The sequence below is a fragment of the Limnothrix redekei LRLZ20PSL1 genome (genome assembly GCF_043235035.1).
Lineage (GTDB): Bacteria > Cyanobacteriota > Cyanobacteriia > CACIAM-69d > CACIAM-69d > CACIAM-69d.
The window spans coordinates 1-57671 of the sequence record NZ_JAZAQF010000090.1 but is presented as its reverse complement, the minus strand read 5'-3'; the positions used below and the strand labels follow the sequence as shown (position 1 = coordinate 57671).

General features: G+C 55.2%; 36 protein-coding genes and 1 tRNA gene (1 of these 37 running past the window's edge). 12 read left to right on the top strand and 25 right to left on the bottom strand.

The genetic code is table 11. From position 1 onward, the window contains the following. On the bottom strand, window positions 1–723 hold the 5' portion of the coding sequence (locus tag VPK24_RS17505; RefSeq protein WP_393015358.1) for a Tab2 family RNA-binding protein. The gene continues 138 nt to the left of window position 1, outside the view; only the first 723 of its 861 coding nucleotides appear in the window; the start codon lies at window positions 721–723; its stop codon lies beyond the left edge, outside the window. 123 nt (window positions 724–846) lie between these two features. Between VPK24_RS17505 and VPK24_RS17500 the strand changes: the two genes are divergently transcribed. Beyond that, window positions 847–1776, top strand: a complete 930-nt coding sequence (locus VPK24_RS17500) for a DUF4349 domain-containing protein (protein WP_393015310.1) — start codon at window positions 847–849, stop codon at window positions 1774–1776. A 144-nt stretch (window positions 1777–1920) separates the two neighbouring features. Here the strand turns inward: VPK24_RS17500 and VPK24_RS17495 are convergent, their stop codons facing one another. Then, on the bottom strand, window positions 1921–3093 hold the full coding sequence (locus VPK24_RS17495; RefSeq protein WP_393015308.1) for a DegT/DnrJ/EryC1/StrS family aminotransferase: 1173 nt from the start codon (window positions 3091–3093) through the stop codon (window positions 1921–1923). A gap of 148 nt (window positions 3094–3241) precedes the next feature. Between VPK24_RS17495 and trxB the strand changes: the two genes are divergently transcribed. Beyond that, window positions 3242–4651, top strand: coding sequence for a thioredoxin-disulfide reductase (gene trxB, locus VPK24_RS17490; RefSeq protein WP_393015306.1), 1410 nt, complete (start codon window positions 3242–3244; stop codon window positions 4649–4651). Window positions 4652–4674: 23 nt separating this feature from the next. Here trxB and nadB read toward each other — a convergent pair whose 3' ends face one another. From nadB to VPK24_RS17465, 5 genes are all read right to left on the bottom strand, one after another. Further along, window positions 4675–6375: an L-aspartate oxidase gene (nadB, locus tag VPK24_RS17485; protein ID WP_393015304.1), complete on the bottom strand. Its 1701-nt coding sequence runs from the start codon at window positions 6373–6375 to the stop codon at window positions 4675–4677. A gap of 382 nt (window positions 6376–6757) precedes the next feature. Next, window positions 6758–7147 (bottom strand): photosystem II complex extrinsic protein PsbU, encoded by a 390-nt coding sequence (gene psbU, locus VPK24_RS17480; RefSeq protein ID WP_393015302.1) that lies wholly within the window; start codon window positions 7145–7147, stop codon window positions 6758–6760. Window positions 7148–7464: 317 nt separating this feature from the next. Next, the gene (locus VPK24_RS17475; protein WP_393015301.1) at window positions 7465–9051 is read right to left on the bottom strand and encodes a B12-binding domain-containing radical SAM protein; all 1587 of its coding nucleotides are present in this window, start codon (window positions 9049–9051) and stop codon (window positions 7465–7467) included. Window positions 9052–9550: 499 nt separating this feature from the next. Continuing rightward, window positions 9551–10549 (bottom strand): FHA domain-containing protein, encoded by a 999-nt coding sequence (locus VPK24_RS17470; protein ID WP_393015299.1) that lies wholly within the window; start codon window positions 10547–10549, stop codon window positions 9551–9553. Window positions 10550–10690: 141 nt separating this feature from the next. Beyond that, window positions 10691–11509 (bottom strand): DUF3120 domain-containing protein, encoded by an 819-nt coding sequence (locus tag VPK24_RS17465; RefSeq protein WP_393015297.1) that lies wholly within the window; start codon window positions 11507–11509, stop codon window positions 10691–10693. A 392-nt stretch (window positions 11510–11901) separates the two neighbouring features. On the opposite strand from VPK24_RS17465, the gene VPK24_RS17460 reads away from it, so the two are divergent. Further along, entirely contained in the window at window positions 11902–12816 is a 915-nt protein-coding gene (locus tag VPK24_RS17460; RefSeq protein WP_393015356.1) for an undecaprenyl-diphosphate phosphatase, read from the top strand. Here the strand turns inward: VPK24_RS17460 and VPK24_RS17455 are convergent. Further along, entirely contained in the window at window positions 12810–13649 is an 840-nt protein-coding gene (locus VPK24_RS17455) for a PHP domain-containing protein (protein WP_393015295.1), read from the bottom strand. The two genes, VPK24_RS17460 and VPK24_RS17455, sit on opposite strands and share 7 nt — an antisense overlap. A 415-nt stretch (window positions 13650–14064) precedes the next feature. Here VPK24_RS17455 and VPK24_RS17450 point away from each other — a divergent pair, with 415 nt between their 5' ends. Together VPK24_RS17450 and truB are read left to right on the top strand one after the other, a co-directional pair. Beyond that, window positions 14065–14553: an allophycocyanin gene (locus VPK24_RS17450; RefSeq protein WP_393015293.1), complete on the top strand. Its 489-nt coding sequence runs from the start codon at window positions 14065–14067 to the stop codon at window positions 14551–14553. 417 nt (window positions 14554–14970) lie between these two features. Next, the gene (gene truB, locus VPK24_RS17445; RefSeq protein WP_393015291.1) at window positions 14971–15909 is read left to right on the top strand and encodes a tRNA pseudouridine(55) synthase TruB; all 939 of its coding nucleotides are present in this window, start codon (window positions 14971–14973) and stop codon (window positions 15907–15909) included. A gap of 65 nt (window positions 15910–15974) precedes the next feature. On the opposite strand, the gene VPK24_RS17440 is transcribed toward truB, so the two are convergent. Next, the gene (locus VPK24_RS17440; RefSeq protein WP_393015289.1) at window positions 15975–16748 is read right to left on the bottom strand and encodes an ATP-binding cassette domain-containing protein; all 774 of its coding nucleotides are present in this window, start codon (window positions 16746–16748) and stop codon (window positions 15975–15977) included. Window positions 16749–17037: 289 nt separating this feature from the next. Between VPK24_RS17440 and VPK24_RS17435 the strand changes: the two genes are divergently transcribed. Both VPK24_RS17435 and VPK24_RS17430 read left to right on the top strand, forming a co-directional pair. After that, window positions 17038–17280, top strand: a complete 243-nt coding sequence (locus tag VPK24_RS17435) for a hypothetical protein (protein WP_099531800.1) — start codon at window positions 17038–17040, stop codon at window positions 17278–17280. A gap of 69 nt (window positions 17281–17349) precedes the next feature. After that, window positions 17350–17892 carry a GNAT family N-acetyltransferase gene (locus VPK24_RS17430; RefSeq protein ID WP_393015287.1) on the top strand — a complete coding sequence of 181 codons (543 nt, stop codon included), beginning with the start codon at window positions 17350–17352 and terminating at the stop codon, window positions 17890–17892. Here VPK24_RS17430 and VPK24_RS17425 read toward each other — a convergent pair. Then, complete coding sequence (locus tag VPK24_RS17425; RefSeq protein WP_393015285.1) at window positions 17814–19103, bottom strand: urease accessory protein UreH domain-containing protein; 1290 nt, start codon at window positions 19101–19103, stop codon at window positions 17814–17816. The two genes, VPK24_RS17430 and VPK24_RS17425, sit on opposite strands and share 79 nt — an antisense overlap. A gap of 297 nt (window positions 19104–19400) precedes the next feature. Here VPK24_RS17425 and VPK24_RS17420 point away from each other — a divergent pair, with 297 nt between their 5' ends. After that, a complete protein-coding gene (locus VPK24_RS17420; RefSeq protein ID WP_393015283.1) occupies window positions 19401–20207 on the top strand; it encodes an aminotransferase class IV in 807 nt (268 codons plus the stop codon). Between the two features lie 377 nt (window positions 20208–20584). Here the strand turns inward: VPK24_RS17420 and VPK24_RS17415 are convergent, their stop codons facing one another. From VPK24_RS17415 to VPK24_RS17395, 5 genes are all read right to left on the bottom strand, one after another. Further along, complete coding sequence (locus VPK24_RS17415) at window positions 20585–26059, bottom strand: hybrid sensor histidine kinase/response regulator (RefSeq protein WP_393015281.1); 5475 nt, start codon at window positions 26057–26059, stop codon at window positions 20585–20587. 513 nt (window positions 26060–26572) lie between these two features. Continuing rightward, complete coding sequence (locus VPK24_RS17410) at window positions 26573–30568, bottom strand: methyl-accepting chemotaxis protein (protein ID WP_393015279.1); 3996 nt, start codon at window positions 30566–30568, stop codon at window positions 26573–26575. A 140-nt stretch (window positions 30569–30708) separates the two neighbouring features. Beyond that, window positions 30709–31245: a chemotaxis protein CheW gene (locus tag VPK24_RS17405; protein WP_099531795.1), complete on the bottom strand. Its 537-nt coding sequence runs from the start codon at window positions 31243–31245 to the stop codon at window positions 30709–30711. 340 nt (window positions 31246–31585) lie between these two features. Continuing rightward, window positions 31586–31951, bottom strand: a complete 366-nt coding sequence (locus tag VPK24_RS17400) for a response regulator transcription factor (RefSeq protein WP_099531794.1) — start codon at window positions 31949–31951, stop codon at window positions 31586–31588. Window positions 31952–32754: 803 nt separating this feature from the next. Next, window positions 32755–33981, bottom strand: coding sequence for a response regulator (locus VPK24_RS17395; protein WP_393015276.1), 1227 nt, complete (start codon window positions 33979–33981; stop codon window positions 32755–32757). An 838-nt stretch (window positions 33982–34819) separates the two neighbouring features. Between VPK24_RS17395 and hmpF the strand changes: the two genes are divergently transcribed. Further along, window positions 34820–36550 (top strand): pilus motility taxis protein HmpF, encoded by a 1731-nt coding sequence (gene hmpF / locus VPK24_RS17390; protein WP_393015274.1) that lies wholly within the window; start codon window positions 34820–34822, stop codon window positions 36548–36550. Between the two features lie 32 nt (window positions 36551–36582). Here the strand turns inward: hmpF and VPK24_RS17385 are convergent, their stop codons facing one another. Then, window positions 36583–37905 (bottom strand): HEAT repeat domain-containing protein, encoded by a 1323-nt coding sequence (locus VPK24_RS17385; RefSeq protein WP_393015354.1) that lies wholly within the window; start codon window positions 37903–37905, stop codon window positions 36583–36585. A 617-nt stretch (window positions 37906–38522) separates the two neighbouring features. On the opposite strand from VPK24_RS17385, the gene ygfZ reads away from it, so the two are divergent. Next, complete coding sequence (gene ygfZ / locus VPK24_RS17380) at window positions 38523–39602, top strand: CAF17-like 4Fe-4S cluster assembly/insertion protein YgfZ (protein ID WP_393015272.1); 1080 nt, start codon at window positions 38523–38525, stop codon at window positions 39600–39602. A gap of 45 nt (window positions 39603–39647) precedes the next feature. On the opposite strand, the gene VPK24_RS17375 is transcribed toward ygfZ, so the two are convergent. Next, window positions 39648–40235: a chorismate lyase gene (locus tag VPK24_RS17375; RefSeq protein WP_393015353.1), complete on the bottom strand. Its 588-nt coding sequence runs from the start codon at window positions 40233–40235 to the stop codon at window positions 39648–39650. Between the two features lie 398 nt (window positions 40236–40633). Continuing rightward, window positions 40634–40714: transfer RNA gene (locus tag VPK24_RS17370), tRNA-Leu, on the bottom strand. 488 nt (window positions 40715–41202) lie between these two features. Here VPK24_RS17370 and accC point away from each other — a divergent pair. Then, entirely contained in the window at window positions 41203–42561 is a 1359-nt protein-coding gene (gene accC, locus VPK24_RS17365; protein ID WP_393015270.1) for an acetyl-CoA carboxylase biotin carboxylase subunit, read from the top strand. 227 nt (window positions 42562–42788) lie between these two features. Here the strand turns inward: accC and lnt are convergent, their stop codons facing one another. From lnt to VPK24_RS17340, 5 genes are all read right to left on the bottom strand, one after another. Then, window positions 42789–44441: an apolipoprotein N-acyltransferase gene (gene lnt, locus VPK24_RS17360; RefSeq protein ID WP_393015268.1), complete on the bottom strand. Its 1653-nt coding sequence runs from the start codon at window positions 44439–44441 to the stop codon at window positions 42789–42791. A gap of 3 nt (window positions 44442–44444) precedes the next feature. Next, entirely contained in the window at window positions 44445–44630 is a 186-nt protein-coding gene (locus tag VPK24_RS17355) for a hypothetical protein (RefSeq protein WP_393015266.1), read from the bottom strand. Window positions 44631–44704: 74 nt separating this feature from the next. Continuing rightward, window positions 44705–45460 (bottom strand): PP2C family serine/threonine-protein phosphatase, encoded by a 756-nt coding sequence (locus VPK24_RS17350; protein WP_393015264.1) that lies wholly within the window; start codon window positions 45458–45460, stop codon window positions 44705–44707. Between the two features lie 59 nt (window positions 45461–45519). Then, on the bottom strand, window positions 45520–46833 hold the full coding sequence (locus VPK24_RS17345) for a PAS domain-containing sensor histidine kinase (RefSeq protein WP_393015262.1): 1314 nt from the start codon (window positions 46831–46833) through the stop codon (window positions 45520–45522). A 608-nt stretch (window positions 46834–47441) separates the two neighbouring features. Continuing rightward, entirely contained in the window at window positions 47442–49367 is a 1926-nt protein-coding gene (locus tag VPK24_RS17340) for a GTPase family protein (RefSeq protein WP_393015260.1), read from the bottom strand. Between the two features lie 299 nt (window positions 49368–49666). Between VPK24_RS17340 and VPK24_RS17335 the strand changes: the two genes are divergently transcribed. Beyond that, the gene (locus VPK24_RS17335; RefSeq protein ID WP_393015258.1) at window positions 49667–55090 is read left to right on the top strand and encodes a trifunctional serine/threonine-protein kinase/ATP-binding protein/sensor histidine kinase; all 5424 of its coding nucleotides are present in this window, start codon (window positions 49667–49669) and stop codon (window positions 55088–55090) included. A gap of 115 nt (window positions 55091–55205) precedes the next feature. Here VPK24_RS17335 and VPK24_RS17330 read toward each other — a convergent pair whose 3' ends face one another. Both VPK24_RS17330 and VPK24_RS17325 read right to left on the bottom strand, forming a co-directional pair. Next, the gene (locus tag VPK24_RS17330) at window positions 55206–55454 is read right to left on the bottom strand and encodes a Uma2 family endonuclease (RefSeq protein WP_393015351.1); all 249 of its coding nucleotides are present in this window, start codon (window positions 55452–55454) and stop codon (window positions 55206–55208) included. Between the two features lie 114 nt (window positions 55455–55568). Further along, a complete protein-coding gene (locus tag VPK24_RS17325; RefSeq protein ID WP_393015256.1) occupies window positions 55569–57572 on the bottom strand; it encodes a DUF262 domain-containing protein in 2004 nt (667 codons plus the stop codon). Window positions 57573–57671 lie beyond the last annotated feature (99 nt).

The following is a 57671-nucleotide window of genomic DNA, read 5'->3' as shown; positions in this document are numbered from 1 at the left end:
GCTGGTGGCTAAAATCCATCGATCGCACAGGCCGGCTTCCAAGATTACCCCATCCGGCTCGCCGGGCACGAAGCTGAGGGCAACGGGCTGCACACCATTGAGCCATTGGGCCAACGCACGCGATCGCCGCCCACCGTTCACCACAACCCCGGGAATGGGAGCCTTGGCAGACAATCCCAGGCGATCGGGAAATAATTCCGAAGGGCGATCGCCGTAGGGGATTGGCCGCTGGGCTAACTGCCGAGCCAACACCTCCGCCGACAAACTGGCAAACCCCCAAGAATCCCCCCATAGCGAGTCCGCCAGGGGCAAAGGTGGCGGCGAATCGATCGCCAAGGGATCGTAGGGCTGACCGGTGGCCGGGTCGAGCAGGGGGGACTCGATCGCCCGTTTTTGCAACCAATTCTTCAGCGCCTGGGTGCGGCGTGTGGCGGTCACGGGCCAACCCAACCGCGAAGCCGCCGCTTCCACCAAACTCAGGGATTGGGGCCGAAACACACAGAGCCGATCGGGCGGGGTAGCATTGTCACCCATAGCCGCCACCAGCCGCTCCGTTAACCAATTGGTGTCGATCGAGCTTTGGGGGCAAACATCTCGAAACACAAACGTTTGGGCCCGATCGCACAGGACTAATTCCCAAAGGGGTTGCCCTGCGGTGTCGGTCATGGGCCGACGATAAAAATCGACTTCCCAAATTTGTTGATTGATGGGTTGATTGGTCACCGGTTGATTTGTCACTGGTTAATCTGTAATTGGTTGATTAATTGGTTGATTAATCGCTGAAACCGTCGGAAGCACAACAAGTTTGAACTCCAAAGTCTGAAACACACAGAGCAGGCAACTTCCATGGCTCGATCGTTGGTGCTGGTAAATCTTCCCCAAGCGACCCGTAACAGTCGATCGCCCCTGTGGGCCCTCCTGTTGGGCGTTGCGTTAACCGGCTGTGGCGGGGGCAGCATGGCCAACAAAGCCGCAGCACCCATGCCTGAGGCCATGGCTCCCGCAGCGGGCGGCCAAGAGCGCCAGGCACTAGCCCCCAACGATAGCGATTTGGCGGCTAATGCGCAGTCGCCCCCCAGCCCGATCGCCCAACCGCAACTGATCAAAACCGTCACCCTAGCCCTGAAGGCAGATTCGGTTACCAAAGCCCTTGAAGCCACCCAAGCGATCGTCAAGGAAAATCAGGGCGATGTGATTAGCCTCAACGATCGCCGCACCGACACCAGCCGGATCGCAGAATTACAGTTTCGGGTTCCCGCCAATCAACTCGATCGCGCCGTAGCCGCCGTCACCCAATTGGGTTACCTGCAAAACCGAGCCATGCAAGCGGAAGACGTGACCGATCAACTGGTGGATGCTGATGCCCGGTTACGCAACTTGCGCCGCACCGAAGACAGCTTGCTCGCCTTGCTGCAAAAATCTGGCTCCGTGCGCGACATCTTGGCGGTGAATCAACAGGTCAGCCAAACTCGCCAACAGATTGAGCAAATTGAAGCCCAACTGAAGAATCTGCGCACCCGCGTGGCCTATTCCACCGTGAACTTAACGATCGAACAGAGCGTGGCTGGCTTGGCCGATGCCAACCCCATTACGGCCCAGTTGGCAGAAACCTGGGGTAAGGCGACACAATCGGTGGGTCAAGTCACGATCGGCCTCTTGCAAATCACCCTATGGCTGTTGGCCTACACCCCCTATTGGTTACTGTTCGGGCTGGGTATTTGGGCAATGCGCCGCTGGGCCCTTCGACGGGCCCAAAATCAATCCGCCAATCATTAATTCGCGACTCGTTCACAACTCATTCACAGTCCTTAATTCATCAATTCACCGATTATTCACTCACCCATTCATCCATTTATTTGCCAATCAATGCGCTTGTCAATCAATGGGTTTGTCAATCAATGCATTGGTTAATCGCTTGCCCTAAACCCCAACACAGTTCGTCGGCAAAGGAACAGCGGCCAACACCTCTCGCAGGTTGTTGATGACGCGATCCTGTTGCTCTGGGGTCAGCTCTGGGAACATGGGCAAGGACAAGACACAATGGCCCAATTGCTCGGAAACGGGCAAAGATCCCGGCTGATAGCCCAAGTTGGCGTAGACCGCTTGTAGGTGCAGCGGCAGAGGATAGTAAACCGCTGTCCCCACACCGCGATCTTGCAGGGCTTGCCGCAACCGATCGCGCAGTTCTGGGCCGGCGCTGCCCTCGCCCACTTGGATCGTGTATTGATTCCAAACACTGGTTCCGCCAGCGATCGCCTGGGGCAAACGCAGGCCCGGCAAACCGGCGAGACCCTGTTGATAGCGCTGGGCGATCGCGGTGCGCTGTTGGTTCCACCGATCGAGCGATCGCAACTTAATTTGCAGAATCACCGCCTGAATGGCATCGAGGCGACTATTCACCCCGATCACCTCGTGGTAGTAGCGTTGGCGCTGGCCATGCTCCCGCAACATCCGCAAATCCGCCGCCAGTTGAGGATCGTTCACGGTCATGGCCCCGCCATCACCGCAAGCGCCCAAATTTTTGGTGGGATAGAAACTAAAGCAACCCACGTGGCCAATGCTGCCCACCCGTCGATCGCCCCACTTTGCTCCCGTGGCTTGGGCACAATCTTCAATCACCCACAGATTGCTGGCCCGGGCGATCGTCATCAGCCGATCCATATTCACCGGCTGGCCAAACAGGTGTACGGGAATAATCGCTTTGGTGCGCGGCCCGATCGCCCGCTCCACCGCATCCAGATCCAGGTTAAAGGTCTCCGCGTCCACATCCACAAACACCGGAACCGCGCCCACTGCGCTCACGGTTTCCGTGGTGGCAATGAAGGTGAAAGGCGGCACAATCACCTCATCCCCCGGGCCAACGCCCAGGGCCCGCAACGCCAAATACAGAGCATCGGTTCCGGAATTACAGGCCACACAGAATTCCGTACCCACATAGCGGGCAAAATCCTGCTCAAAGGACTCGATCGCCGTGCCGCCAATGTATTTACCGGAAGCCAAAACCTCCAAGACCGCCGCATTCACTTCGTCGCGAATTTGCGGAAATTGCTCCGTTAGATTAAACGCAGGAACGTTACTCACCACGCACACCACACCATCACATTGATTTTAGGGTGACATCCTTCCTGCCTTGAAGCAACGGGGCAAGGGTGAATCAATACCTGAACGAATGCCTGAACTGCTGAATCAATTGCTGGGATGGCAACGGAATTCTGACTATGTTATTTTATTCATAGTCGGTATGAGTTTAGATAAAGCATCCATGACCAGCGCCGCTTCTGCACCCAACACCGTTGAAAATGTCGTGATCATCGGTTCCGGCCCCGCCGGTTACACGGCTGCCATCTATGCCGCTCGTGCCAACTTGAAACCTTTTATGTTTGCGGGCTTCCAGGCGGGCGGCCTGCCCGGTGGTCAACTGATGACCACCACGGAAGTGGAAAATTTCCCCGGCTTTCCGGAGGGCATCACGGGCCCGCAATTGATGGATCGGATGCGCGCCCAGGCGGAACGGTGGGGCACGGAGGTGGTGACGGAAGATGTCACCTTTGTGGACTTGAGCCAGCGGCCCTTTGTGGTGCGATCGACCGATCGGGAATTGCGGGCCCACAGCGTCATCATCGCCACCGGAGCCACGGCCAAGCGGCTGGGGCTGCCCAGCGAAACGGAATTTTGGAACCGGGGCATTTCCGCCTGCGCCATTTGTGATGGAGCCATGCCCATGTTCCAAAACGCCGAGTTGGTGGTGATTGGTGGGGGCGACTCGGCCGCCGAAGAAGCGATGTACCTGACAAAATATGGCTCGCGGGTACATTTGTTGGTGCGATCGGACAAAATGCGGGCCAGCAAGGCCATGCAAGACCGGGTGTTGGCCAACGCTAAGATTACGGTTCATTGGCACACCACCGCGATCGATGTGGTGGGGAACGAAACGGGCATGACCGGCCTACGAGTCCAGCACCAGCAAACCGGCGAAGAATCAACGATCGCCGCCCGTGGTTTGTTCTACGCGATCGGGCACAAACCCAACACCGATCTATTTGTGGGGCAGCTTGACCTAGACGAGGTGGGCTATATCAAAACCCGTCCCCACAGCGTGGAAACCAGCGTGGAAGGTGTGTTTGCGGCCGGTGATGTGCAAGATCATGAATATCGGCAAGCAATCACGGCGGCCGGAACCGGTTGCGCGGCGGCCCTGTTGGCGGAACGGTGGCTTTCGGCTCAGGGCTTGGCCCAGGAGGTGAAACGCGACAGCACCGAGCCAACGGCAGCTTCCGTGGCCGAAGACAAGCCGATCGTGGCGGATACGGAAGAAACTTTCAATCCACAAGCCACACGCCACTTTGGCGGCTACGCGGTTCGCAAGCTTTACCACGAGACCGATCGCCCCTTGGTGGTGAAGTTCGTTGCCCCCGATTGCGGCCCTTGCCACATCCTGAAGCCCATGCTGGATAAGGTGGTGGATGAATTTGAGGGGCAAATCCACTTTGTGGAGGTGGATGTGAAGGATGAGCCGCAAATTGCCGAAGGGGCGGGGGTAACCGGAACACCAACGGTGATGATTTTCCACAACAAGGCAAAGGCAGCGGAGTTTCGCGGCGTGAAGCAAAAGAGTGAGTACCGCCAGGCGATCGCCCAACTCCTGAGCTAAGTTGCCATAAGGCGATCGAACAATCAAGCCCAAGGGGGACTGGTGCGATCGCCCAAGCCCGATTGGGAAATCCAGCGTTTGTTCCCCTGCAACAGCGTGTGACAAGCCCAAGCTGGATCCGCATTGGGGTGATCCACTCGATAGTGGCCGCCGCGACTTTCCGTTCGGAACAGGGCACTCTCCAGCAACGAGGTGGCCACATCCAGCAAGTTGCGTGTTTCCACCCACTGATGTACCGCCGAGATTGCGCGATCGTCCAAAATTTGGCAGGTTTCGCCTGGTCGCAATTGGGTCAACAGTTGTTGAATCGGCAAGTTGCGCAGGGTGGATTGGGCCGCTTGCAACTGGGCGATCGCGTCGATCAGGGTAGATGATTTGCGACAAATGCCCGCCGCACTCCAAACCAGCTTGGGCAAATAATTTCGCCAGTGCGCCAAGTCCGGCGATGGCTCAAAGGCGATGGTCGGCAGCGACAAGCACCGCTCGATCGGCAGTATCGACCCTTTTGCCACGGTCAAGTTTCGGAACTGGGCCCCAAACACAATGCATTCCAGCAAGGAATTACTGGCCAAGCGATTGGCCCCATGCACCCCGGTGCTGGCGGTTTCGCCCACGGCGTATAGCCCCCCTAAGGAGGTGCAATTGGCTCGATCGGTCGCAATGCCCCCCATCCAATAGTGGGCTGCGGGCGAAACGGGAATCGGTTCCCGCAGCGGATCGATGCCCCAATCACGACAGGCCTTCAAGATATTGGGAAACCGGTGCAAAATTCGCGCCTCAGGAATGGGTTGTAAGTCCAACCAGACCCGATCGCCCCCATGCCGTTGCAAGTGGGAATAGACGGCCCGACTGACCGCATCACGCGGGGCCAGTTCTCCCGCCTCATGAAAATCAAAGGTAAACCGCCGCCCTTGGTCATCCACCAAGTGGGCCCCCTCGCCCCGCACCGCTTCGCTGATTAGAAAATGCGGTGCACCAGGAATATCTAAGGCCGTGGGGTGAAACTGCACAAATTCCAAATCGCGCAGCACGACCCCAGCGCGATAGGCCATGGCCACACCGTCGCCCGTGCTAACGCTGGGATTGGTGGTGTGGGCAAAAACCTGGCCGCCGCCGCCCGTGGCCAAAATCGTGGCTCCGGCTGCCAGCCACCGCAATTGCCCTTCCTGCAAGCAGGCAATTCCCTGGCAGCTTTGTCGATCGGGGGTCAGCCACAGGTCAACCGCCAGGGTTTCCGACAGCACCGTAATGTTCGATCGCTCCAACACTCGCGCCACCAAGGCACTCACCACCGCTCGCCCCGTCGCATCCGCCGCATGGAGCACCCGCCGTCGGGAGTGAGCCGCCTCCAGGGTGACGGCCAACTGTCCCTGATCGCGATCGAACGCCACCCCCAGTTCCACCAACTGCGCCACGCAGGCCGGCGCTTCCGCCACCAAAAATTCCACCGCCACCCGATCGCACAGGCCCGCCCCCGCCGCCAGCGTGTCGGCCACATGCAACGCCACCGAATCATCGGGAGCCGTCACCGCCGCCAGCCCCCCTTGGGCCCAATCACTCGCCGATCGCGACACTGTGGCCTTGGTCACCACCGCCACCGACAACTCAGCCGGTAAACAGAGGGCTGAATATAACCCCGCCGCCCCACAACCCACCACGATCACATCAAAGCGATCGACCGTTGGGCGCTCAATTTCCACAGCCGGCAAAGGGTCACTCATCATTGCGCACAGAAAGCTAAAAATCGTGGGGTTGCCAAGCAAAAGCGCCACAGCCAGCGATCACCGCCGCCAAACCGCAACAGACGCTGCATTTCTCGGATCACGGCCCGAGACCTAACGAGATTCAACCAGATTTAAGCAAAAGGCGATCGCGCCGGGAGCTAAACTGCCGCTGCGCAATCGCCTTTAATAATCTAGTTCACGGATTCCGGATACGGGAATTCCGAGTGTGGGGCCCCAGACCCGATGGAGCAATCAAACCGGCAAAGCCGATCATCGGGCGGGGTGAATCACTATCATCGGCTCCAGTGGCAATATTACGATTACCGGAACCCTGGATTAGCCCTTTGATTAGCCATTGAAGCCAATCAAGGGCAATCTAACGTTATTTGTAAACGCCATCGTTAATGCGGTGATCCCCTTCATTGAAGATCGGATCTTGTTCCGTCACCGTGAAGGTGCCCGCATCCAAGTAATCCTGTAAAAGGCTCTGTTGCCGATCGCTCAAGCCGCCAATCTTCAGCACCTCTTCCGGCGCACTGTAGGGCGCATTCGCAATAATCTTTTGCGCCAACGTCGGGTACAAACCCCGGTAAGCCTTGAAGTTGCTGATATTGGTATTGTTCAAATCAATTTTTTTGCCAAATTCCGTCGCCAACTTGGCATCGGCATTGTTTAAAGATGCTTCAGCCCATGCAGCCTGAGGATAGCCCGCGCCAATCCACGTGAGCGCGACCAGGGCGATCGCAAATACCAGGCGAACAAACCGTTTCATGAGAACCGGTACCTCCTTACAAGACACAGCAAATCATGGCGGAACCACCAACGCGATCGCGCTTGACTCTCAGTTACCCATGGGCAACGAGACCGAGCAACGGCCTTCGCTGGTGAAAAAGTCGAATAATATCACCAGTATCTCAAGTTTCGAGCCACCTGCGACCGGGCTGATGGAAGCCCCACCAACCTTTTTCGCTATTGCTCGCAAACAGACAAACGGGCGAGAGCCAGTCGAGAGCTAATTGTTGCATAGATTTTGGGCGTGCGATCGCCCATTCTTGGCTGCCACCCTTAGGCCCAACAGGCTCTCGATCCCTAAACCATCGCTTCCGCCCGTTGACCATTCTTCAGGCGCAATTCCTCCGCCAAAAACTGCTGCACTTGCTCTTCAATTTCCGATCGCACAATTTCGCGATATTCCAAGAAATGTTCAATTTGGGCGCAGACTGATAAATAGCTGCTGATGCCACCGGGGTTATGCCGCCACATGTTCCACAGGTTGCGCCAGAACTGCCAGCGCGTTTTGCGCAGCAGCCCCTGCCGCCAACAAATGGTCAGCAGCGCCCGAACCGTCACCCAGTTAATAGGTTTGCGCGATCCCTTGCCCTTTTTGGGATAGGTCGCTTGCCCCAGCAAGCGGAAGTGGCGATAAACCCGATCTAAAAACCGTTCCGGATCGTAGAGTTCATAGAAAGCTGCCACATATTCCCGCGCAATGTCTTCGAGGGGGCGCGTGGGTACAAAGTTCATCAATGTGGTTTGGTTGATGTTGGCCGACTTGCTGCGCAGCCGCCCCTCCCGCTCCAATCGATGCCAAAGCGCCGTATCCGGCAAGGCTTGCAGCATACTGAACAGGGCGGTGGGAATTGCTGTTTTTTCCACAAATTGCACAATTCTTGCGCCCGCACCGGCTTTTTCGCCATCAAAACCGATGATAAAACCGGCCATCACCCGCAGACCCGATCGGGCAATGGCTATCACCGCCTCACTCAAGGAATCTCGGGTATTTTGATGCTTTTGGGTCAGGGTCAGGCTCTCCTCATCGGGCGTTTCAATGCCCAAGAATACGGCCCCAAAATTGCACTGCACCATCATATCCATCAGTTCTTGATCCTGAGCCAAGTCCACCGAAGCTTCCGTGGCAAAGGAGAAGGGATATTGATGCTCCACCATCCAAGGTAACAACTCTTTTAGGAATAGTTTCACATTGCGTTTGTTGCCAATGAAGTTGTCATCCACCATGAAGATGCTGCGCCGCCATCCCAACTCATACAGGTAGTCCAATTCCCGCAGAAGTTGTTGAGGCGTTTTGGTGCGGGGCTTGCGACCATAGAGCACAATAATGTCGCAGAATTCGCACTGGAACGGGCAGCCTCGCGAAAATTGCACCGACATTTCCGCATAAGCATCAAATTCCAACAGGTCGAAGCGCGGAATGGGCGTTTCGGTTACGTCGGGCTTCACCCCGTTGGAGCGGAAAGTGCCTGCTAGCTCGCCTCGTTCGATCGCCTCCACAAACAGGGGCAGGGTGATTTCCCCTTCGTCCAAAATCAGATAATCGGCCCCCACGTCGCTCACTTCCTGCGGCAGGGCCGTGGCATAGGGGCCACCCACGGCAACTCGTTTGCCCCGTTGTTTTGCGGCTCTGATTCGATCGAGCAAATCATCTTTTTGCACAATCATCGCCGACAAAATCACCAAATCAGCCCAATCCCACTCCGCTTCGGTGATGTCACGGACATTACAATCCACCAACTTAAAATTCCAACTTTGGGGCAAAAGCGCCGCCACCGTCACCAATCCCAAGGGTGGGAGCATTGCCTTGCGATCGAGCAAGGCTAGGGTTTTCTCAAAAGACCAAAAGCTTTTCGGAAAAAGAGGATATAGCAGCAGGACGTTCATCAAAAACTCCAGGAATGATCATTCCCTATGGTTGTTTTTTGGATCGCTGTTTGAAAGAAATCAGTGACTCAAGCCAGTAACAATTGCCAATAGTCGATTCTTTGTCCCATTGCTTGGATGCAAAATCCAACAAAATTTCATTCCACTATAGCAACAGAAGCCTAAAATTATGGTTAGGGTCGTGCTGAGCAATCCCGTTTACGCCCATAGGATTGCACCGACATTCCATCCCCAGGAGTTGACGGAGATTTTCAACCTTTTAAGCTGCTGACAACTGAACAAGTCTCGCCATTGAGCTATCTTAAGCCAAGATTCCAATTCAACCGGATTCAACCTTCAAAAACGGGTGAAATCAAAGTTTTGAATTTTGATCAAGAACGATCGGCCCCAGGATTTTCCACGAGGCCCTTGTCTTCATCTCAATTCGCCAGTTGGACCAAACTTGGGTTAAGGAAGACACTGGGTTGAATTTTAATTTGGATTTTAATCAAGTTAAATTTTAAAAATCCAGTTCCAGGGATCGATGGTGGGCGGTTAAAAACCGATCGAGATTGTCGTAGGTAGCGGCGTAGGTGACGCTTTCGGTGTCATAGCCCTTGAGGTTTACGCGATATTCCTGGAAAACCTCGCAGGCAGAACTATTCAAGGCACAGAGGTACTGATAGGTGGTTTTCCCGATCGCCACGTCCAGTTGCAATTCCTTGGTGCAAGACTCTAGCCGAAAGGCGGCGTTCACCGTGTCGCCCAGGGCGGTGTAATCAGGGCGATCGTTGCTGCCGGTGTTGCCAACCATGGCATAGCCCGTGTTGGCCCCGGTGCCAATTCGCAACGGGAAAGGCAGGGGATAGTGCAAATGCAAGTCTCGGGTCATTTTTTGCAGCGCATTGACCGCCTCAAAAATTTGCAGCACTTCCCGGGGACTCACTTCCTGTTCCCCGTGAATCCACACGGCCATCACAGCATCGCCGATATATTTATCCACCCAACTGCCGGATTCACGGATGATGTTGCCCGCTTGGCGAAACCAAGTCCCGATCGCCTCCGAGAGGACTTTTTCGTCCGTTTGTCGGGTCAGCCCCGTGAAATTTCGAATATCAGCTACCAAAATCGTGATCAGCCGTCGCACATGGAGCGTTGCAGTCACAGAAAATTCAAAGCTATCGCTGGTGCTGTAGTCCCGATCGTGGGCGGGCGCATAAAAATCCAGTTCCGTTTGGCCAAAGGTCAGGCGATCGCCGCTTTGCAGGGTGACGGGAATACTCACCCGGCGACCATTCACGAAGGAGCCATTGCGACTTCCCAGATCAATCAAATAGAACGCGCCATCCTCCATGCACTGGAGCATGGCGTGGTTGCGCGAGATCCAAGGATCGCCCAGCACAAAATCATTGTCTGGGCTACGACCGATCGTCCAGCAAGCGCTACCGACAAGGGGTAAGTACCGGCTGCCGGATTCGGTTCTCAGAATTAAATGCGGACAGGGCTGGAGCGTAACCACGCGCGCACAGGTGAAAGTCCCGGAGGACTAGGTGTTGTTTTAGTCCGGCACAATATACACCGCCATTGACAGCTCCTCCGTACGGCCTGTGCAAATTTTGGGCCACGCCACGGTTGGGGCCAATGGGGCCGATTAGGCAAATTAGGCAAACAGGGCACTCAGCCAGAATAGGCCATCGACAAAGAGAGTGCCCAACAGGGCCGCACTGAACACCATCCAGCCAGCATCCTGGGATCGCTTGGCCCACCAACCCGCGCCCAGACCAGCAAACAGCAACGTACCCGCCAACAACACGGCCCAGCCCAGGCCAAAGGGGGTATGCATTTTGGCCAAGGCTCCGTGCAGGATCGGCGCAACGGTGTGAAGATCGGCACTTTCGGCGGCGATCGCCTCGCGCCAGGCGGGCATCAAATCCACGCAATAGAAGTAGCTATCGGTGATGGCGGTTCCCAACAAGGAGCCGAGATAGAACAGACTGCCAATGCGTCCCCAGCTCGATCGCACGGAGATTAGCGCCAGGGGCAGGGCGATCGCCTCCATGGGCAGGTGGACTGTGGGTTCCCAACGCAACCAGCCCCAATAGAGCGAACCCGCCAGCCAACTCCAGCTAAACCCCACCAACAGGTCGCCCCAAACCCGCCACTTGGGTGACTCCAGCCACCGGGCCCCCAACAAGCTCCAAACCAGGGTGAGGGCAGTGGAAAGGATAGGGAACGATCGCACCAAGGGGGCTTCTACAAACACGGGGCCCGACACCAAGAACAACCCCGCCACAAACATCCAACCCAGGGCAACGGGCGATTGGCTCTCAGTCGGCGGGGCAGGGGGACTTAGGGTTGTCTCATCAGGGCAATCACTAGCCAAGGCATCCGCCGCCAGATTCGCGGACATTAAACGACCGGGGCCAGCCGATCGACGAAACGGCGTAATGGCGCTGGCAGAGGAGGGATAGGCAACCAAAATGAGAAAACCTGCGACTTTGGTTAGGTTTATTAATTTTTATCTTTAGTTTTCTTAACATACCATAGCCCCCACGGTGCATCACCGATAGCGGTTGGTTTTCGGGATGCGGCAAAATCAGCCACAATATCAGCCGCGATTGGGATGATGGCGGAGGAACGCCGTTGGGTAGCATGGCAAGGAAGGCGGATTGCGAATCAAGGACATCGTATTCAGTCCTTAGAATCAGTCCTTAGAAATTCAGAAGAAATTCAGAACAGTGGTTGAAGGTGCTGAGCATTTTCAGGCATGGTTGGGGCCAATCAGGTTTAACGATGGGTAATTCACAGCAAGGGCGATCAAGCAGCAAAGGGCAGAGTCAAATCAAGCGGGTTTACCGCTGGTGGGCCGGGATGGGGCTGGGGGTTTGGCTGGTGGGCTTGGGGGCTGCGGCCCAAGCGGCTGACCCAACGGTTTCGGTGAGTGATGGCGTGAGCTGGCTGGAGGCGATCGGCCTGGGGCTGGTGCAGGGGCTGACGGAGTTTTTACCGATCAGCAGCACGGCCCACTTGAAGGTTGTGCCCGTGGTGCTCGGTTGGGGCGATCCGGGCGTGGCCTACACGGCGGTGATCCAACTGGGGAGCATCGCGGCGGTGCTGACTTATTTTTGGGCAGATTTAACGGCCCTGGCGATCGGGTCAGCCCAAGCCATTTCCCGCAAGGATTGGGGCGATCGGCAGTTTCGGATTGCCCTTGGCATTGGTCTGGGGACGTTGCCCATTGTGGCTGGCGGCTTGGCAATTAAGCAATTCATCCCCGATTTTGACAATTCCCCGCTACGGAGCTTGGGGGCGATCGCGATCGCCTCGATCGTCATGGCCCTGCTGCTGGGTTTGGCGGAAGTGACCGGCAGCCGCCACCGCCACTACAACGCCCTGGGTCTAAACGATGGATTAATTTTAGGGGCAGCCCAAGCCCTGGCCCTGATTCCCGGGGTCTCGCGATCGGGATCAACCCTGACGGCGGGCCTGTTGTCCGGCATCGATCGGGCAGCGGCGGCGCGTTTCTCCTTTCTGCTGGGCATTCCCGCCATTACCCTGGCGGGATTGGTGGAACTGGTGGGTGTTTTGAAAGAAGGGTTGCCGGCCGGCGCGGGGTTGTCACTGACGGTGGGTGTTGTGGTGTCGGCGGTGTCGTCCTATGCGGCGATCGCTTGGTTACTGAAGTTTTTGCAGACCCAAAACACTTGGGTTTTTGTGATCTATCGATTGATCTTTGGGGTGGCGATTTTGGGATCGATCGGGTTTGGGTGGCTGCCCAATCAATAATCGGTTTCCATTTCCAAGGTAGCCTTGACCTGCTTTAGGCGATCGAGCAAGGCCAGGGGCAATTGAAATTGATTTAAGCTGTCGCGGCGTTCAGCCTTGGTACTCGGGGCGGGGCCGTGGTAGTCACTGCCGCCCGTGGCCAACAATCCATAGCGATCGCACAGTTCCAAAAGGCGCTTCTGTTCCGTCAGGCTGTGGTTGGGATGATAAACCTCCAAGCCCAACAGCCCCGCCGCCACCAGTTCCGGCAAGGTGTCTTCCACATTGCCCCCACGAAACAGGTAAGGATGGGCCCAAACGGGCACGGCCCCAGCCGATCGGAGCAGGTTCATGCCCTCCACGATCGAAAATTTGTCGTATTGCACATGGGCCGGGCGATCATCCCCCAAAAATCGGGTAAATGCTTCCTGGGCCGACGTGACATGGCCCGCCGCCACCAGCGCTTGGGCGATGTGCGGTCGGCCAGGAGCCATATTGCCTGGTAATTCTGGCAGCTCGATCGGGTAGCCCAACTCCGCCAGCTTTTCCGCCATTCGTTGGGCCCGCTGGCGACGGCCGGCCAAGCGCACCGCCAGCGGTTCATGAATCCGATCACGATCGGGATAAAACCCCAAGATATGGAGCGATCGCCCGTTGTGAACCACGCTCAGTTCCAACCCCGGCACAATTTCGAGCCGATCGCCCGCCGCCTCGATCGCTTCATCCCAACCAGCGCAGGTGTCGTGATCTGTAATGGCCAGGGCCCGCACCCCCGCCTCGATCGCCGCCGCCACTAACTCCGTCGGAGTTAGCGTGCCATCGGAAAATGTCGTATGACAATGCAATTCCAGCAAAATTTCCTCCCGTCTCTGCTGTCCATTCTTATTTGGTCTGGCCTGAATCTTTCCGATCCTGGCCACTCCTGGCCCAGTCCCTGGCGGTCGTCGCCAAACCTGAAACAGGCTTCAGGGTATCTGTTACAAATCTTCACCAAAGTTGCCACCGATTGACACCCCCGACCAAGGCTTTTTGTGGAGGATCTGGGATCAGCAACAGCCCTTTGAATCGATCGCCGCTAAGTAAACCCAAGCCAACGATTTCCCGATCGGCGAAAACCGACTGGGCCATGGGTTGACCCCATTTTTGCTAAGGAGTCTCGGCTCATTCCAGCCCCGGGCAATCGCCCCAATCAGGGGTCAATTAGCCCGAAGGTTTTGCCGCGAAAAAACTTTGGTAGAGTGGAAACGATATTCCGATACTCTCGATATTATGAGCGTAGTTAGCCAAGTCATTCTGAAAGCCGACGACGAGCTTCGCTACCCTAGCAGTGGCGAGCTTAAGAGCATCTCGGAATTTTTAAAAACCGGCGAGCAGCGTATTCGGATTGCCCAAACGCTGGCCGACAGTGAGAAAAAGATTGTGCAAGAAGCCAGCCGCAAGCTGTGGCAACGTCGTCCGGACTTTATTGCTCCCGGCGGCAATGCCTATGGTCAACGGGAGCGGAACCAGTGCCTTCGGGACTATGGCTGGTATCTGCGACTGGTAACCTACGGCGTGTTGGCGGGCGACAAGGAACCGATCGAAACCATTGGTCTGGTGGGCGCACGCGAAATGTACAACTCCTTGGGTGTCCCGCTGCCGGGGATGGTGGAAGCCTTGCGTTGCCTCAAGGAAGCCTCCTTGGGCCTTCTGAGCACCGAAGATGCTGCCGCCACCGAGCCTTACTTCGACTACATCATTCAGGGAATGGCCGCCTAGGGCCGTTCCTTCAGAGACCAGAAACCCATGAAATTTGGTTTGCGTTCAAGGTCGTTCTCGGGCGATCGCGGTGGGCGCAGGCTGCAATCACAGGGGGTGGAGATGTGGGCTGCATCTCTACCCCTTTGCGTGTCTGAGGCTGGCTGGAACTGCCGCCCTTGGCCCACATCTGGCAAGACAGAACGCTAGCAGCAATCCAGCATTAGCAAGAATTAGAACCAAAAAACCAGAAATTGGAAATCAGGTGTTTGCCCCCTGTAGTGGCGTGACAGGCTGATTTCGATGGGCTAAATCAAAAACTGTTACCGCCACCCAATCGTTAGGCAGCAAGGGGCTTAAGCCCCTTGTTAAGACGATTAGCTCCGCGATTTTGACCCCGCGAATTAAAGCAGGCGCTCTAGTAGGTGCAATTAGGCGATGGTTTGTGGATTTTTGAACTTGTGCAAACCGGCGGGCTTCACATCCCACGATTGCGTAGCCAAAGTACGGCGACTGACGCGGTGCAAACGGACGGGCCATGGGGGCACGTTGGATCCGGCCGCGATCGGGGTGTTGCCGATCGCCCTGGGGCCCGCCACCCGCCTGTTGCAATTTTTGCCGGGGGCCAAATCCTACGCAGCCACGGTGCGCCTTGGCATCACCACCACCACCGACGACCTGGAAGGGAAAGTGCTGACGGCGCGATCGCCCGAGGCCTTAACCAGCCTTACCTTAGAAGCCATTTCCAGCCAAATATCGCAATTCATTGGCCCAATTCGACAAATTCCACCCCAATACAGCGCCATTCAGGTGGATGGGCAGCGGCTCTACGATTTAGCGCGGCAAGGCAAGACCGTGGAAGTGCCGGAGCGACAAGTGCAGGTCGATCGAATCACGATCGAGGCTTGGCGACCGGGAACCGAACCGGAGTTGGACTTAACCATCGACTGTGGCCCCGGAACCTATATCCGCTCGATCGCCCGAGATCTGGGCACGGCCTTGGGCGTGGGGGGCACGTTGGCTCATTTGAAACGAACGGCCAGCGGTGGCTTCACTTTGGAAAACAGCCTGACGCTGGAGCAATTGGAAGCGGCGATCGGGCAAGGGTGGCAACCGATCGACCCAGCCTTGGGCTTGACCCATCTGCCCACGGTGACCTTGGCGGAAGAGGCCGTGAAGCGCTGGTTTTTTGGCCAAGCGATCGCCCTCGCGGAATGTCCCCCAACACCGCAATGCGGCGAATCCCTCAAGCAGGAGCAAACCGACCCGATCGCCCGTGTTTTGGATCAGTCCGGTCGGTTGTTGGGAGTTGGGGCCCTAACAACGGGAGAGGCGGGGCCGCTATTGGCTCCGCGTGTCGTCTTGCCAGCCGATTGAAATGCCACGGGCCCGATGGCGACACAGGCCATGCAGGGCCACTTGCAGAGCATAGCCAAACCACTTCAAAACCAATCAGCTTCGGGATCGGGAAGGCCGGAATCAAGGCCGGCCTGATTAACCGAGGGGAATTGTTTTTCCAGAGCAGCCCAGTCCATTTCGGAAGCCGGCCGATCGGTCGTCAGTTGCCCTTGCGTTAGCACCCAACAGCGGGTGGCGATCGGGGCAGCTCTCAGGCCGGCGATCGTGGTGGCAGTGCAAACAACTGCGGTGGTTTGGGAGCTGAATGCTTGATTTTGCAGCAAGTTTTGCAGGCGATCGCTCTGTTCCGTGGTCAAGCCCTCAAACCCATCGCCCAACAGCAACACCAACGGTTGCAGCAAACTAGCCCGAGCGATCGCCACCCAATGTTGCTCGGCAGCGGTCAGTTGAAAGGCTTGGCGGGTTAACCAACTGGTGGGAATCCCAAAGCGATCGCAGGTTTCCTGAATAGCCGGCTCGATCGCCCGGGAGTCTTGGCCCAGCAACGCCAGAGGATAGGCGAGGGTTGCCGCCACCGTCGGAGCCAGCAAGGTCGATCGAGGAGCCACCCAAGCCACCCGCCGCCGCAGGGCAACGGGATCCAGCGTTTGCACCCGCTGTCCCTGAACCAGCACATCGCCAGCCGTTGGCTCCGACAGCCGCACCCACCAGCGCAAAATCTCCGGGGCCTGTGCCCCCACAATCAACAGTCGCTCTCCGGGTTCGATCGCCCCCGTAATGGGCCCCAAGGGCGATCGACCGCCTTGGGTTGCGCCTTGGCAAGCTAACAGGGGCGATCGAGGGGTGGCTGCATCCATAGCAATTGGGTTGGATCGTTGGTTTTGGATCGTCGGTTTCAGATCGTCGGTTTCAGATCGTCGGTTTCAGATCGTCTATGCCGTTGCAACGGCATTCAGCCCAGGTCTAGCCCATGGCCCATGGATGAGGTCGCTGGTAGAAATATCTGCGGGAAATGCTCACGGGAAATGCCGCCGAAAAATTTTCGCGAGAAATTCTGAGAAACCCAATGCGGGATTGGGCGGGTTTTCTGTCAAAATAAGTGCCAAGAAATATTACAGAACGTTATCAAAATTAGAGAGGTCGGTGATGGCGTTTTTCCGGCAGTATGTGGCTCCATTCCTGGTGGTGTTGATCTTCGCGGTGGCATTGATCGCCGTGAGTGCGCGGATCTTCTTGCCCAATGATTTGGCCGCGCCCGCACCGATCGGGGCGATCGACTTCCCTTCCCCCATTGCTCAACAAACTACGCCCTCTGCACCGTTGCCGCCTTCCCTGTCTGCTTTGGTGCAAGGGTCTGCGCCCGATTTGGATCTTTCTGCCAGTTTGTAGCCTGCAGGTTAGAGTCTGCGGGCTAATGCCGCCATGAATCAGCCATCCGACCCAGGGCCGGAGCCTGGGATGGGGCAACAATCCAATCAGTTACCCACAGGCTATCGATTACGGCGGGGAAGCCGGGCCGATCGCCCCCAATTGTTGGCGGGCTTGGCGGCCACCTACCGGGAGCTAATGCCCCTGAGTCCAGACCCAGAGTCGATCGCCCTGTTGGTCGATCGACTCTGGACGGCCGATGGGCAACTGTGGTGGGTGGAAGCGGCCACGGCTCAAGCCAGCGACGGTCAATCTAGCGGTCAATTTTGGGTTGCGGGTCTGTGGTTGGGCTGGGCGATCGACCCGGAAACTGGCCAACGACGGGCCCAACTGCTTTGGCTCTATGTGCAACCGACGGAACGGCGGCGTGGTTTGGCTCGATCCCTGCTGCATCAAGCGGAACAGCAGGCCAAACAGGCCGGTTGCGATCGCCTGGGGCTGCAAGTGGGAGCCAGTAACCAAGCGGCGATCGCCCTTTATCAATCTTTGGGCTATCAGACCCGATCGCTGGAGCTAGTGAAATCCTGGGATGGGGCGGCGGTCAGGGACGCAGACGCACCGGCCACGCCGTGATAGAGCGCACCCAGGCCCCACAGTTGCCAAAACCAACGCACCCGCATCAACAAAACCAGAGCTAGCCCACAGCCAACCCCCATCGCCCGCCGCCAAACCGATCCCCCATCCCCGATCATGGTTGGCCCACCCGCCAGGGTCATGTGCATCCCGATCGCTACCAGGGCCGGAATGGCCGCCAGGTGTAAGGTGCGCCAGTGGGAGCCTAACCAGCGCATAGCTCGATCGAAACTGGTGAGGGCCAACAACGTTAGCAGCCCGATCGCCCCCACACCGGCCCAAATCCCCACCTGCTGGCGAGGGTGCAAAAAGCCCACCGCCTCCCAATCCCAATCCAGGGAGTGATCGAGCATGTGGCCCGTATGGGCCAGGGCCAACAACCAAGCGCCCACCCCGACCGCCCGACGATAGCGCAGGGGGGCCGCCCACAACCGACTGATGGGCCGGGCGATCAGGGATAAACTCAGCAGCACCAAGGAACCATAGCCCGTCAGATCTTGCATGGCGCTGGTGCGACCCAGGGTTAACAGCCCGATCGCGATCGTCACCCAACCGGCCATCCGAAAGAGTTGGCTGCGTCGATCTTGGCCAATGGAGCCAGCCCAAGCGCCCGTTAAAACCATGGTGGGCAAGGTTCCCAGCCCAAAAACCAACATGGTCAGGCTGCCCCCGATCGCGCTGCCCGTTTCCGCTGCCTTAATCTGGGCCGCATACAAAAATCCACAGGGAATTAGCCCCCAAACCAGCCCCACGGCCAACGGCATCCACCAACAGGTTTGGCCAGCAATGGTGAGCATGGTTTTTTCGAGGCGATCGCGCTGGGGCCCCCGGGCCAGGGGATGCCAGAGAGGCAAGCGGGGCAACCATTGGGGTCGCACTTGGGCAAGGCCAAACCAAATCAACATCAACCCCGTCAGGACGCTCAGGCTTTGGCGCAGGGGGCTATCAATCCCCGTCAGTTGTCCGCCCGCCACCAGCAGAGATCCCAAACTCCCGATCGCCCCGCCCGCCACGGCATAGCTGAAAATTCGCCCCAAATTCAGCAACAGATGGAAGCGGCCCAACTGCCACCAGGTTTTGGCTCCTGCTTGCGGCAGGGTTCGAGGGTCTCCCGACAGGGCAAAGGCCACCGCCAAAGGCCCACACATGCCTGCACAGTGACCAAAACTCCCCAAAAAACCCAGCGCCCAAATCAAGCCCCAGTCAAGCATCTCCCCAGATCCCGTTTTCCTATAGTTTCCCAATGGCCTCCGGTCGATCGCTCCTGGCAACCGAAAACCTGAGGTAGTTCTAGTTCTCCGCAATGGCGCTGTTTTGGTTGAGTCCTGAACTCGATCGCCATCATGCTGATTAGCTCAACCGGCTTGGCACTCAACTCGATCGATGCAAACGGTTGGTTAACCCAATCAAGGTTCCAGCAAGGGGACAAAATTCAGCGCAACGATTACGGTAAACAAGCGGGGCAATGATCCCGTCAGTATTTTTTGAGCTTACCCGCAATTGGTTTCATGCCTGCCCAGTGGTATCACGGTCAATCCCTCGATCAGCGCACCATTACTCTGGATGTCACGGATCCAGGGTTGATATTTGGGGCCACAACCTTCACAACCTTGCGCGTTTACGATCGCGATCTCCACGGGCCTATGACCCAATGGCTGGCTCACCGCGATCGGCTCTACAACACTCGCAGTCAGTTGGGCCTGCCCCAGCCGGATTGGGAACAGGTGGAACAGGGAGCAACCCTGTTGGCGGCTGAATATCCGGTGTTGCGGGTCACTCTTTTTTCCGATGGGCGGGAATGGATTGTGGGGCGCGAATTGCCCTCCAATTTGGCCCAAAAACAAACACAGGGCATTGTGGCTTGGGTGGCCCAGGCAGCCCACTACCGCCGTTCGATCGCCACTCACAAAACGGGCAATTATCTTCCCTGTTGGCTGGCATTGCAAACGGCCCAGCGACAGTTTTTGGGCCCCGAACCGGCATCCGAAGCCATTTTGGTTGATGAGGATGGGCGCTGGCTGGAAACCAGCACGGGCAATCTTTGGGGACTTCGGGATGGGCGTTGGTGGACTCCGCCCCTGGGAGATTGCTTACCGGGCATTGCTCGATCGCACCTAATTCGCCAACTCCAACGTCACGGGCAACCGATCGGCGTTGACCAACCCTGGACTGCCGATTGGGTGGAAGAATTCGAGGCGATCGCCTATTCCAACAGCGTGGTGGAGGTGGTTCCCTTCCATGCGGTGCTGGATGGCCACCGGGTGCATCGATTGGCGATCGAACCGGTGGCCGAACTCCAGGCCCTCTACCACTAGGGCGATCAAGCCGTTCGCGCAGGATCCGTTGGTTCAGGATCCATTAGACCTCTTTCACAAACCAGTTAAAAGCCTTCATCCTTGAACCCTTTCCCTCAAGATGGGCTAATCAACAATCATTTTGTAGGTTGGGTTGAGGTACGAAACCCAACAACAGTAAGGTTCGTAGTGATCGAGTTGGGTTTCGCAAGGTTCAACCCAACCTACTGAAGAACCAGGCGACTGAGCATTTTGTCAGTCAATCGGCAATCTCGGAGAGAGATTTAGGATAGGGATCGTGATTGATGCAAGAGGTCTATTGAGCATTGCTCGGCCGAGCGGCTGCCGAGCGGCTTAGGTACTGGTTAGGCGCTGGTTGGAAATTTAGGCGTTAAGCGTTAGGCATTGGCCGTAATCAGCACCTCACCCCGCAGCATTCGCCGCGCCGCATCCAGGAGAGCTTCTTCCAAGTAGGGCTTGGTGAAGTAACCCTTTGCGCCCAAGTCAACGGCCATTTTTCGGTGCTTGTCAGCTCCCCGAGAGGTGAGCATGGCCACGGGCAACTCACAGAGGGTTTCTTCCGTCTGCAATCGCTGCAAGAGCTGCAAGCCGTCCATGCGGGGCATTTCAATATCACAGAACACCAAGTCGCAGGGCAAGCCCGATCGCAGTTTTTCCCAGGCCTCTTGACCGTCGCGGGCCTGCTCCACCTGATAACCCGCTTTCTGGAAGGTCATCTTCAGCAGCTCGCGCACCGTGATCGAGTCGTCCACAATTAACACCATCGGATCCTTTTGTTCCGTCGGTGGCTCCACGATGTGGATGTTGTCGGATTCCCAACGGCCGCTGACGGTATCGCGCCGGATGCGACCCTTCGCCAGGTCAATTAGCTCCAGCACATCAGCGATCGGCATGACGCGCCCATCACCCAACACCGTCATCCCGGCAATGCCCAGGGGCTTGGGCACGGGGCCTTCCGGTTGCTTGATTACGATTTCTTGCTCGCCCAGTACCCGATCGACCTCGATCGCAATGAACTCACCGGCACTGCGCAACACCACGATCGCCAAGGAGTCATCCTCCTGGTTGCCGCCGTAGATGTTGCCGCGACTCAGGTGGCGGTTGTATTTCAGCAGCTCAGTGAGGGGATGCAGCGTCAAGATCCGATCGCGCCAGGCAATGCAGCGGCGACCTTCCTTATCGGTCTGCACATCCTCCGGGTGAATATCGGGCGGCGTGTCTTCCACCCCGTCCATCGGAAACGCGATCGTGGCGTGATCGCTCAAGCACCGCAGCGCCTTACAAATACTCAGGTTCAGGGGCAACCGAATGGTGAAGGTCGTTCCCCGTCCCAATTCTGAATCAATGCTGATGCTGCCGCGCAGTTCCTGGATTTTGCGCATCACCACATCCATGCCCACGCCGCGTCCGCCAAACTCATCGGCCTGGTCTTTGGTGCTGAAGCCCGGCAGAAACAGCATTTCATAGATTTCTTGACGCACCATATTGCGGGCCTGGTTGGGGTCAATCAAGCCCTTCTCGATCGCCTTTTGTTTCACCCGCTCCGTATTAATCCCCGCCCCATCATCGGACAAGGAAATCACCGTTTGGTTCCCTTGATAAAACGCCCGAATGGTCAGCTTGCCGGTGGGGGGTTTGCCTGCCGCCACCCGCGCTTCAGGTGTTTCAATGCCATGCACCAAGGCGTTATTGATCATGTGGGTAATTGGACTCGATAGCTCCTGGGATAGGAACTCGTCGATCGCCGTTTCTTTGCCCTCAATGATCAGATCCACGTCCTTGCCACAGCGCTCAGAAACCGATCGCACTGCCCGGGGCAACCGTTCCACCGTGCGCGCAAAGGTCACCATGCGCGACTTATTCAAGTTCTCTTGAATCTGGGTGGTGATTTGCCGCAGGTTCCGCACCAGTTGATCGGTTTGTTCGACCACGAAGTCAATGTCAGAGGCAGACTCCCGCACCCGCACAATCAACTCAATAATTTCTTGAGATTGGGTGTGGAAGGGGGTGAAGCGATCCAGCTCCAGTTCTCCCAAGCCCATCCGGCCACCGTGGGTGTCAGACTCACCGCTGTGATGGGTGTCGGAATGTCCGCCGCCACTGCCGCCGCGCCGCCCCGACAGCAGGGACATTTCCAGGAGCGATCGCTCGTAAAAGTCCTGCATCCGTTGCCCCACATCCCCCAACTGCTGCACCCGTTGGGTCAGATTTTCCAAGGACTGGCGCAAGCGCTCTTGGCCCTGTTCCATGCTGTTGCGGTTCACCACCATTTCCCCAACCAGGTTGTTGAGGTTGTCCAAGTTCCGCACCGGCACTTTGATGATTTGCTCGGCCCGTAAATTGCGGCTGGCGGCCGCTTCCATTTCGCGCTGACCGTTCGCCACGGGAGTCGGGGCCGATCGAGTTGGAGACACCGCAGGGCTGGGGCCGGTCGCTGGGGCAGCCTTGGCCGGGGTCTCGAGTATCTCCACCAAAGCGTCAAAGTCTAGATCCAGGCCACCGGTACTGCCAGCGGGCGCAGGGGTTGTGGCTGGGGCCGCCGCATCGCCAAATAGATCCTCAAAGCGATCGGGGCTGTTGGTGGCGGCCGTCGTTGACAGATTCAGATTCTTCAGCAAAGCATCCAGCTCATCGGCATCGCTTGCCGCCTGGCCAGCCAGGGCCGGCGCAGCAGAACCCTCTAGGGCATTGAGCAGGTCATCGAGGGTACTGTCACCGGCCGGCGCAGATCCCAAATCCTGATTCTGATTCAGCAGTTGATCCAGATCGCCCAAATCACCCAAACCGCTGAGGCCGTCCATCATCGGCTCACTGGTGGGGGGCACACCCAAGAGCGCATCCAAATCTTCCAAGTCCGAACCGGCTAGCGGATCAACCGCATCAACGGGTAATCCTAAGTCACCAAAATCACCAAAATCACCCAAAGTCCCCAAGTCTCCTAAGCCACTCAAGTCGTTTAGATCACCCAGTCCCCCGAAGTCAAAGTCATCCGCGCGATCGGCACGGGTCGCCTCCTGTGGCTCACTGAGATCCAAGGGGCGGCTCCAGTCGGCCGTTCCCATCAAGAAGTCAGGGGCTTCACCATCAGCGGTGGTTTCCAGGCTGGTCGCTTCCCCAAAGTCCAAGTCGTCCAAGGCTGCCCAATCGTCATCCAGCGCAGGAGCGGGGGCCGACGCAGCAGCGGGGGCCAACAGGGCATCCAAATCCGAGAGAATGGGCGGCTCAGTGAAGTTTTCCGGAGTCCAGAGGGCGGCTGCATCGTCGTTGGCCCCTGCGAGATCTGCTTCGGCCTCGGCCAGGTCTAGATCTTCTTCCAAACCGCTCAGATCGGTCGTTCGCCGATCGGAGAACAGATCTTCCAGACCTTCGGAGCTGAGGGTGGAGCGATCGATCCGAATGGCTTTGGCTCCATTCACGTCGTAACTGAGGTCAGCCGCCTCATACACCGGCTCGGCCGGCTCCGCAGAGAGCGGCTCGTCTAGCAGGGTATCGATGTCTTGAATAAAGTTCTCGGCGGTTGAGGTTTCCGCATCCGGCAACATCACATCGGGCGACTCTGCCAACAGATCCGCAAAGGGATCCACCTCCTCCAAGGGATTGGCATTCAAGATGCCATCCAAATCGAAGTGATCGAGGGCGGGCAAGTCGTCCAGAGCCGGATCCACCAGGGCCGGCATGGCGGTGGTTGGCGCGAGATCCTCATCGGTCAGATCAACGGCGCTGAAGTTGCTCAGATTATTGAAATCATCGGTCAGGTCAGCGGTGCTGAAGTCACTCAGATTATTGAAATCGTTGAAGTCCAAATCAGGGGCGGAGTCCGACCAGTTATCATCCAGGTCGATCGCGGCCAGGTCGGGCCACTCCCCTGGCGACATATCGCCGAGATCCAACCCATCACCCCAATGATCTGCGGTTGCTTCCGGGGCCGCGGCGGCCGCCACATCTAGATCGGCCAGGCCCGCATTGCCAAGGTCCAGGTCTGCATGGGCCAGATCTACGTTGGCCAAATCTGCGGCCCAAGCGTCCAGATCAGCCATGTCATCGATCGCCCCAATCTCCGGTAGCGAATCGAGGGTCAGCTCTGGAGGCGCAATCTCTCCCGTCAGGCCATCAATCAGATCCAATCCCAGGTCTGAGCCGAAATTGCCATCGAGATCATCCAGGTTCCCCAGCGCCGAATCAATCACCGTCGTCAAATCCGGGTCATCATCTCCCAATTTTTGAAGTTCATCGGGGATCGGTTCGATCGCTGTGGGATTGCTGATCAGCTCCGTGGAGAAGGTCAGGTCGCCGCTGGGCACCACCCGCAGATCGGTGGGTTCCTCTTCCGCGTCCAAATCCAGATCAAACAGATCATCTGAGGCGATCGGGTTGACTTCCGTGGCCGTTTCCACCGCATCCAGCAGCGCATCCAGATCATCATCACCAATGAGATCGATCGCCCCCTCGCTTGGACTCGCATTCACCATCAGTCCGTTGCCGATGGATGATTCGTCCCCAAAGGCCAACAGGTCATCGATGGACTCTAGCCCCATATCTGCCACCGAATCGGTGGTGTCAATCTCATCCAGCAGATCGTAGCCCAGCGCATCCAGGGAGCTGGTCAAGGCATCAGCATCCGCTGACGATTCCTCATGGGTAAACATCAAGTCCGACAGGTCACATTCCGCGGCCGAGTTCAGGGGCGAACCAGCCGCCGACTCCGAACTTTGCCCCGGCAGATCAGCTTCCAAATCCTGGGAACTTTGGCGAAACAAGTCCGCCAACACGTCCAATTCGGCCACGCCCACTTCCGGCCCCGTGCCCGGTTCTGCCCTTGGCCGTTCCATGCGGCTGGTTTGGGTGGGTGATGGGGTGGGGCTTAAATCCAGCTCATCCATCCGGGTTACGACGGTGTTGCTGGTTTCTGTAAACCAATCTTGCTCAAAATCATCGCCCTGGCTGTGGGTGATGTCGGTAATTTCGGGCGCTAATTCGTCGTTGAGTAAGTCGTCGAAGTCAAATAGATCGACATCTAGGCTGCTGGGGCTGGGGGCAACCGGCTGGGGAACCAAGGCCCGTAACTCACTGCCCAAGCAGATTTCCTGGCTGCGATCGTCCAGAACCAGATCTTGAGCCTGCTTCAGGTCGCGAATAATTGTGGGCGCTAGAGTTTTATAGGAGTTGGTGGGGCAACCGATCGCCTGGCTGGCCGCATCCAGTAACTCCACCCAGCCGATAATGCGGCTGCTTTTGCCCAAGTCAGACAAGCGCTGGCACATCCATTGAAGCTGCGCACGCTGCTGAGGACTGTCCCCTTGGCGAAACAGATCCAACATTTCCCGCAACAGTTGGGGCACCTGTTGCTGAAAAACCTGATGGGTGCGATCGGCCGCCCAAGCATCCTCACTTTGGGATGAGAGGGTACGATGCAGCACGCTGGGCATGTCCACTTCATGGACGGCGAGGCCCAAACGTTCTGCCAAGGCATTAAACGCCGGCTCCGAATCCTGAAGCACGCGGTTGCCCACTTCGGTGGTGAGGCCAAAGGGGCCCTGGAGATGGTCGAGCAGTTCCACCAGGGTGTCAAAGGCCCGCAAAAACAGGCTTTCCAACTCCCGATCGATATGGATCGGATGTTCTTTCAGGACTTTGAAAAAGTCTTCAATCCGGTGGGCGGCCTGTTGGATGCTCTCGAACTCCAACATGCCCGCGCCCCCCTTGATCGAGTGGGCCGCCCGAAAAACCTCATCCATCAGCTCCGGGTCTTCGATCGTCCCCTGCAAGTTCATGAGGCCTTGCTCGATGGTTGTGAGGTAGTCCTTGGCTTCCTCGATGAAGTAACCGACGATGCGTTGCTGTTGATCTTGCATGGAACATAGCCTCCGAAGCGTTTGCCCGCATGATCAAGGGCACTGCCAGCCAACTCGATGCGGATTTGGGGCGAATCAAAAGATGGATCGACAAAGGGTTGCTTGCGATTCCAACTCGCTCACAGGGCGAGCCGCTGAGTCTTCCCAGCCATGATCATGACTTCAGAATTCAGCATAGAATCTCCAGCTTGGAATCTACTGTACTCGATCCATTTCGGATCAGCTTCCACGGATACATCCTGAATCGTCTGATCCGCTTGGGTTTGATTCGTTCAAATTGGACTTGTCCAATATTGGACTGACCCAAATTTGGCTTGTCCAAATCTGCCCAAATCTGCCCAAATCTGATTGATCCAAACCCCCGAAGGTGAGGACTCAAGACAACCCAGGAAACGGCAGCATTCAACCTCAAAGATTTTGAGCCGCGATTGGGTGATGAGCCACTGAGCAATTCGCAATTGACCACGATCGCCCCTGATGCCCCCTCCAATGGGGACTCAGGATACCCCGGGACTACTGATTGCTGCTGTCAACACGGAAACGCTCCACGGAGGAGAGCAGATCGCCCGCCACGCGCACCAGAATTTGCAGGGACTCGGACACCCGCTGCGATTCTTGGGAGGTGTCTTGGGCGGTCTTTTCGACCGATCGCACCACTTGGGCCACGGAGCGGGAGGTGTCCGTTTGCTCCACGGTGTCCGCCGTAATCGATCGCACCAGCACATCAATCCGGTTTGACACCTGGATGATGTCATCGAGTGCGCGCTTGGCCTGTTCCGCCAGCTTGGTTCCTTCCAGCACCTGTTGTGTACCGTCTTCCATCGCTCGCATCACCAAGTTGGTTTCACTTTGGATTTGCATCACGATCTTTTCAATTTCCTTAGAAGCCTTGGCGGCGCGATCGGCCAACTGTCGCACTTCATCCGCCACAATTGCAAAGCCCTTGCCCGCTTCGCCAGCCCTGGCCGCTTCGATACTGGCGTTGAGGGCAAGCAGGTTGGTACGGGAGGCGATCGTGGCAATCAAGGCCACAATCTTGGAAATTTCCTGGGTGGATTCCGCCAGTCGTTTCACCTTGCGGGCGGTTTCCGCCACCGTTTCCCGAATCTGCAAAATCCCGGCCACAGTGCGTTCCACCGCTTCGCCCCCCTTCAAAGCGGTCGCGGAGGCGGAACGAGCCACTTCCTCGGCTTCGCGGGCACTTTCGGCCACCCGCTGAATCGAGTCGGTCATCACCTGCACAGAATTGAGGGTCACGGCCAACTCTTCCGCCTGCCGCAATGCATCGGAGGAGAGCGATCGGGCAAAAGACTCGTTTTCCGAGGAGCGCTTGTTCACCTGCAAAGCGGCCGTTTTCACCTGCTGCACAATTTCTCGCAGGTTTTGAATGGTCAGGTTGAACGAGTCGGCCACTGCGCCCAGCACGTCGGCGGTCACTTCCGCCTGTACGGTCAGGTCGCCTCGGGCAGCCCCTTCCACATCGTCCAGCAGCCGAATCACTTGCCGTTGGAGGTCTTCGCGAGCCTGCTCCTGTTCTTGGGCTTTGCGCTGGGCCTCGCCCATGGTGCTCAAAATCACCCGGGTCATTTGGTTAAAGGAGTTGGCCAGTTCCCCAAACTCGTCATCCCCAAAAACCCGAGCCGTGGCATGGAGACTGCCTTGGCAAACGGCATCCAACTGGGCTTGCAAATCACCCGTGGCCCGCTCCACATGCTGGGCAGTGCGACGGCCTAAGAACAGGGCCACCCCGCCTCCGGTGGCTCCCGCCAACAGGGAGGAAACCAGACCGATGGTGCGAATGTCGCCCATCAGTTGCGGACTGATGCCCCGATCGCGCACATGGGTCATGGTTAAGTGCGTGGTGCCCGCCACGGCCAGGAATGACACAATCCCAGCCATCACCGCCGTGACGGTTTGTTTGGTTGTCAGGCGGGCATTGTCGAAGGAAGCCAGCCAACCATCTTCGGATGGGGTGACCGGTTCGGCGGCGCGGCTTTCGGGCTGGTCAAAGCTCAGCAGTTCTTCGTTATTGGAACTGGTGGCGATGTTGAAGACTTCGTTATCCCCCCCGACGAAGTTAGAGAGGGGTTCTCCCATCACGCCCAGGGAGGGTTCTCCGAGGGAAAATTCGTCGCCACCGTCCGATCGCGGCACGAATTCCGAGGAGGTGTTGGTCAAGCTGAAGTCCGGTAGGCTGCCGAGGTCATCGAATTCATCGAAGTCATCCATGAAGTCACTGGCGGCGGCGGCTCCGTCATCCGCGATCGCGGACAGGGCCCCAGAGGCCGGATCATCCACCGATCGAGCAGGGCTAGCGAAAGCCATGCCCGGGGCCCCATTGATCATGTCGAGGGGGAATGCATCATCATCGGACTCCGGCTCCATGACCGGCGGATCATTGAAGATGCCAAAGTCACCTGCTTCGTTGTCCTCCGGTTCGATCGCCCCCAAGGCTGGCTCCGGCTGAGCCTCCCAAGAGCCGCCCCCAAAGGCTGTGGCACTTAAATCTTCCGGGTTGAACTCGTTGAACTCATCCGGGTTGAACTCTGTCCCATTGAAGTTCCCACCGCCGAATTCCGCCAAGTCTTGGGCTGTGGCTCCCTGGAGGGTACTGGGCCCCGCCATCATGAACAGGGTTTCTTCCACCTCATCATCGAGCGGAAAGGATCCCTCGATCGGGGCCGCAAAAGGCAACTCGATTCTGGCCGCTGGCTCCTTGACCGCTGGTTCCTGGGTTCCGGCCGGCGGAGGCATGAAGAGTGTGCGATCGTCGTCGGCACTGTCCCCCACAAACGCGCCAAAGGGTTCATCAAAAGCATTCGCGCCCGCCAGCGGCCCAGCAGCGGCCGGAGCCGCTGGCTCTGAGAAATCGCCAAAGCCGTCCCCAAATGCCTCGGAGCCAAAGGGATTTTCGGCCCCTGCGGCAACCTCAGTGCCACCAAAATCAGCGCCACCAAAATCAGTGCCACCAAAATCAAAGTCAGCCCCGGCGGCCACGGGTTGACCCGCTAACCCGTCCGCATCAAATACACCAAATCCAAAATCTTCAGGGGCGGATGATTCGGAATCTGCCGGTGCTGCCCAGTCTTCCGCAAAGGCCGCCGCGGCCGGAGCCACCGGGGTTCCGAGGTCAAAGCCCTCAAAATCACCGAAGCCATCGGCCGCCAAGTCATTAGTCTCCGTTGAGTCGGCAGAATTGGGCGGCTCAAAGCTAGCTTCAAAGGGCGCTGCGGGAGATGCCACGCCAAAATCACCAAAATCTTCGATGGGATCAGCATCCAAGTCCCCAAAAACCGGAGCTTCAGAGGTGGACGCGGCAAAGTCTGCTGAGCCAGCCTCTCCAAAGCCTGCCGATTCGCCGAAGTCGAGGTCAGCCAACGCGGCTCCAAATTGATCTGTCCCAAATTGATCACCATCGGCCGTGTCGCCGGGCAAGTCGCTCGCGAAGTCATCGGCTCCAAAGGCTGATGCGGCCAGGGGATCCGCCCCACTGGTTGCCCCAAGGTCAGCCTGAGCTAAGTCAAAGGACTGATCACCAAAATCCATACCGGCCCCAAAAGCATCATCACTGGTGGACGATGCCGATGCCGCAAAGGGATCCGCCTCGAAGCGATCGGGCAGCCCCAAATCTGGTGCTGGCGAGGGTGTGGATCCTTCGCTCCCCCCAAAGGGATCGATCAGGAAGGGATCCGCTGCCGGATCGGAGGGAGTGGCTGGTTCCGGAGACCCCAAAGCGGCGAAGGGATCATCGCTTCCTCCGAGGTCAGCACCTAGGGCGATCGCCCCGGAGTCGGCTCCCAAGTCCGTACCAAAGTCAAAGTTATCAAAACTGTTGAGGTCATTGGGATCGCTGCCCGTGGATTCATCCCCGAGATCCAGCGCACTCAAATTGCCTAAATCAGCGCTCCCAAAATCCGCATCTTCAAAGTTGACGCTACCGAAGTCGGCACTGCCAAAGTTCGCGCCCCCAAAATCGCCGCTTTCTAGGTCGGCATTGGCAAAGTCCGCGTCACTTTCCAGGTCGCCCAGGGCTTCGGCCATGGTGCTGTTGCCGGCCAGCAGGCCCGTTTCCGTGCCCTGGGGGTCACTCATCAATTCATCAAAATTGAAGTCCCCATCATCAATCAACGGTTGATCGGCTAGATGGGTGTTGCCGCCGTTGGTGGTGGTTTCTTGATCGCCAAAATCAAATTGGTCAAAGTTGGGGGTTTCGTCATAACCATTACCGGCGCTCAGGGCCTGGCTGGTGGCGGCTAACCCTGAATGGGCGTATTCCACAAAGGTGGGGTCGCTGGTCAGACTGAGCACGGACTGGTATTCCACCTGGGCCGTGTCGTATTGGTTTAGGCCGTAGCAGTAGATGTGGCCTCGGAGTAAGCGAACGCTGGGATCATCGGGATAGGCCTGGGCAAGCCGATCGATCGCGGCGGCAGCTTCGGGGTAATTACCGCTGGTGTAGGCATCATTGGCCCGCTGGTAATCCTGGTTGTAATCCGTGCTGGATGCCATTGACCTTCTCCGGGACGATCGAACTCTGGCGCGTTTAGAAAATTGCGGCTGGGGGCGCGTGGGGCCGCTCGTAACAATTGGACAAACGATTGGGCAAGTCAGGTACGAGCATAGCCGCCCATCGTACTTCGATGCTACTCCTATCCTGCGGATTGACCCAGGCGGTTAGACCGCAAAATGGCCACATGATCCAGTAGTTGCAGAATTCGATTGTTACTCAATCGCCACTCTCCGCGCAAAAATTCCCCGATCGGATCATTCACGCTACTCAGGGCTTCCACATTGTCCGGCTTGAGCCAATACATACCCGCCACCCGGGCCACCGCCAAGCCAAGCATCATATCCCCTTCCTCGATCGCAATCACCGGCACCTCCGCCCGATCAGTATTCAGCGGGATGGTTTCCCCCAAAAATTGCCCCAGATCCACCACCCAAATCACCTGACCCCGAATATTCAAGGTTCCTAACAACAGGGGAGACACGTTCGGCACAGGCGTGATCCGATCGGGAGAGGGTTCACTCACCTCGCGGATAATGACCGCTGGCAATGCCAATTCCCGTCCCGAGGGTAGGTAAAACCGCAGGTGCATCTCACCTTCAGGATTTTCTAGCTCCTGAAGTTCCGGCGACTGATCATCCACACCTCCGCCGGCCAAAAAATCTGGACTTCCGACCACAGCGCTTTCCTCTGGCTCCGTAACAGACTGAAGGGCAACTGCTACCCCACAATTACGTTACGCCATGCATTCGCGATCGCACCCGATCTTTCAGGCAGTCATCACCCCGCTGGGAAGCAAAGAGCCAGATTTTCATCTAGCTAGACTGCGCCATTGCCGTTAAATCACCGTTCAATTGCCGCTAATTTCGCGAAACCACACCCATCCTGTCAGATCGGCGCAAATTTCCTCAATTAGAAGCCAATTTTCTCAACTCCAGATCACCAGATTCAGATCACTGGACTCAGATCACCAGATTCAGATCACCGAACTTAGATCGCCGGATCCCAACCTTTACCAATCAGCCGCGCAATAATTGCTTCACCGTTCCCACCAACTCTTGAGGCTGAAAGGGCTTAGCAATATAGGCATCTGCGCCTTGTCTCAGGCCCCAGTAGCGATCGAACTCTTCCCCTTTCGAGGAACACATCACCACTGGCACATCCTGCGTCGTGGGATCCGACTTCAAGCGACGACAAACTTCGTAGCCATTCATGCGGGGCATCACAATATCCAAAACGACCAGATCCGGACGCTGCTTCTGCAAACTTTCCAGCGCCTCAACACCATCGGATGCCATGTTGACGGTCAGCCCACTGCCCTGCAAGAGCTCGCCGATCATCTCTCGCTGGGCGACGCTGTCTTCGACAACTAACACTACACTCATGGCTATCTTTCTCGTTTCACTCTGCCTGCCAAGGGGGTCAATCGGGGCGCATGGGGTTCATGACGCAGCGGTGGCTCGTCACCCAAACTCTTGCATTACCGGTCATCGGAACGGGCAATGATTTATCCCAGACGCGATCGGCGCTGCTCTTACTTGAACCATCCTGATCCTGCCAGCTTTAGGGTTCCCAAATCCCTGGCAGCCAACGGACTTGGCTACCGGTGAATTGAGGCACGCGAGAATTTAACGACTAGGAGATAGGGAGTGGGTGCGAACCAGCAATCAGGTTATTACCGGCGATCAATGGCTTGGGGGCAATTGCTCTGTTTTCGGCAGGATTGCCGTTGACAAGATCGGCTGATAGAGCTGTGGTGCTGGCGTGTGGGCGGGCATAAACCTCACCCATGTCAAGCAATCACGGCTGGTGTTGACTAGGAACACTCAGACCCTGGCAAAATGCCGCTATGCAAGTGCGATGGCTGGCAATGATTATAGCGTCGCGATGGGCGGGCCACGTCTTTTTGCGGGTGGTTGTCACCCACGAAAATCGCAGACCTGCGCCTGAATGCTAGCAGGAACTGACAGCTCGCGCACCCGATTCTTGAGCCGAGTTGGGGCTAACCCGGTTGCGCAAGCGTAAACGATGGTTGGGTTGTTTTTCAACTTTTCCGGCAATCTTTTGGCAATTTGTGGGCAACACTCTGACTAATTGACATTCTGTTGGGGCTGGGCGATCGCCTGTTTGGGTTTCTCCGAGAAAGGCCCTAGCCCGGTGCTAATTTGAGTCGAATTGGGCGCTTTTGTTAGGATACGGGGAGAGATTCCGCCGTAGACAGTGCTAGATCGCTTATTTCCTCCTCAGGGGCTGGTTCCAGGCGACCAGAGCCGATATATCGCTCAATTAAGGCTTTTAATTCCTGGCGCTTGAAGGGCTTGGTTAGGTAGTCGGTTGCGCCGGCCAAGCGGGCTTGGGTGCGATCGAGAAACCCCTCCCGCCCCGTGATCATGATGATGGGCACATGCCGAAACAATCGAGTCTGTCGCAACATGGCGCATAGCTCATAGCCATCCAGATGGGGCATGGCAATATCGCAGAGGATCAAATCTGGCCGCAGCTCAAACACCTGACTAATCGCTTCTAGGGCACTGAGAAAGCCCACCACGTCATAGCCCAGCAACTGCAACCCCTGCTCGATCGCGCGGCAAACGGCTGGGCTGTCTTCAATGCAAACAATTCTCGGTGCTCGCAGGTTGGGATCCTGAACGGTCATGACCTGATGCCAGCGCGATCGGGCGGCCGAATGCTCCAAAGGCGGCTCAATGAGCTGAACCAACCCCTCCTGGATATAGGGATAAAGCGCCTGGGCCACAGCCAGAAGCGGCCGCTGACGATAGCGAGCAATTTGGCGCAGGGTGATTGACCCGGTGGCCCACTCGCTAAAGGTTTGGAGGGTTTGAGCCGGCAACACTTCTCGCAATCGCTGAACATCCGTCAACACGGGGCACAAATCCGGCGACTGCACGTAGGGATACAGTTGTTTCCAGTCTTGCAATTCCTGGGCCACTTGGGAAATCAGCGGGCTAACGGCCAAGCTGGTTAAATGGGGCGCGATCGCCTCGCCCATGTTGAAAATGAACCGCCCCTCATGCACCGTCAGCAAGTCAAACAGGGCCTCATGCACCATTGCCTGGAGGATGTTGCGGCCCTGCACCGGTTCCAGTTGATGGGTTTCCAGCAATGCCCAAAGATATCCATATTCCGGCTCGCTGATGGAAGCCATTTTGGAAACCGATAGCTCATCAATGGCCGTTTCCAAGGCGTAGCGATGGAGGTAGTCCCGAAGGCGGGTTGTGCCCCCTTCCCCGGAGGTGCAGTAAACGATCGCCCCTTGGCGAAAGAAGACGAACCAACTGCGGCGATCGCCCGGATGAGCACCTTCAACTTCTAAATACAATTCACCCGTGCGCTGGCCTAACTCAATCAGGTGCAGGAGGCTGCGGATATCAATCTCGCTGAGCTGTCCTTGCATAGGGCTGTCCTGGCACGGGGATAGGGGGGAGTGGGGTTGCCCAGTCCTGGCTCCATGCTATCGCGATCGATCAATCCCGAATGGCTCGATCGCAACTTTTTCAAGCCCGATTTTTAAATACATTTTGTCCAATACATTTTGTATAGTAGGGCGGTTGCCCAAGCAACCCGGCGCATCTACTCCAGCAGCGATTCAATCCAGCAGCGATTCAACCCCAAGCTAGTTTTGAATCTCAAAAAGTCCAGCCAACCCACCTTAAGCAACCACAGGGAGCTGGCATCATTCCGCCCTCGGCGGGCTGCTGGCCGGAAAATAGAAGACTGTCCCTCTCCGGTGGCTTCTGGCTGCGTTTGATAAAATCAGCATGGTTTAACCTCTCTGCTCATCTTGCAGCGATCTCTCAGCCCTAGCGCTGTGAAACCGAGTCTGAAGGCCAAGAGCGGGAAAAATCAGCAATCAATGGGCAGTCTGACCAGAAAACAGGCCCCTTTTGCAGCACCGGAGAGTAAAACGCCCAGCTCGCGATCGCGAATCGGTGATTTGAAATCCAATGGGTCAAGCTGACGTGCAGATCACCCCAGTTTCTTTGCCGGTCACGGTCAATGGCTGGTCACGGTCAACGAAGCGTCAACCCGTGGTCTAATCGAGCAAATAGGGTTGCTCGGCTGGGGCCAAAATCCCCTTGCCCCTGGGCAGGGAAAAGTGTCAATCTCACAGTGGCAGCCAAGTCATGTCTTTATAAGTTGCGTCCTTAAAAAAGCTGCATCTTGAAAGACGATGGCCAACGCCATCATCCGTAGCGCGAAGATCTCACTGAACGAACGAGGGGAAGGGCAGCGTGCTGTATCTTGCAGAAGTCGTCCAAAAACGCGGCTTGATGGGATCAAAGTCAGAATTGAAGCTGCTGGCCTGTCAAAAGGGAGAGCAGTGGAGCGCAATTACCAATGAGGATCCCATCCCTTCAGACGATGCCAGCAATTACAAAGACGGGGCATTAGTGCTGGTGGATGCGATCGGGTCAGGGGCCGATCGCAAAGTAAAGAATATTCAAGAAGGGGCCCGGCAGATTGTCAGCCTGCTGCAAAGCTATTCCCGTCAGCAGGAAAAAACCAAGAGCCAGGAAGAAGAAATTCAGCAATGGATGGAATCCCTGACTTACCAAAGTCAGGAGCTGAACCGGCGAGAACAGGAACTCGATGAGCGGCGCGAAAAGCTGGAGCAACTGGAACAGGAGTTGCGGCAGCTCGATCGCCAACGCCAAGAGGTGCAACAGGCCCGGGAATCGGCCGATCGCCTCAATCAGGAAGTGCAACACAAGCGCCAGGAAATTGAGCAGGCTCAACATGCCCTGCGGGCCCAGCAGGAGCAACTCAACCAAGAGCGCCTGGCGATGCAGCAGCAGTTAGCGCAGTCGGCGGGTCTCGATGCCCAACAGGCGGCTCAATTGCAACATTTGCTGCAACAGGCGGCTTCTTCGGTGGTGGCCATGGACTATTTGCAGTCGGCGGTGGAAACTTGCCTGCAAATTACGGCTGCCCAGGAGAGCCTGCTCAGCCACGCCCCAACGGCGGAACCAACCCTTTCCCCGGAGGTGCGGGATTGGATTACGTCAGAAACTCAGACCCTGTCGGCGGCTTGGCAGGATTGGTATGCCCAGCGGGATGATCTGGATCGGGCCCGGGCCGAGTGGCGGGCCCAACAAACGGCGCTCGAACTTCATCAACAGCAGCTTTCGGCCGTTGAAGGGCAACTGGCCACCCAACGCAGCTTGCAGACCCTGTTGGAACAAGCGGCCAATGGGGACGGCCACAGCGATGCAGCCCAACGGGTCGATCGATCAGCCTTGGAAGCCATGCCGATCGGGGAGTTGCAAGAGCTGACGGCCCAGTTGCAGCGGGACTTGGAAAAGCTATCGCGGCTGGTGAGTGATGAGGAAGAGGAGCTGAGTGCCAAGCGCCAGGCAATCGAGGAACTGCAAGGCCAAATCAACAGTGCCAATGAATATGATCGCATTCAGCTAGAGGCAAACCTGGCCGATGAGCGCGACGGTTGCCAGATGCTGGAGGAAACCCTGGTGGGGCAACGGCGCAACCTGCAAGAGCGGGAAGAGGTGCTCCATGCCCACAAAACGGTGCTGAACAAGCGCCAGGGGCTGACTGCTCCCCGGACGGAGGGCGGCGTGGATCTGTCACCGCTGCTCGATCGGGTGACGCAAGACATTCAAGCCCTGGAGGAATTGCAGTCCCAATTGCGCGATCGGGTTTCCACATTGGAATCCACCGTACAAGAGGCGGAAATGACCGTGAACCAGCGCCATGGGGATGTGCAGGCCCAATTGCAAATCCTGCAAGATCGAGAACGTGAATTGCAAAGTAAGCAAATTGAGGCCATCACTCAGGGCAGCCAAGGGGGCGATACCCTGACTCAGCCCATGTCTGAGCAGGTTTCCGGCCTGCGGCAACACCTGGAAGCCCTATTAACCAACCTCACCCAGGCGACGGACACCACCCAAGCCCAGCAGGCGACGATCGGGCAAATGCAGCAAATTGTTGCTTCCCTTAGCAAGTAGCTGTCAGCAAGTAGCCTTCAGCCAACGACGCTTTAAGCAAACGGCATGGTTGCTCCGTCCTGGGCCGCTTGGGCGATCGCCTGCCATTCCTGAAGGCCTTGGCGGGCGGTGGCGGTTGCCTGCTGGGCCGCCGCCTGATCAATCCAAGCCGCGAGCCGATCGGCTCCCTGCTGGGGGTCGATTTGCCGCAGTGCCGCCAACACTTGCAAGGCCAGGGTCGGGGACTGGTCGGGCCGATCGCGCAGCCGGGGCAGCAGTCGATCGAACGCGGCCGCCACTCGCAAATTACCCAGGGCTTCAATTAAGGCCCCCTGAACTGCCCCGTCGGTGAAGGGAGCCAGGGGCCGATCGAGCCAATCGAGCAGCAGATTAGCCACCCGGCGTTGATAGGTTTGATCGGAACTGTGATGCTGGGCGATCGCCACAATCCCCCCCAACAACAGCTCTGTTTCACCTTGGGGCAACCGCTCTCCCAAGGCCGCCAAGGCCGAGGGCAATCCCATCTGAGCCAACAACCGCACCACCAACGCCGGTGGTAACTGTCGCCGCTCCCAGGCCGCCACCAAAGCGGCCCGCGCTGATTCATGGCCCCAGTGGCTGAGGGCCAAGGCGGCCGCCTCTGCCACCGAGGCCGCCGGATCGCTCAACAGTTGGGTGAGGGTTTGGGCGATGGTTTCTTGGGCCACTGGGCTGTGGCCCCAACGCTTGGCCCCCAAGGCCGTCACCGCCACCAGCCGCACCGTGGTCTCCGAGTCTTGAGTTCCTTGCAGCAGGTGGGGCAACAAGGCGGGATGGGGCAAGCTGCCCAGGGCTTCCAAGGCGGCCCGTCGCAGGGGAGGTTGAGGAGAAGCGGCCCCAATCAGGAGACCATTAATTGCGTCGGGGTGGTCAATTTGCCCGATCGCCTTGATCACCAAGGGCCCCCAGTTCGGATCCGTGAGGTAAGGGTTCAGACAATCCAGCGCCACCGTTCGCAATTGGGGCGATCGCTCTGCCAATTTACCCAAGGCCTCGATCGCCGCCGCCTGCACGGAGGGATCCGGCGCGATCGACAGCAAATTCACCAGCGATTGCACCGCCGCTGGGTCGTCAAACTCTCCCAAGGCCCTGGCCACAAACCAGCATTGCTCTAAATCCAGCGCCTCATCGGTCAGCAACGCCACCAGAGCCGGAATCGCAGACTTGCCAATGGTTTTGAGCTGCCCGATCGCCTGCCAGCGTTCATAAAAATCCCCATCCGCCAAAGTCGCCAGCGCCTGATTTAACGCTGGATTGCTCACTGGCTCCAGCACTTGATCTAGCGGTTGACCGGGCAGTTGCCCCAACTCCTGCTCTTGATGGTGATTCAATGGCATAGCCAACCGTTTTTGAATTGAAGTGTCTGGATTGAAGTGTCTGGATTGAGTCTTGAGCAGCAAACTGACTCTCAGCTTAACTGTCTCTATCTAACTGTCTTTCAACTGGAATCGCTGGGGACAATAGACCTCTTTCACGAAAAACCCTTTTCTCAAGATCGGCTGATCAACGATTATTTTGTAGGTTGGTTTGAGGTACGAAACCCAACAACAGCAAGGTTTTTGGTGATCGAGTTGGGTTTCGCAAAGCTCAACCCAACCTACCGGAGAACTACCGAAGAACCAAGCGTTTGAGCGTTTTGTCAGTTAATCAGCAATCTTGAAGAGAGACTTAGGATCAGGAGCGTGATTGATATAAGAGGCCTATTAATTTGAAACGGGTTCGGCCATTCTGACCATGACTAGTACGGTGGAGCATTGGCCCGAGTTGGCAGCTTTGCGCTAGGGTTTGGAGCGGCGCGATCGGGCACTCCAAGGCAAATCTCCCGATGCAGGTCTGGCCCAAACCAGGCACATTGATACAGAAGAGATACAGAAGATGAGATCGCCCGGTCGCTAGGCCTAAGGCATCCATGGCATACAAAACCGTTGAGCAATATTGAGAGCAGTTCTGAACGATGGTAACCCTGCAAGACGCACAACAGCAGATGGGAGCAGTATGGGATCCCGCCGTGGCCGAGGGGCAAGTGCCCGCCCATTTCGGCAACGATCCAGCGGCGATCGCGGCGATCACGACGGGGGTGGCCCTGGTGGATCGATCGCACTGGGCCCTGTTGCAATTAACAGGGGACGATCGAGCCTCGTTTTTACATAACCAAAGCACCGCCAACATCAAAACTCTGCAACCGGGCCAGGGTTGCCAAACCGTGTTGGTGACTTCCACCGCTCGCACCCTGGACTTGGCCATGATGGCGGTAACGGCGGAAGCGCTGGATTTATTAGTGTCGCCGGGGATGGGGCCAACCCTGTTTCGCTGGCTCGATCGCTACATCTTCCCCGCCGATCGGGTCGCCCTCACGGATATCAGCGGTCAATTCGCAACTTTCAGTCTTTTGGGGCCCCAAAGTGACCTTTGTTTGCAACAGTTGGGGGCGGCCCTTGACGAAATTTCAGCCCTGGAACCCTTTGCCCACCAAACCATGATCCTGGCTCAGGATGTGACCGTGCGGGTGCAACGGGGCAGCGGTCTGGCCACCGATGGCTATACCCTTTGGGTGAGCAACGATCAAGCCGGTGACCTGTGGCAGGCGATCGCCCAAGCGGGAGCCGTTCCCCTGGGCGAACAGACCTGGGAACAGTTGCGGATCACCGAAGGGCGACCGGCGGTGGGGCATGAGTTGACGGAAGATTACAACCCTCTAGAAGCAGGGCTATGGACAGCCGTTTCCTTTAACAAAGGCTGCTACATCGGCCAAGAAACGATCGCCCGCCTGAACACCTACAACGGCGTAAAGTTGAACCTTTGGGGATTTCGACTGCCTCGGGTGATCGCCACCCCCTGTCCGATTTTGCAAGCGGATCAGAAAGTGGGAACCCTCACCAGTTGTGTGGCCACCGAAAACGGGGCGATCGGGCTGGGCTATTTGCGCACCAAAGTAGGCGGCGCGGGCTTAAGCGTCATGATTGACCATTGCCCCACCGACGCGATCGACCTGCCCTTCATCACACGCGAGCTGGCCAACACTATCGATCATTAGCGATCGTTACATTGCAATCCGATCATCACATTGCAATCATTGCCACTACTGGCGGGCGATCGGCCCCAAGTAGCGCTGGAGATAGGGGGAAAAAACCTCAAAAATCAGCGTGAGGGGCTGATTTCGATGCCAAAACAGGTAATGTCGCCCCCAGAGCGGCCCTGACTCTCCAAACGCGGCCTCTAGGGCCGCCGATCGTCCGTAACAAATTCCCCGCACATCGCGGTAAAGTTCCGTACGCAACCGAGCCAGACTGGCCCAAATGGGCAGCGATCGATTTTGCAAATACTCATCCACATGGCTGGCTTCCCACCAAGACGTGGCATAGGCCAACCGCTGACCGGAAGCCGTCCGTAACCAAACCTGGCGACGTAATCGCGGCCCCGGAACCATTTCGATCGCCTCTGGGGCCCCGTCTCCCGCCGGCCCCACCACCGACATATCAATCACATCCACCTCGGTTGGTTCTCCCGTCAGCAATTGCAGGTGGCGAGTGGGTGACCCATCTCCCAACAACAACATTTGCCAAGGGGGAGCCAAAAAATGGTGAGGTAAGCCCTGCTGCACAACGGTTTCATCCCCTTGCCAGGTGGGTTTCAGCCGATGCCAATCCCCATGGGATCCCAGCTCGATCGAGGGGCGATCGACGGGGGGCTGAGGTGCAGATAAATCCGCTTGTCGATCAGTAACGCTAGCAGTCAAGGTCTTTGCATTTCTTAACTTTTCTCGATCCTAACACTCACCTAAAGAAAAGGGACTGAAGCGCCGCCCTCGTGATGCGGCTTTCAGCATCTCCCCTGGAATTTCTGGAATTTAAGGACGCGGCGGGTCTCGATCGATTTGAGAGTCCCGTTCATCCTATCGAGAGCCTGAGTCGCAATCCTTGAGTCGCAATCTTGAGCCACAACTCTGAACCTGAGACTATGAAAAACCGGATCACTGAAAATCAATGATCCGGTCGCAGGTTATGAGCTGAGGACGCTCAAGCCAGGTTTCAAAATGCTCTGGATGAAGTCCAATCTAGAATTCGATGCGGATGGCGGGACTCGAACCCGCAAGGCAAAGCCACACGCCCCTCAAACGTGCGCGTATACCAATTCCGCCACATCCGCAGGTGATTCACTGATGATGCTGGTGTGAATTTTTGGAGATATTGCTGAACCCAACTGAGGATGTCGGGGGCAAATCACTGTTACCCGTCAAACCAGCCGTAGCAGTATAGCATTCTTCGATCGTTTTGTTGAGCCTTGGCTGAGGTTCATCAACAGATTCATGCAGATCGGGATACACATCGGGATGCAGATTGGGATGGTGCTGGAGCCAAGATCGAAGAATTGGGCTAGATACTGAATCAAATTCAATCGGGGTCAAATTCAAGCGGTATCGAGCATCGAGCTAAATCTTGAGCCAAATGCCAAATACTGAGCCAAATCCAGATATTGATTGAGCCAAATCTTGAGCCGAGATTGAACGAGATCCCAAAGGATCCAGCACAAGCGCCACCCTCGGCCCGATTTCCCCAGACTCCGCCGCCCGATCGCCCGCAGGCCACCCACGATGATAGGATTGGCTACCGCGCCCCACCTGCGATCGTACGACAATGCGCTTTTCAAAAGTCCTGATTGCCAACCGTGGAGAAATCGCCGTTCGGGTGATCCGAGCCTGCGAAGAACTGGGAATTTCCACCGTGGCTGTTCACTCCACCGCCGATCGACAAGCCCTGCACGTACAGCTTGCCGACGAAGCCGTTTGCATCGGCGACGCAGCCAGCAGCAAAAGCTACCTGAACATTCCCAACATCATCGCTGCCGCTCTGACCCACAACGCCACAGCCATTCACCCGGGTTACGGTTTTTTGGCAGAAAACGCAAAATTTGTCGAGATTTGTAACGATCACCAAATTGCCTTCATTGGCCCCTCGCCGGCCGCGATTCGGGCCATGGGCGACAAGTCCACCGCCAAGGAAACCATGCAACGGGCCGGCGTGCCCACGGTTCCCGGCAGCGAAGGACTGGTGCAGAACGAGGAAGCGGCCCTGGAGTTGGCCAATGAGATTGGCTATCCCGTGATGATTAAGGCCACGGCGGGCGGTGGCGGTCGTGGAATGCGTTTGGTGCGCAGTGCCGAAGAGTTGCCCAAGCTGTTCCAAGCAGCCCAAGGGGAAGCGGAAGCGGCCTTTGGCAACCCGGGCCTCTACATCGAGAAGTTCATTGAACGGCCGCGGCATATTGAGTTCCAAATTTTGGCCGACAGCCATGGCAACGTGATCCACCTGGGTGAGCGGGATTGTTCAATTCAGCGCCGCCACCAAAAGCTCCTGGAAGAAGCGCCTAGCCCTGTGTTGAATCCGGAGTTGCGGGAAAAAATGGGCAGTGCGGCCGTGGCAGCGGCCAAGTCGATCGACTATGTGGGCGCAGGAACGGTGGAGTTTCTGGTGGATCGATCGGGCAATTTCTATTTTATGGAAATGAACACCCGCATTCAGGTTGAACATCCAGTCACGGAAATGGTTTGCGGCCTGGATTTGATCGCTGAACAATTGCGGATTGCCCAAGGGGAAAAACTGCGCCTCACCCAAGATCAGGTTCAGTTGCGCGGCCATGCGATCGAATGTCGAATTAATGCGGAAGATCCCGATCAAAATTTCCGCCCTTGCCCCGGTCGAATTGGGGCCTATTTGCCGCCGGGTGGCCCGGGGGTGCGGATCGATTCCCACGTTTATCCCGATTATGAAATTCCGGCCTACTACGATTCTTTGATTGGCAAATTGATTGTTTGGGGCCCCGATCGCTCCAGCGCGATCGCCCGGATGAAGCGTGCCCTGCGCGAATGTGCCATCACCGGGGTGAACACCACGATCGGTTTTCACCAAAAAATCATGGAATCGCCAGAGTTTATTGGTGGCGAAGTTTATACCAATTTTGTTGAAGAGTGGATGAGCAAAAATAAAAAGCGCTAATCAAGCGTTAATCCTAACCCCTGAATTGCTGACCACCTTCCTAACCTGTTTCGGAGTCAACCATGGGCGACCATTGGATGGATTGGGCCACGGTGATTGGCTATGTGGGATTCACACTATTCATCATGTGGCAAATTTTTAGCCGATCCCAATAAACCCGCTGATTGTGGGGTTGGCACAGAGCATTGGGACAGGGGAAATTGCTGGCTCCGCTGGGCGAATTGTCCCTAGCGATCGGGCAAGGATGCACCAGCATTCCGCAACCTCCAGCTCACCGCCAAGGCCAAGGGAACAGCCAGGGGTGTGAGCCAATCGCCCCAACGGACGTAGGGTGTTTGCTGGGTGCGGCGATAGATTTCGGTGGCATGGAGTTCATAGACGTTGGGGCGCGATCGCCAGTGGGTGACTCCGTGGGGATCGATGAAGGCGGAATAGCCGGTGTTGGCGGCGCGGGCCACCCATCGATCGGTTTCGATCGCCCGCATCACGTCTTGGGCGTGGTGTTGGGCAAACATCGTGGGCCGGTAATGGGCGTTGTTGGCTGCCGAGAGGATGAATTGCCCGCCGCTGGCTGCCTGCGATCGCGCCAATTCCGCATGGGCTGAGTCATAGCAAATCAAGGCGATCGCTTGGCCAAAGGGAGTGTTGAGGCGCTGGTTTGGCTGGCCGAGGGCCAATTTGGTGTCCAGTGGCGATAGGCGATCGATGAAGCCGCCGATCACAGACTCAAAGGGAATATATTCCCCCAGGGGCACAAGGCGCACTTTGTCATAGCGACCCACGGCTTTTCCGGTGCGATCGAGGGAAATGAGGCTGTTGGTGAGGCGATCGGGTTGCTGGCGATCGGGCGCAAACAGGCCCAACCACACGGGCACAGCCCGATCGAGCACTGCCGACAGGAATTCATTACGTCGATCGCGGGTGGCTTCTGCCGTCCAGACCATTGGCAAGGCCGTTTCGGGAATCAGCACGCCGTCAACGCCCGCCGCCGCCAGGGTTTCATAGCCTCGTTGATAGCCCGTGAGGGCCCTGCGCCAACCCTCGGAGCCAAATTTCAGATCGTTGGGAATGTTGCCTTGGATTACCCCGATCGTCAGGGCCGCAGCGGGGCGATCGGCTAAGGGCTGGGCAGCCAAAGCGGCCCCCAAGCCATGGCCCAACAGCAACAGCGCGATCGCCCCGGCCCACCAACGCCGCCGATGGGTCAACCAAGCTTCTGCCCAGGCTCCATTCACCCCCACAATCACCGCCGTTACCAGGGCGGGGCCAGACAGTTGACCCAAGTGCAAAATCGCTAAGTTATGAGGCGCTTGGGTCAGGCCCAATCCCGTCCAAGCCAAGGGAGATTGGTTCCAGAGCCATTCCGTCACCAACCACAGGGCCAGGCCCAGCGCCCAGCGTCCGCCGGCCGATCGCCCCGCCAATCTGCGGTGTAGCAGCCCAAACCCCACCGCCCAGCAGGCGACCTGTGACCCGGCCCAACCGGCCGCCACCAACCAGCACACCAAGGCAATGGTGAGGCTGGTGGCCCAGGAGACTCCCAGCCACATCATGGGATGTAGGCCCGTGAGCCAAAATACCGCCACGAGGTTGTAGCCCAAACCCCAAAGCCAGCCCAAACCAAGTCGATCGCGCCAATTGAGCGTTGGGTTTGCCAGCAACCACCACAGTGGGGCGATCGCCACCCAGGGGAGCGGCCACCAGCCCACCGGCTCCGGCCCCAGCCCCATCACCACCCCAGCCCCCAAGGCCAGAGCCGATCGCTGCCAACGACTCCACAGCGATCGCCTTGGCCCTGGCTCGCCAGCGGTGGGCGCAACGCCGCTGACCCAACGACTCAGAAAATCCGTGCCTTGCTCCCCAGTTTTGCGACCAAACACGCCCTAACGCCCCTGTTCGATCGCCGGTTTGGGGGTTTCGGAGGTGGGTTCGGCGCTGGGGCTGAAGGCCGGGCCAACCCAAGCCAGGGCAATGGCCCCTAGCACGATCCACTGGGTCGCTTGCAGGAGCCGATCGGGCGATCGGGGAGCCGTTGGAGGATTGGAGTTGGGGGGCAAATCCGGTTGCATAGCCAGTTTTAAGATTGTTTTTGAGAGTGTTCTTGGGATTGCTTTTGGGCTTGTTTTTGGGATGATGCTTCGGTTCAATCAGCCAAACGTTGAACCAAAATTAGTGTGACATCATCATCGGTGCGCTGGGCGATTCGATCGGACTCCAAAAACGCCCGCAGCCGATCGATCACGACGGTCAGGTCTTGGTTTTGGGCTAAAAACCGAAACAACGGCTGAAAAAAGGGCTGAAAAGGCGATTGATCGGGTTCTTGCAAGGCCAAGCGCTGCAAACCATCGGAAAATAGCGCGAGAGACTGCCAATCACCGAGCCAAGTGACCAACTGAGGCGATCGGGCGGCCCCTAGCTCCTGCAAAAATCGGGTTTCGTTGGCAAATTCGCCCTGTTCCGGCTGCGTGAGCGTTTGCCAATTACCCTGGGCATCTTGAATCACCACCGCCCCATCGCCAATTTGGGCGATCGCCAATCCCGTTGGTAAGGCCACCGTCACCACCAAGGTGCAAGCCAACTCTCGCAAGGCCAAATCCCGATCGCGTGCTGCCCGATCGACCGCCCACCGAGCCGCCCGCACCACCGCCCGCAACAACGGCAACCAATCCGCCAACGATCGGGGCGATCGCTGCCGCTGCCAACGGGGTAACAGCGTTAAAACCGTTTCCACCGCCACCTGGGCCCCCAGATCGGAGGCACTGGCCGATCCGGCTCCATCGGCCACCACCGCAAATCCTGCCCGATCGCCCAAGGCCCAACCACTGGCATCTTGGCAAGGTTCCGCCGCCCGCCGATGCCGACTACCCGCCACCGACAGGGCGATCGATGCGATCCGCATCGATTCCAGTTGCATCCCAAGTTGCAGCGATGCAACTTCCTGACCAATGACGCTCAATCCTAACTCCTATCTACACAAACCAGCGGCAACTCAATCATAAAGGTTGTGCCCACCCCTAACTGGGACTCCAACCACAATCGACCGCCATGCTTTTCTTCAATCACTTGTCGAGACAGGGTTAAGCCCAAGCCAGTTCCTTTGCCCACCAATTTAGTTGTAAATAAATGCTCAAAAATCTGGCTTTGCAGCTCCTCAGCAATGCCGCGCCCATTGTCCTGGATGGATAGGTGAACCGATTTTTGATCCGCAGCTAGGGCAGTGGTGATGATGATTTGGGGTGGATGTTCGCTTAGTTCCTGGAAGCTGTGATCGCGGCAAGCTTCATCCAGTTCATCGATCGCATTAGCCAGCAAATTCATAAACACCTGATTCAGTTGACCGGCAAAACATTCCACTTCAGGCACATCACCATAATTTTTAATGACCTGAATGGCTGGCCGATGATCATGGGATTTCAGGCGATGTTTTAGTAATAAAATTGTGCTATCCAATCCATCTTGCAAGTCAAAACTAACTGGATATTCACTATCTAAGCGCGAGAAAGTCCTTAAGCTATCACTAATTGTTTTAATGCGATCAATTCCTTGATTCATTGATTCCAAAAGCTTGGGCAAGTCCTGGCGAATAAATTCTAAATCAACTTCTTCAATGAGTTGCTGTACCTGCTGATGGGGATTGGGGTGATGTTCCGCATAGGCATCTAACAGGGCAAACAGATCCTCCAGGTGCTCCAATGCTGGGCGAATATTGCCCTTTAAAAACCCCAAAGGATTATTAATTTCATGGGCGACCCCGGCGACCAAATTCCCCAGGGCTGACATTTTTTCACTTTGCACCAGTTGAATTTGCGCTTGCTGAAGCTGTTCCACCACCTGCTCGAGGGTCGTGGACTTTTCTAAGAGCTGAGCCTCGGATTCTTGCAAACGTCGTTCGGCCGTCACCCGATCGGTCACATTCTGGGCGATCGAGTAAATGGATAGCATCCGGCCTTCGTCATCAAAAACCGGCGTGTTAATCCATTCACAAATAATGGTGCTGCCGTCTTTGCGGAGATTTTCATTTTGATAAACAACCGTTTTGCGCTCCTCTAGCAGGGCCACCATCAAGGGCTTGAGGGTCGTTTGAATGGTTGGCGACACAATCCGGCTAACCGGTTGCAGATAGATTTCTTCCGCAGAATAACCAAAGATTTTTTCGGCAGCCGGGTTCCAACTGATGACACAGAAATCTTGGTTCCATTCAATCAGTGCTAAGGGAGTTTGCTGAATCAGGAAACTGAGTTTTTCAGTGATGCCAAGAAACTGGTTTGACATGACAGTCAGTTGTTGAATGGAAAGAAAATTAGCAATCTTGTTGAGTGGATGTCTGAAAAGCGTCTTGGATTATTTGCCAAGCACCAATCATCACGAAGGCAAGGGGCTTAAGCCCCTTGTTTGCGATGAAACCTGAAAGGAGTAGCTATGGCTTTTCAGACATCTGCTTAGGAATCGCTCTTAGCGAGTTACCCAAACACTAAACATCAAACAATCAGCCCAGGGCAGACCATAACTATGAATATCTGCATCAGATTAAGTATTTATAAAGAGCACCAGAGGATTAGAAATTTAAATTTGAGTTGCAAAATGTGCAAATAGCACCAAGTCTTCTCCAATGTTAACGGATGATCTGAATGGCCGCCGTAAATTTGTGATACTTGTAGTTAAAGTTTCGATAATGCATCATCACAAATTAATCTCCCGCCTTAGCAGCCGATCAATGGTGCGTTAAAGTTCTGAATTGATTTTGCTCAATTTTTCGCCAAAAAGCAGCAGGGATGCGATTAGCGCGAAATTCCGACTCCGTTCGGGTCAAGGCGCGTTCCTTCGCCATGGAGATTTATCTGCTGCGATCGCCCGTTCCAGCGGTTCTAGGCCGATTTTGCCTAGACCAATCGCGCTTGGCGATAGAACTGCACCCGATCGCGCAGGGTATTGACCGGGGTTTCTTGGCTCCAATGTTCCACCAGGGCATGGCCCAAGGCCCAGGCTTCCTGCTCCGGTGGCTGATCGTTGTCGGTCACCAGCGGCCACAGGGACAACCAATCCAAATTGCGCGATCGCGCTTCGCCGTCCAAGCTGGCTGTTGGTTGCAGTAGGCTAAACAGGTCGTAGGCCAGTTGCAATTTACCAACCACCAAGGGCAATTGCTCGATCGGGATGCGCTCGGCCAGCAGATAGGCCAGGGTTGGAGAGCCGGTCATCACCCGCGAAATGAGTTGCAGAACGGGGCTTTTGAGAAACAGGGCCAGCCCTTGGGCGGTGGACATCTGGAACACATATTTATCGATGATGCGAGCGGCGGCCGTGGCGCGGGCTTCCCGATCGCGTAGGAAGCGGGCCAAGCGAAGTTCCTGGGCTGGGCCGATCGCCTCGAGTAACGCCAGGGAAAGGGTTTCCAGCCCCCAAGGCCCCCGCTCTCCCAGCACCACAGGCAAGAATCGATCGCAATGGGCCCCCAGCAACTCGGCGCGATATTGCACAGCTTCCCGCATCGATTGCTCCTTGGGTCGATCGCCCCCCAGCCAGTCGTAGGGCGGTTGCCACTCTCGCAGGGGCCGCAAGCGATCCACCTGGGAAATTACCCCAATCACCGGAGCCGTTACCCCAGCGGTTTGCAAATCTCGCAAACAGTCCAAATCCATCTGTAGTGCCGGATCCAGCGCTGGAGTCACCAACAGGATCAAGTCTGCGGCCCGAGCGGCCGCCCGAGCCTGCTCTCCGGCCGTTGGGTTACCCGCCTGTTCATAGCCCGGTGAGTCCCACAACCGCAACCGATCGCCCGTGGCGGCCACCCACTCATAGCTCACCACCCGATCGGTGTTGGGCAACACATCCGTTTCCGCCAACTCCGCCGCAAACAGCCCATTCACCAGGCTGCTTTTGCCGGCCCCCGTTCGCCCCAACAACAACACATTCACCACGGCGGTGGCGATCGCCTCTTCCGGTTCCGCTTGGGCAATCAAGGCTTGCAGGGTTTGGGTTTGGGCTTTGGGGATGGGTGAGGCGATCGGGGCAAAATTTTCCGGCGGTAACCCGGCCCCACCGTACAGGGCGATCGCCTGGCGCGCCAAATTCCGCAAAGCCGTTTCCCGCAACACTTGCCCCAAATTCGCCAACAGGGCGCGATCGGCTCGATTGCTGGAGCCTTGAGTGGCGGTTCGAGCCGCCGCCGCCACTGGATTCAAAAACCACTGGGCCCACTGCCAGGCCCGAAACGCCTTACGCACGGAAGGCTCCAGCTTTTGATACAGCGTATAGGTCTCGTAGGCTTGGCCCACGGTCACCTGGCCCAAAACCGGCTCCAGTTGCTGCATCCAGCGATCCAAATCATCCACTGTCCCCCGCATTAACCGATAGGCCTGGGGCACATAAATACTGAGTAAGGGATAGCTAGCCTCCGGGTAATAGGCTCGAGCCACCGCCGTCGTTAAGCTCAAACAACGCTGCCAAAACTGATCCCAATCCTCCCAAGGGGCCGGGTCGTTTTGGGAAGCTTGCAGCAGTTCCGTTAAGGCCAATTCCGCCCGCGCCAACGCGCCTTCATTCACCGGCACCGCGACGTGATCGCCCCGCTGTTCCCAGTCCGCCAGCCCCGCCGAAGCGATCGCCGCTTCCACTTGCCCCACCATGGATTTTGTCCAGCGCACCAGCAACCAACGCCAGCCCACCAGCATCAGGGTAAACAGTCCCCAAATCCAACTCAAACCCCAAGCATGCAACTGAGAGCCAGCCGCCCACAGCACCACCCCCACCATCACCACCAACGGCAGCACCAACACCGCCCACTGCCACCGCGCTAATCGCCCCATTGCCGCCAACTCCCAAGGCTACGATTCCCATTCTAGAAACCACCAGGGGCGATCGCCCAAGCTTATTCACAATTAGTGAGAAAACACTGCAAAACAATGTTCAATAATAAGCGTGCGATTAAAAAAGGCGATCGGGGCGATCGGTTCACCAAGTTACAAAATCAGGCGATCGTCATCGCCCTCAGCCCAAACATTAAGATTGGCATCTTACAGAAAGAACTTGCTAAGCTGGATACCTTAGTTGATTGAAAAAACAATCAACCTAAGTTCTAACAAAGCTCAATAACGGATAAATTCAGATGACTTCACTGAACGCTTCTTCAATCAATTCCTTTCCTGAGGTTCCTGGCTATAGAATTGTTGAGCAGATTCACCGTGGGTCACGCACATCCGTTTATCGTGCCGTGCAGCATCAGAATCAGCAAATAGTTATTCTGAAATTCCTACATTCAAGCTATCCCACCTTCGGCGAATTAATTCAATTTCGAAATCAGTACAATATCACTCAAAATCTTGATGTTCCAGGAATTGTGAAGCCTTTAGGTTTAGAGCCGATTGGCAATAGCTATGTCCTGATCATGGAAGACTGTGGCAGCATTTCCCTTCAGCAATATTGTCAGCAACAACAACTCAGCTTAGGTGATGTGCTAACCATTGCCCTGCAATTGACCACTATTCTTCATGGTCTGCATCAACAACGAGTCATTCATAAAGATATTAAGCCAGCCAATATTCTAATTCATCCAGAATCCAAACAAATCAAACTCATTGACTTTAGCATCGCGTCCCTATTGCCCAAAGAGACACAGGAAATTCAGAATCCGAATGTTCTTGAAGGAACCCTTACTTATCTTGCGCCGGAGCAAACCGGACGCATGAACCGAGGGATTGACTACCGTGCTGATTTTTATGCCTTGGGGGTGACCTTATATCAACTATTCAGCGGCCAGTTGCCGTTTGCGTCAGATGACCCAATGGAGCTGGTGCATTGTCATATTGCCAAAGTGCCCGCGCCCCTTGAGCAAATCAATCCAGCCATTCCAGCAATTGTGGGAGCGATCGTTTCTAGATTAATTGCCAAAAATGCTGAGGATCGCTATCAAAGTGCCTTGGGACTAAAACATGACTTACAACAATGCCTGGACCAGTGGCAAGAAACAGGCAAGGTTGCTGATTTTGAATTGGGTCAACGGGATTTAAGCGATCGCTTTCTCATTCCTGAAAAACTCTACGGCCGCGAAACTGAGGTTCAAGCACTCCTGAAAGCCTTTGATCGGGTTGCTCAAGGCAGTTCGGAACTGATGCTAGTAGCTGGGTTTTCTGGAATTGGTAAAACCGCTGTTGTTAATGAAGTTCACAAGCCAATTACCCAGAAAAAAGGCTATTTCATTAAGGGCAAATTTGATCAATTTAATCGCAATATTCCTCTCTTTGCGTTTGTACAAGCACTGCGCGACCTGATGGGACAGCTTTTGTCAGAATCTGATGCGCAATTAGCCCAATGGAAGTCCAACATTCTGGAAGCCGTGGGTAACAATGGTCAGGTTCTGATTGATCTCATTCCTGAGTTGGAACAAGTCATTGGGCCACAGTTACCCGCTCCAGAACTATCTGGCGAAGCGGCCCAAAATCGCTTTAACCGTTTGTTTCAAAGTTTCATTCAAGTGTTTGCAAAATCAGACCATCCCCTTGTCATTTTTATCGATGATTTGCAATGGGCTGATTCAACTTCTTTGGGATTGATGCAAAGTCTGCTAACGGAAGCTCATTCCCATTCCCAATGTCTCTTGGTTTTGGGAGCCTATCGAGATAATGAAGTATTGCCCGGCCATCCCTTTTTAATCACAGTAAAAGCCCTAGAAGAGGCCCATGTTTCCCTGGCAACTCTCACCCTCGGCCCCTTAAGTGCGGAGAGTCTCAACCAGTTAATTGCTGATACTTTCCGAGCCTCAAACAGCAAAGTGCAGCCCTTAACCCATCTGGTTATGCAAAAAACCCAGGGCAACCCATTTTTTGCGACCCAATTCCTAAAGGCACTACACCAAGATAGTCTCATTACCTTCGATCGGGAGGCGGGTCACTGGCAATGTGACTTAGTACAAGTACAGGACGCAGCCTTAACGGATGATGTGGTGGAGTTTATGGCCTTGCAGCTCCAAAAGCTGCCCATGGTCACCCAGGCACAACTGAAGTTTGCCGCTTGTGTTGGGGCTAAGTTTGACCTCAAGACCTTGGCGATTGTTTCAGAACAAAACGAGATTCAAGCGGCTTCAGCCCTATGGCCAGCACTGCAAGAGGGGCTAATTTTGCCGGAGGGCAAGATTTATAAGTTCTATGCGGATCGTGATTCATCCCAGGTTGATCAAGCCTGGGGCGAAGAGATTTCTGGGCAAATTCAATACCGTTTTTTCCACGATCGAGTGCAACAGGCTGCTTATTCCCTGATTCCTGAAGATCAAAAACAGGTTACTCACCTGAAGATGGGTCAGTTACTCCAAAGCCGCTTGTCAGCGGCAGAGCGTGAGGAGAAGCTCTTTGATATTGTTGGTCATTTGAATTTGGGGCATGGGCTATTAAGTCAGCAAAATGAACGAGAGTCATTGATTCGACTCAATCTTGCTGCTATTGAAAAGGCCAAAAAGGCAACGGCTTACGGTGTGGCTCAAGACCTCGTGACGATCGGGCTGGAGCTACTTTCAGAAGAGCCTTGGCAAAACCAGTATGAGTTGAGCTTAAAACTCCATCAAATGGCGGCGGATGTAGCCTGTTTAAAGGCCGATTTTGAGGGAGCGATCGCCCAAGTTCAACAGGTTTTAGATCGGGCCCAGACCGTCCTGGATAAAGTGCCTGTTTATATGGTGCAAGTCAGGGTGTTGACGGCTCAGAATCAATTGGCAAAGGCAATCGCTATTGCTGCCCAAGCTATCACTGAATTGGGAGTTCAGTTTCCCGACGACATCACACCAAGCCTCATCGCCCAAACCTTGCAAACTGTGGAAACTGAGCTAGAAGGAATAGTCATTGAGGATTTGGTTAATTTGCCGGTGATGACCGACCCAAAGACAATTGCCGCCATGGAATTGCTGGGCATGATTATGCCCATGGTGTTTATTGCAAAACTCGCATTTTTGCCCTTTGTTTGCGCAAAGATTGTGAGCTTGTCGCTCCAGTTTGGCAATGCACCTGTTTCAAGTGTTGGCTATGCTACTTACGGCTTGGTTTTGGCCACGGGCTTAGGTCAGGTCGATCGGGGCTATCGCTTGGGAAAAACGTCTTTAACCCTAATCGATCAACTCAATACAAAAGCATACAAGTGCCTGAGCATTCTTTTCTTTGCTGCTTGTGTTCAGCACCAGAAAGAATCAATGACTTCCATGGCTGCTTTGCTCAAGCAGGGATATTTAGCTGGAATAGAAGCCGGTGACTTTTTATATCTAGGCTATTGTTTGACCCACTATTTTTATGCGTGTTTCTATGGCGGCAAGGAATTATCTGGACTGCAAGCAGAGGTTGATCAGTTCTGTTCTGCTATTGCTTCGTCAAAACAAAATAATGCTCTGGCATACTTGCAAATGACGAGCGAGTTTTTGGAACGATTGTTGGTCACACACCGCCAACCCACTCTCTTGATTGGTGATAGTTATGACGAGACAAAAATCTTTCCACAACATCTTCAGAATCAGCAATTGACCGATCTTGGGATTGCTTACACCTACAAATTGATCTTGGCCTATTTATTTGGTGATTATGGGCTTGCCCTTGAATATCTCAATGAAGTCAAGAAGTATCTAGATAACATCGTTGGAATGTTGCATATTCCCGCCATCCATTTTTATGGAGGGTTAACCTGTTTGGCAGTCGCGATCGGCAAGCCCAAAAATGAGCAATTAGAGCTACTCGCCTTGGTGGAACAGCACCACAGCAGCCTATCAACTTGGGCAGAGAATGCCCCGATGAATTACCAGCATAAGCTGGATCTTTTGATAGCAGAAAAACATCGATTTTTGGGCAATTTCTTGGAGGCAATTAATGGCTATGAGCGGGCGATCTCGGGTGCTAAGGCCAATGGATTCATTCAAGAAGAAGCTTTAGCACATGAATTGGCCGCGCAATTTTATCTCGATTGGGGTAAGGAAAAAATTGCCGCCAGCTATATGCAGGAAGCCTACTATGGCTATGCTCGTTGGGGAGCGAAAGCCAAAGTGGTTGATTTAGAGCAACGCTACGCCCAATTACTGCAACCGATTCTGCAAGCGGCTAATCAACCCTTCGCCCTTTTAGAAACCCTAGCGACGATCGCGGATCCGGCTGACTCATCACGCACCACTCCGCATGGGAGTTCTAGCGGCAGCATTAACCAAATGCTTGATTTCACTGCCCTGCTACAGGTTTCTCAAAATCTGGTCAGCACGATCGCCCTGGATGAATTGCTGCAAACCCTAGCTCAGACGATGTTGAAAAACTCGGGAGCCGATCGATGTGCCTTAATCCTTTGGGAGGGCGATCGATGGCAGGTGAGAGTGATGGCAAACCCAGAGCAGGTGACATTGCAATCGACTCCCTTAGACGATAACCCCGACATTCCGATTAAGCTGATTCAATATGTAAAAAACAGGGTAGTGATGGTTGTTATCAATGATCTTGAGACCGATTTACCCGTCATTGGTGATTACCTAAGCTGCTATCAACCCAAGAGCGTTTTGTGTTTGCCAATCCTTAACCAAGGGAATGTGCGGTCTATTTTATACCTGGAAAATCGATCAACCAGTGGCGTGTTTACCAGCGATCGGATCACTATTTTGAAATTCCTTTGCAGCCAAGCCGCCATTTCTTTGGAAAATGCTCGACTTTACCAACAATCTCAAACCTATGCTCAGCAATTGGAACAGTCCCAATTGCAGATGGTGCAGAATGAGAAAATGGCTTCTCTCGGAAACCTGGTAGCAGGGGTGGCTCACGAAGTTAACAACCCGATCGGCTTTCTCAATGGCAGCATTAACAATGGCAAGGATCACGTCAAAGACTTGTTGGCACATTTGGCGCTTTATCAGCAGCATTATCCCAATCCAGTTGTTCCCATTCAAGATCACGCTGAAGACATTGACTTGGAATATATCTGCGAAGATTTACCTCAGTTGCTGAACTCAATGCAGGGAGCAACCGATCGAATCAAATCGATCAGCACCAGCCTTCGCATTTTCTCTCGTGCCGACACAGAATATAAGGTCAGCGCTAATTTGCATGAGGGTATTGACAGCACAGTGCTGATTTTGAAATACCGGCTCAAGGCAAATCCGTTTCGGCCTGCCATCGAAGTCAAAACTGACTACGGAGACATACCAGAAGTTGAGTGTTTTCCAGGACAAATCAACCAGGTATTTATGAATATCCTGGCCAACGCGATCGATGTGTTTGATGAAATGGTGCAGGGTCGATCGTTCAAGGAATTAGAAGCGCATTCCCAAATCATCACAATCAGTACAACTGTTGTTGATGATCAAGTGCAGATTTCAATTCGGGATAATGGCAAGGGCATTAGCGAAGAGGTGCAAGCCAAGATCTTTGACCATTTGTTTACCACAAAGGGCGTGGGCAAGGGGACGGGATTGGGGCTAACGATCGCCCGCCAAATTGTCGAGAAAAAACATGGCGGCAGTTTGACAGTCCAGTCAGAATTAGGACAGGGAACTGAGTTTTTGATTCAACTGCCAATCAAGGGCTAGACAAGGCTGCAAAACATTGCTCAACGGCAATAATTCGATCGGGAAAGGTGATCGGGGCGATCGTCTCACCAGGTTGCAAAATCAGCCGATCGCCATAGCCATCAGCACGGGGCGATCAATAAACTTCCAAGTGGCGCTGCTCCAAGTCTACTAACCAATAGTCCCCGATCGCCTCGCGGGCATAGAGTGCGCCTTTGACCTGGCGATCGTACCGAGCGGTGCTGTCAGCAACTTCAATGAGCAACTGAACATCAGCGGAAGTTGGATAGCCATCTTCATAGAAGTTCGATCGCCATCGCAGCACTGCAATATCCGGCTGGAGAAATGAGTCGGTCATCTGCACCGAATTTTGCACACTGACGATCGCTTGTCCCTGAATGTTGTACCGTCAACAAGTGCACTAACCGATTTACGCAAGCTGCATGGCGCTTTTCGGCAGGTGGCATTTCAACAATATTTCCTGCAATCAATTCTGTCCTTAGTCAGATTCTTCGATGGCCCAGTCACTATCACGGAGTCCAGCAGTTTCTAGGAAACGTCGGCAAATTTCCAAACAACGACGCGCACTGTTTTTGTTATAAATCCATGATCCATTTGACAGCTTAGACCAACTTTTGGGATCAGTATTGTTATCAAGATTGTTGACAATAAAACTTGATGAATTCTTGACCTTCTCAAAGACTTCTGGGTGCTTAGTGATAATCCACTCGGAAACTTGAATTAGAGCCTGTCTCCATGTCTTACGAGGAATATTTATAATTTCTCCTCGAATTACAATAGACTTTGGCTTTCCATGAAATTCTTTTATCGTGGTAGTAGGGGTTCCAAGAGATGGCCAAATTCTTAAAAATGCTTGACTTAGAAAATGTGCGCGCTCATTGATCGCAGCAGCGTCCCATTTTTCAATTGATCGCGAAAAGTAGTTACTATTCAACTTCAAAGCATGATCTGCTAACGGTAGCTTTTTGAACTCAAATGGCAGATTGGATTGCTCAATATTCCACCTACCAGTTACTAAAGTTAAATTACCAAGTGTATGTAAATATTGACTATGGGTTTCATCAAATTCTAATCCCAGCTCCTCTTTCCATTCACGACTTGGGTTTTGAGGCAGAATATGCTCGATACTGGGTTTATCCTCAAGTACTGTAAATCCATCAGTTCCAGAGGACAGATATCGATTGATACTTTCCAAGACAAGGCAGATACGTTCTCGATATGATGATTTATAGATACTACGAGTCCTAATTGATTCTACAACTTTATTGTCATCAGGATATTTTCGCTCTACAAGCGAATTTTTCAGGGAATTTTCCAGGGAATTACCCTCATGAACTCGTCGCTCAATATCTCGCCATAGGATAGGAAACATAGTAGTTTGATAGTTGGATGGTTCTCCAACAATAAAGCGCCTTACCAAGTAATTCTCAAGGATTTGTAGAATGACTAAAAATTGGTCAGTAGATATCTGTGATTGCGACATTGCATCATAAGCGTTCAATAGGAAAGGATAAGCAGTCGAAAACTCTAGCCGAGAGAGACGCTGTAAAGATTGAAAGATATCTTTGTCACTTTTGTCTTGATCAGGGCGCAGCAAGTTGTTGTAGTAGCTAGAGAATTTTTTGAGTCGTTCTAGCTCTTCTACAAAACTATCATCATTTAGCTGTTCACAACGCTCCCGAAAGTGTTCGTAAATGCTTTCTTCTCGGCATAAAGTTCCAGACCACATTGCCAGATAATGCCTTAAAAAAGCTGTCAATTCTCCAATACGCGACTGCCCTACTGCACGCTTTTCCTGTAGTTGATTCTCAATAGGTTGCCAAAGGTTCTCAAATACTTCTTTTTGCGAATTATTTGGCAGCCTCATTGCAATATAGTTGCGCACCAAGTCTGCTTGGGTTAAATCTACACCTTTTGCATTGAGACTCTCAAAAATTTTGTATGGACTCTCATCTCGACTGAGTTCGATAAAAATGACATGAAAAGCACTGGTGATAACAGTGAAAATTGTCCCTAGGTCAAAATTTTCTCCATCACAGAAATCTTGATCATGGCTGTCAATTTTTTCTCCAATATATTCATACAGGTGCTCATAAGCGTTGGGAATCAGGGACTCTAGACTCTGATCCATTGCTTGAGAGTTTAATAGACTCTTGTAAGCTAACTGGTCACCATACTTTTCGGTTGGCACTAATTTCAGTAGTGCATCACCTTCTTCATCTTCATTGATAAGAAATTTGTTGATCTTCCGAGCTAATTTGTCTTGATTTTTAGCTTTTGCTAAATCTCTCAAGACACAAAGTAAGAGAGAAATTGTGGTTAGTCGTTGCTGCCCATCTACCAATTTTAAACAAGAAATGTTTCCGCTAACTGTCCCGTCAGGGATAACCACAATTGAACCTAGAAAATGTTCGGTTTTTACATTCTTGTTGAATTTGGTATAAGTCTCAAAAATACAGCCTTTGCCTATAACGAATGGCACGATATAATTATCAGTGTAGTGAAGTTATCGTCAGGAAAACTCATGAGTCTTTATTCGCTGGACTTGCGCCGAAAAATCGTAGAAGCTTACGAGAAGGGA

Bases quoted from the DNA above. Each gene is read 5' to 3' on its own strand.
- VPK24_RS17420 (WP_393015283.1), top strand. From the start codon at position 19,401: ATGCCTGCCCAGTGGTATCACGGTCAATCCCTCGATCAGCGCACCATT.
- VPK24_RS17460 (WP_393015356.1), top strand. From the start codon at position 11,902: ATGGGGCTGGGGGTTTGGCTGGTGGGCTTGGGGGCTGCGGCCCAAGCG.
- VPK24_RS17350 (WP_393015264.1), bottom strand. From the start codon at position 45,460: ATGCGGATCGCATCGATCGCCCTGTCGGTGGCGGGTAGTCGGCATCGG.
- ygfZ (WP_393015272.1), top strand. From the start codon at position 38,523: ATGGTAACCCTGCAAGACGCACAACAGCAGATGGGAGCAGTATGGGAT.
- trxB (WP_393015306.1), top strand. From the start codon at position 3,242: ATGAGTTTAGATAAAGCATCCATGACCAGCGCCGCTTCTGCACCCAAC.
- VPK24_RS17450 (WP_393015293.1), top strand. From the start codon at position 14,065: ATGAGCGTAGTTAGCCAAGTCATTCTGAAAGCCGACGACGAGCTTCGC.
- VPK24_RS17385 (WP_393015354.1), bottom strand. From the start codon at position 37,905: ATGCCATTGAATCACCATCAAGAGCAGGAGTTGGGGCAACTGCCCGGT.
- VPK24_RS17415 (WP_393015281.1), bottom strand. From the start codon at position 26,059: ATGCAAGATCAACAGCAACGCATCGTCGGTTACTTCATCGAGGAAGCC.
- VPK24_RS17400 (WP_099531794.1), bottom strand. From the start codon at position 31,951: ATGAGTGTAGTGTTAGTTGTCGAAGACAGCGTCGCCCAGCGAGAGATG.
- psbU (WP_393015302.1), bottom strand. From the start codon at position 7,147: ATGAAACGGTTTGTTCGCCTGGTATTTGCGATCGCCCTGGTCGCGCTC.
- accC (WP_393015270.1), top strand. From the start codon at position 41,203: ATGCGCTTTTCAAAAGTCCTGATTGCCAACCGTGGAGAAATCGCCGTT.
- VPK24_RS17340 (WP_393015260.1), bottom strand. From the start codon at position 49,367: ATGGGGCGATTAGCGCGGTGGCAGTGGGCGGTGTTGGTGCTGCCGTTG.
- VPK24_RS17430 (WP_393015287.1), top strand. From the start codon at position 17,350: ATGGGGCAACAATCCAATCAGTTACCCACAGGCTATCGATTACGGCGG.
- VPK24_RS17500 (WP_393015310.1), top strand. From the start codon at position 847: ATGGCTCGATCGTTGGTGCTGGTAAATCTTCCCCAAGCGACCCGTAAC.
- VPK24_RS17335 (WP_393015258.1), top strand. From the start codon at position 49,667: ATGACTTCACTGAACGCTTCTTCAATCAATTCCTTTCCTGAGGTTCCT.
- VPK24_RS17395 (WP_393015276.1), bottom strand. From the start codon at position 33,981: ATGCAAGGACAGCTCAGCGAGATTGATATCCGCAGCCTCCTGCACCTG.
- VPK24_RS17425 (WP_393015285.1), bottom strand. From the start codon at position 19,103: ATGCTTGACTGGGGCTTGATTTGGGCGCTGGGTTTTTTGGGGAGTTTT.
- VPK24_RS17435 (WP_099531800.1), top strand. From the start codon at position 17,038: ATGGCGTTTTTCCGGCAGTATGTGGCTCCATTCCTGGTGGTGTTGATC.
- nadB (WP_393015304.1), bottom strand. From the start codon at position 6,375: ATGATGAGTGACCCTTTGCCGGCTGTGGAAATTGAGCGCCCAACGGTC.
- VPK24_RS17355 (WP_393015266.1), bottom strand. From the start codon at position 44,630: ATGCAACCGGATTTGCCCCCCAACTCCAATCCTCCAACGGCTCCCCGA.
- VPK24_RS17345 (WP_393015262.1), bottom strand. From the start codon at position 46,833: ATGTCAAACCAGTTTCTTGGCATCACTGAAAAACTCAGTTTCCTGATT.
- VPK24_RS17410 (WP_393015279.1), bottom strand. From the start codon at position 30,568: ATGGCATCCAGCACGGATTACAACCAGGATTACCAGCGGGCCAATGAT.
- truB (WP_393015291.1), top strand. From the start codon at position 14,971: ATGGTTTGTGGATTTTTGAACTTGTGCAAACCGGCGGGCTTCACATCC.
- VPK24_RS17440 (WP_393015289.1), bottom strand. From the start codon at position 16,748: ATGGATGCAGCCACCCCTCGATCGCCCCTGTTAGCTTGCCAAGGCGCA.
- VPK24_RS17475 (WP_393015301.1), bottom strand. From the start codon at position 9,051: ATGAACGTCCTGCTGCTATATCCTCTTTTTCCGAAAAGCTTTTGGTCT.